Source organism: Corynebacterium sp. HMSC077D03 (assembly GCF_001808545.1).
Lineage (GTDB): Bacteria > Actinomycetota > Actinomycetes > Mycobacteriales > Mycobacteriaceae > Corynebacterium > Corynebacterium simulans.
This window is the reverse complement of the sequence record NZ_KV793700.1, coordinates 56,558-113,641: the sequence shown is the minus strand read 5'-3', so window position 1 is coordinate 113,641 and position 57,084 is coordinate 56,558. Positions and strand designations below refer to the sequence as shown.

Annotated in this window: 54 protein-coding genes and 1 tRNA gene (2 of these 55 only partly in view); 38 read left to right on the top strand and 17 right to left on the bottom strand. The window is 59.4% G+C overall.

Annotated features, from left to right (window positions below; translation table 11 throughout):
• From HMPREF2888_RS09110 to HMPREF2888_RS09085, 6 genes are all read right to left on the bottom strand, one after another.
• Nucleotides 1-24: the beginning of a hypothetical protein gene (locus HMPREF2888_RS09110; protein WP_061925889.1), read on the bottom strand. The gene continues 303 nt to the left of window position 1, outside the view; only the first 24 of its 327 coding nucleotides appear in the window; it begins with the start codon at nt 22-24; its stop codon lies off the left edge, out of view.
• 195 nt (nt 25-219) lie between these two features.
• Nucleotides 220-293: transfer RNA gene (locus HMPREF2888_RS09105), tRNA-Arg, on the bottom strand.
• A 94-nt stretch (nt 294-387) separates the two neighbouring features.
• Nucleotides 388-1,023, bottom strand: coding sequence for a LutC/YkgG family protein (locus HMPREF2888_RS09100; RefSeq protein ID WP_070456197.1), 636 nt, complete (start codon nt 1,021-1,023; stop codon nt 388-390).
• A complete protein-coding gene (locus HMPREF2888_RS09095; RefSeq protein WP_070518662.1) occupies nt 1,020-2,525 on the bottom strand; it encodes a lactate utilization protein B in 1,506 nt (501 codons plus the stop codon). The genes HMPREF2888_RS09100 and HMPREF2888_RS09095 overlap by 4 nt, the downstream gene beginning before the upstream one ends.
• Complete coding sequence (locus tag HMPREF2888_RS09090; protein ID WP_070456193.1) at nt 2,525-3,310, bottom strand: (Fe-S)-binding protein; 786 nt, start codon at nt 3,308-3,310, stop codon at nt 2,525-2,527. Before HMPREF2888_RS09090 ends, HMPREF2888_RS09095 begins: the two co-directional genes overlap by 1 nt.
• A 330-nt stretch (nt 3,311-3,640) precedes the next feature.
• Complete coding sequence (locus tag HMPREF2888_RS09085; RefSeq protein WP_070518661.1) at nt 3,641-5,293, bottom strand: L-lactate permease; 1,653 nt, start codon at nt 5,291-5,293, stop codon at nt 3,641-3,643.
• Nucleotides 5,294-5,490: 197 nt separating this feature from the next.
• On the opposite strand from HMPREF2888_RS09085, the gene argS reads away from it, so the two are divergent.
• The 4 genes from argS (at nt 5,491) to thrB (ending at nt 10,862) form a co-directional block, all read left to right on the top strand.
• Nucleotides 5,491-7,152 carry an arginine--tRNA ligase gene (gene argS, locus HMPREF2888_RS09080; protein WP_062041186.1) on the top strand — a complete coding sequence of 554 codons (1,662 nt, stop codon included), beginning with the start codon at nt 5,491-5,493 and terminating at the stop codon, nt 7,150-7,152.
• Nucleotides 7,153-8,487, top strand: coding sequence for a diaminopimelate decarboxylase (lysA, locus tag HMPREF2888_RS09075; protein ID WP_070518660.1), 1,335 nt, complete (start codon nt 7,153-7,155; stop codon nt 8,485-8,487).
• A gap of 111 nt (nt 8,488-8,598) precedes the next feature.
• A complete protein-coding gene (locus HMPREF2888_RS09070) occupies nt 8,599-9,936 on the top strand; it encodes a homoserine dehydrogenase (protein ID WP_070518659.1) in 1,338 nt (445 codons plus the stop codon).
• A complete protein-coding gene (gene thrB / locus HMPREF2888_RS09065; RefSeq protein ID WP_070518658.1) occupies nt 9,933-10,862 on the top strand; it encodes a homoserine kinase in 930 nt (309 codons plus the stop codon). Before HMPREF2888_RS09070 ends, thrB begins: the two co-directional genes overlap by 4 nt.
• On the opposite strand, the gene HMPREF2888_RS09060 is transcribed toward thrB, so the two are convergent.
• From HMPREF2888_RS09060 to HMPREF2888_RS09045, 4 genes are all read right to left on the bottom strand, one after another.
• A complete protein-coding gene (locus HMPREF2888_RS09060; RefSeq protein ID WP_070432834.1) occupies nt 10,859-11,554 on the bottom strand; it encodes a helix-turn-helix transcriptional regulator in 696 nt (231 codons plus the stop codon). The two genes, thrB and HMPREF2888_RS09060, sit on opposite strands and share 4 nt — an antisense overlap.
• A 119-nt stretch (nt 11,555-11,673) precedes the next feature.
• Complete coding sequence (locus HMPREF2888_RS09055) at nt 11,674-13,353, bottom strand: ATP-binding cassette domain-containing protein (RefSeq protein WP_070518657.1); 1,680 nt, start codon at nt 13,351-13,353, stop codon at nt 11,674-11,676.
• A 10-nt stretch (nt 13,354-13,363) separates the two neighbouring features.
• Nucleotides 13,364-14,077 (bottom strand): molybdate ABC transporter substrate-binding protein, encoded by a 714-nt coding sequence (modA, locus tag HMPREF2888_RS09050; protein WP_070432836.1) that lies wholly within the window; start codon nt 14,075-14,077, stop codon nt 13,364-13,366.
• Between the two features lie 67 nt (nt 14,078-14,144).
• A complete protein-coding gene (locus HMPREF2888_RS09045; protein ID WP_061921912.1) occupies nt 14,145-14,405 on the bottom strand; it encodes a DUF2249 domain-containing protein in 261 nt (86 codons plus the stop codon).
• Between the two features lie 69 nt (nt 14,406-14,474).
• Here HMPREF2888_RS09045 and HMPREF2888_RS09040 point away from each other — a divergent pair, with 69 nt between their 5' ends.
• Genes HMPREF2888_RS09040 through HMPREF2888_RS09030 form a run of 3 tightly spaced genes read left to right on the top strand, consistent with a single transcriptional unit; the run spans nt 14,475 to nt 18,084 of the window.
• Complete coding sequence (locus tag HMPREF2888_RS09040; RefSeq protein ID WP_235591034.1) at nt 14,475-15,542, top strand: hypothetical protein; 1,068 nt, start codon at nt 14,475-14,477, stop codon at nt 15,540-15,542.
• Nucleotides 15,529-16,728: a beta-carotene 15,15'-monooxygenase gene (locus tag HMPREF2888_RS09035; protein ID WP_070456182.1), complete on the top strand. Its 1,200-nt coding sequence runs from the start codon at nt 15,529-15,531 to the stop codon at nt 16,726-16,728. The genes HMPREF2888_RS09040 and HMPREF2888_RS09035 overlap by 14 nt, the downstream gene beginning before the upstream one ends.
• Nucleotides 16,729-18,084: a multicopper oxidase domain-containing protein gene (locus HMPREF2888_RS09030; RefSeq protein WP_070518656.1), complete on the top strand. Its 1,356-nt coding sequence runs from the start codon at nt 16,729-16,731 to the stop codon at nt 18,082-18,084. It abuts the gene before it with no gap.
• Here the strand turns inward: HMPREF2888_RS09030 and HMPREF2888_RS09025 are convergent.
• From HMPREF2888_RS09025 to HMPREF2888_RS09005, 5 genes are all read right to left on the bottom strand, one after another.
• On the bottom strand, nt 18,032-18,688 hold the full coding sequence (locus HMPREF2888_RS09025) for a molybdenum cofactor guanylyltransferase (protein ID WP_070518655.1): 657 nt from the start codon (nt 18,686-18,688) through the stop codon (nt 18,032-18,034). The two genes, HMPREF2888_RS09030 and HMPREF2888_RS09025, sit on opposite strands and share 53 nt — an antisense overlap.
• A gap of 3 nt (nt 18,689-18,691) precedes the next feature.
• On the bottom strand, nt 18,692-19,171 hold the full coding sequence (gene moaC, locus HMPREF2888_RS09020) for a cyclic pyranopterin monophosphate synthase MoaC (RefSeq protein WP_061921938.1): 480 nt from the start codon (nt 19,169-19,171) through the stop codon (nt 18,692-18,694).
• A 32-nt stretch (nt 19,172-19,203) separates the two neighbouring features.
• Nucleotides 19,204-20,439, bottom strand: a complete 1,236-nt coding sequence (locus tag HMPREF2888_RS09015) for a molybdopterin molybdotransferase MoeA (RefSeq protein WP_070518654.1) — start codon at nt 20,437-20,439, stop codon at nt 19,204-19,206.
• Between the two features lie 25 nt (nt 20,440-20,464).
• Nucleotides 20,465-21,481 (bottom strand): GTP 3',8-cyclase MoaA, encoded by a 1,017-nt coding sequence (moaA, locus tag HMPREF2888_RS09010; RefSeq protein WP_070518653.1) that lies wholly within the window; start codon nt 21,479-21,481, stop codon nt 20,465-20,467.
• 71 nt (nt 21,482-21,552) lie between these two features.
• Nucleotides 21,553-23,313 carry a long-chain fatty-acid--CoA ligase gene (locus tag HMPREF2888_RS09005; RefSeq protein WP_070518652.1) on the bottom strand — a complete coding sequence of 587 codons (1,761 nt, stop codon included), beginning with the start codon at nt 23,311-23,313 and terminating at the stop codon, nt 21,553-21,555.
• 336 nt (nt 23,314-23,649) lie between these two features.
• Here HMPREF2888_RS09005 and rho point away from each other — a divergent pair, with 336 nt between their 5' ends.
• The 23 genes from rho (at nt 23,650) to HMPREF2888_RS08890 (ending at nt 44,646) form a co-directional block, all read left to right on the top strand.
• Nucleotides 23,650-25,440: a transcription termination factor Rho gene (rho, locus tag HMPREF2888_RS09000; protein ID WP_070518651.1), complete on the top strand. Its 1,791-nt coding sequence runs from the start codon at nt 23,650-23,652 to the stop codon at nt 25,438-25,440.
• A complete protein-coding gene (prfA, locus tag HMPREF2888_RS08995; protein WP_070518650.1) occupies nt 25,440-26,516 on the top strand; it encodes a peptide chain release factor 1 in 1,077 nt (358 codons plus the stop codon). The genes rho and prfA overlap by 1 nt, the downstream gene beginning before the upstream one ends.
• A gap of 17 nt (nt 26,517-26,533) precedes the next feature.
• Complete coding sequence (prmC, locus tag HMPREF2888_RS08990; protein ID WP_070518699.1) at nt 26,534-27,379, top strand: peptide chain release factor N(5)-glutamine methyltransferase; 846 nt, start codon at nt 26,534-26,536, stop codon at nt 27,377-27,379.
• A gap of 30 nt (nt 27,380-27,409) precedes the next feature.
• Nucleotides 27,410-28,078: an L-threonylcarbamoyladenylate synthase gene (locus HMPREF2888_RS08985; RefSeq protein ID WP_061921957.1), complete on the top strand. Its 669-nt coding sequence runs from the start codon at nt 27,410-27,412 to the stop codon at nt 28,076-28,078.
• Nucleotides 28,079-28,093: 15 nt separating this feature from the next.
• Nucleotides 28,094-29,269 carry an MraY family glycosyltransferase gene (locus tag HMPREF2888_RS08980; protein ID WP_061921960.1) on the top strand — a complete coding sequence of 392 codons (1,176 nt, stop codon included), beginning with the start codon at nt 28,094-28,096 and terminating at the stop codon, nt 29,267-29,269.
• Between the two features lie 38 nt (nt 29,270-29,307).
• Nucleotides 29,308-29,751 carry a Cg1360 family ATP-synthase-associated protein gene (locus tag HMPREF2888_RS08975; protein WP_061921962.1) on the top strand — a complete coding sequence of 148 codons (444 nt, stop codon included), beginning with the start codon at nt 29,308-29,310 and terminating at the stop codon, nt 29,749-29,751.
• A 438-nt stretch (nt 29,752-30,189) separates the two neighbouring features.
• The gene (gene atpB / locus HMPREF2888_RS08970; protein ID WP_061921965.1) at nt 30,190-30,990 is read left to right on the top strand and encodes a F0F1 ATP synthase subunit A; all 801 of its coding nucleotides are present in this window, start codon (nt 30,190-30,192) and stop codon (nt 30,988-30,990) included.
• Nucleotides 30,991-31,095: 105 nt separating this feature from the next.
• Nucleotides 31,096-31,335: an ATP synthase F0 subunit C gene (locus HMPREF2888_RS08965; RefSeq protein WP_005532052.1), complete on the top strand. Its 240-nt coding sequence runs from the start codon at nt 31,096-31,098 to the stop codon at nt 31,333-31,335.
• Between the two features lie 45 nt (nt 31,336-31,380).
• The gene (locus HMPREF2888_RS08960) at nt 31,381-31,947 is read left to right on the top strand and encodes a F0F1 ATP synthase subunit B (protein WP_061921968.1); all 567 of its coding nucleotides are present in this window, start codon (nt 31,381-31,383) and stop codon (nt 31,945-31,947) included.
• Between the two features lie 6 nt (nt 31,948-31,953).
• Complete coding sequence (locus HMPREF2888_RS08955) at nt 31,954-32,769, top strand: F0F1 ATP synthase subunit delta (protein WP_061921972.1); 816 nt, start codon at nt 31,954-31,956, stop codon at nt 32,767-32,769.
• Between the two features lie 65 nt (nt 32,770-32,834).
• Nucleotides 32,835-34,475, top strand: coding sequence for a F0F1 ATP synthase subunit alpha (atpA, locus tag HMPREF2888_RS08950; RefSeq protein WP_061921975.1), 1,641 nt, complete (start codon nt 32,835-32,837; stop codon nt 34,473-34,475).
• A gap of 57 nt (nt 34,476-34,532) precedes the next feature.
• Nucleotides 34,533-35,516, top strand: a complete 984-nt coding sequence (locus tag HMPREF2888_RS08945; protein WP_061921978.1) for a F0F1 ATP synthase subunit gamma — start codon at nt 34,533-34,535, stop codon at nt 35,514-35,516.
• A gap of 3 nt (nt 35,517-35,519) precedes the next feature.
• Nucleotides 35,520-36,965: a F0F1 ATP synthase subunit beta gene (atpD, locus tag HMPREF2888_RS08940; RefSeq protein ID WP_061921981.1), complete on the top strand. Its 1,446-nt coding sequence runs from the start codon at nt 35,520-35,522 to the stop codon at nt 36,963-36,965.
• Nucleotides 36,966-36,975: 10 nt separating this feature from the next.
• A complete protein-coding gene (locus tag HMPREF2888_RS08935; RefSeq protein ID WP_061921985.1) occupies nt 36,976-37,344 on the top strand; it encodes a F0F1 ATP synthase subunit epsilon in 369 nt (122 codons plus the stop codon).
• 236 nt (nt 37,345-37,580) lie between these two features.
• Nucleotides 37,581-38,000: a DUF2550 domain-containing protein gene (locus HMPREF2888_RS08930; RefSeq protein ID WP_371326268.1), complete on the top strand. Its 420-nt coding sequence runs from the start codon at nt 37,581-37,583 to the stop codon at nt 37,998-38,000.
• Nucleotides 38,001-38,024: 24 nt separating this feature from the next.
• Nucleotides 38,025-38,717: an endonuclease NucS gene (nucS, locus tag HMPREF2888_RS08925; protein WP_070432852.1), complete on the top strand. Its 693-nt coding sequence runs from the start codon at nt 38,025-38,027 to the stop codon at nt 38,715-38,717.
• Nucleotides 38,717-39,001, top strand: a complete 285-nt coding sequence (locus HMPREF2888_RS12575) for a hypothetical protein (RefSeq protein WP_083281266.1) — start codon at nt 38,717-38,719, stop codon at nt 38,999-39,001. The genes nucS and HMPREF2888_RS12575 overlap by 1 nt, the downstream gene beginning before the upstream one ends.
• Nucleotides 39,002-39,011: 10 nt before the next feature.
• Nucleotides 39,012-39,320, top strand: coding sequence for an MTH1187 family thiamine-binding protein (locus HMPREF2888_RS08915; RefSeq protein ID WP_061921994.1), 309 nt, complete (start codon nt 39,012-39,014; stop codon nt 39,318-39,320).
• Nucleotides 39,317-40,201 carry a tetratricopeptide repeat protein gene (locus HMPREF2888_RS08910; protein ID WP_061921997.1) on the top strand — a complete coding sequence of 295 codons (885 nt, stop codon included), beginning with the start codon at nt 39,317-39,319 and terminating at the stop codon, nt 40,199-40,201. The genes HMPREF2888_RS08915 and HMPREF2888_RS08910 overlap by 4 nt, the downstream gene beginning before the upstream one ends.
• 123 nt (nt 40,202-40,324) lie before the next feature.
• A complete protein-coding gene (locus HMPREF2888_RS08905; protein ID WP_070456165.1) occupies nt 40,325-41,761 on the top strand; it encodes a cation:dicarboxylate symporter family transporter in 1,437 nt (478 codons plus the stop codon).
• Between the two features lie 21 nt (nt 41,762-41,782).
• Nucleotides 41,783-42,178 (top strand): arsenate reductase/protein-tyrosine-phosphatase family protein, encoded by a 396-nt coding sequence (locus HMPREF2888_RS08900; protein WP_061922004.1) that lies wholly within the window; start codon nt 41,783-41,785, stop codon nt 42,176-42,178.
• 53 nt (nt 42,179-42,231) lie between these two features.
• Nucleotides 42,232-43,029: an ABC transporter ATP-binding protein gene (locus HMPREF2888_RS08895; protein ID WP_061922008.1), complete on the top strand. Its 798-nt coding sequence runs from the start codon at nt 42,232-42,234 to the stop codon at nt 43,027-43,029.
• Between the two features lie 3 nt (nt 43,030-43,032).
• A complete protein-coding gene (locus HMPREF2888_RS08890; protein WP_061922011.1) occupies nt 43,033-44,646 on the top strand; it encodes a hypothetical protein in 1,614 nt (537 codons plus the stop codon).
• Here HMPREF2888_RS08890 and glgB read toward each other — a convergent pair.
• Together glgB and HMPREF2888_RS08880 are read right to left on the bottom strand one after the other, a co-directional pair.
• Nucleotides 44,643-46,763: a 1,4-alpha-glucan branching protein GlgB gene (glgB, locus tag HMPREF2888_RS08885; protein WP_061922013.1), complete on the bottom strand. Its 2,121-nt coding sequence runs from the start codon at nt 46,761-46,763 to the stop codon at nt 44,643-44,645. The genes HMPREF2888_RS08890 and glgB overlap by 4 nt on opposite strands.
• A 34-nt stretch (nt 46,764-46,797) precedes the next feature.
• On the bottom strand, nt 46,798-48,765 hold the full coding sequence (locus HMPREF2888_RS08880) for a maltotransferase domain-containing protein (protein ID WP_061922015.1): 1,968 nt from the start codon (nt 48,763-48,765) through the stop codon (nt 46,798-46,800).
• 91 nt (nt 48,766-48,856) lie between these two features.
• Between HMPREF2888_RS08880 and HMPREF2888_RS08875 the strand changes: the two genes are divergently transcribed.
• The 8 genes in view from HMPREF2888_RS08875 to HMPREF2888_RS08840 are tightly spaced (at most 59 nt apart) and all read left to right on the top strand, a layout consistent with a single transcriptional unit that may run on beyond the window.
• Nucleotides 48,857-49,657, top strand: a complete 801-nt coding sequence (locus HMPREF2888_RS08875) for an ABC transporter ATP-binding protein (RefSeq protein WP_061922018.1) — start codon at nt 48,857-48,859, stop codon at nt 49,655-49,657.
• A 12-nt stretch (nt 49,658-49,669) separates the two neighbouring features.
• Nucleotides 49,670-50,497: an NUDIX hydrolase gene (locus HMPREF2888_RS08870; RefSeq protein WP_061922022.1), complete on the top strand. Its 828-nt coding sequence runs from the start codon at nt 49,670-49,672 to the stop codon at nt 50,495-50,497.
• Nucleotides 50,494-51,633, top strand: a complete 1,140-nt coding sequence (locus HMPREF2888_RS08865; protein WP_061922025.1) for a THUMP-like domain-containing protein — start codon at nt 50,494-50,496, stop codon at nt 51,631-51,633. The genes HMPREF2888_RS08870 and HMPREF2888_RS08865 overlap by 4 nt, the downstream gene beginning before the upstream one ends.
• 24 nt (nt 51,634-51,657) lie before the next feature.
• On the top strand, nt 51,658-52,434 hold the full coding sequence (locus tag HMPREF2888_RS08860) for an electron transfer flavoprotein subunit beta/FixA family protein (protein ID WP_061922028.1): 777 nt from the start codon (nt 51,658-51,660) through the stop codon (nt 52,432-52,434).
• 8 nt (nt 52,435-52,442) lie between these two features.
• The gene (locus HMPREF2888_RS08855; protein WP_061922031.1) at nt 52,443-53,384 is read left to right on the top strand and encodes an electron transfer flavoprotein subunit alpha/FixB family protein; all 942 of its coding nucleotides are present in this window, start codon (nt 52,443-52,445) and stop codon (nt 53,382-53,384) included.
• Nucleotides 53,384-54,493: a cysteine desulfurase family protein gene (locus HMPREF2888_RS08850; protein ID WP_061922034.1), complete on the top strand. Its 1,110-nt coding sequence runs from the start codon at nt 53,384-53,386 to the stop codon at nt 54,491-54,493. The genes HMPREF2888_RS08855 and HMPREF2888_RS08850 overlap by 1 nt, the downstream gene beginning before the upstream one ends.
• Before the next feature lie 59 nt (nt 54,494-54,552).
• Entirely contained in the window at nt 54,553-55,755 is a 1,203-nt protein-coding gene (locus HMPREF2888_RS08845) for an alpha/beta hydrolase (RefSeq protein ID WP_061922037.1), read from the top strand.
• On the top strand, nt 55,748-57,084 hold the 5' portion of the coding sequence (locus HMPREF2888_RS08840; RefSeq protein ID WP_235591035.1) for a bifunctional lysylphosphatidylglycerol flippase/synthetase MprF. Its footprint extends 964 nt past the window's final position; only the first 1,337 of its 2,301 coding nucleotides appear in the window; the start codon lies at nt 55,748-55,750; its stop codon lies off the right edge, out of view. Before HMPREF2888_RS08845 ends, HMPREF2888_RS08840 begins: the two co-directional genes overlap by 8 nt.

The window sequence follows — 57,084 nt, the reverse complement described above, 5'->3', positions numbered from 1 at the left end:
CGTGGGGCGAGATGTTGATTCCATGGCCCTGACCTTACAGCCTGCGGGATCATTCTTAGGAATGATTCTTTGACTTCGAGTGGTAGGGGGGAATTCCTAATATCGAGCGACGGCGATGCGCTAGAGATTTCTGGAAGCTGCAAGAAATGGAAAATGTGGATACGAAGCTGAAACCCTCGCCTGCCGGGTTGAACGCCGAGCAAGCGAAGGGAGAAATTGTGCCCCCGACAGGGATCGAACCTGCGACCTTCGGTACCGGAAACCGATGCTCTAATCCGCTGAGCTACGGAGGCAAATGATAGGTGGCATGCGCCAGATATCAACGGTGTGATTCTAGCGCATGCCAGTAGTTAGAAGCTAATGCGGGGTGAGTTCCGCATACGAGCCTTACTTCACGATGATGACTATGAGATCGCGTGGACCGTGCACGCCCTCGACGCGGGAGAGCTCAATATCGGAAGTAGCAGACGGGCCGGAAATCCAGGTTGCTGGGAAGTCCGGATTGATGCGCGAGACCATCTCCGGCACGCCGTAGACCACCTGCTCCTTGCGTACGATGCATACATGGCGGTCTGGGACCAGCGTGAGAGCGCGGCGGCCGCACAGCGGGCCCGCCTCCAACACGATGGTGCCGGTCTGTGCGGAAGTTACGTGGGACTCGGTGAGCACGGCGTCGACAGTATCCAGCTCGCGCGGGTCAGACGTGGGATCGTCGGCGGTTAATGTGACGTCGGAGGTGATGGCGTCGATAAGCGCGGTGTCCATGCCCTGTGCATAGGTCACCGTAGAACAATCCTTGTCCGTGAAGACCTGCGAGATGGTCTTGGCCAGGGACGCCTCATCCGTGACGTGGACCTCCGCCTTGTAATCCTCAAGGCGGTCAACCAGCATGTCACGCAGCTCATCCGCGTTTAGCGTGCCCTGCGTTTCGTACTCGCGCGGGATGTCGACGTGTTCAGACAGGCCTGCCTGCTTCTGCGCGGTGCGAATGCGCTTCAGGATCTCTTCTTTGGGGGTACTCACTTGATGCCCTCCTTCTTGGCTTGGGCGAGCAATTCTTTAGCTTCATCGGAGTCAAACCACTGACGGAAAGACTTCTTCGGGGGGACTGCAGTATCGCGGGCGTCGGACCAGCCGGAGAGGAACAAAGGCAAGTTATCGATGACGCCGTTGAAGCCGCCCAATACGCGGCCGAGGGCAACCATGTGGGTGATCTGGTTCCAGACCTTTGGGTGGCCCCACACGAGCTGAACCGCGCTAAACAGCTTGGATTCCACCGGCGGGGGAGCGTGGGTGACCTTTTGGTGGCGGTTCTCCAGGATGACCTCAGAAAGCGGAATCTTCACCGGGCAAACCTCGTCGCAGCGTCCACACAGGGAGCATGCATAAGGCAGGCTGGCGGAAGGATCGTGGTGGTCCTTGATACCGGTTAGCTGCGGGGTAATGGAGATGCCGATGGGGCCTGGGTAGACCGAGCCGTAGGCGTGGCCGCCGGCGCGTTCGTAGACTGGGCATACGTTCAGGCACGCGGAGCAGCGGATGCACTTGAGCGCCTGGTGGCCGATTGGACTGGATAGTGCCGCGGTACGGCCGTTATCCAGCAGGACGAGGTGGAAGTTCTTCGGGCCATCGTTTTCAGTTATGCCCGCCCACATCGAGGTATACGGGTTCATACGCTCTGCCGTGGAAGAACGCGGCAAAAGCTGCAGGAAGACCTCAAGGTCTTGGAATGTTGGCACGAGCTTTTCGATGCCCATCACGGTAATCAGGGTCTCCGGCAGGGTAAGGCACATGCGGCCGTTGCCCTCAGACTCCACGATATTGATGGTGCCGGTTTCTGCGACACCAAAGTTAGCGCCGGAGATGGCGACCTTGGCCTTCATGAACTGCTCGCGCAGGAAGATACGAGAAGCCTCCGCGAGTTCGGCTGGCTCAGCCTTTAGGGATTCATCCGTGTGCGGCATTTTGTTGACGAAGATGTCACGGATTTCGGCACGGTTGCGGTGGATGGCTGGAACCAGGATGTGGGAGGGCTTATCCTCGCCCAGCTGAACGATGAGCTCAGCCAGGTCGGTTTCGCGGGCATTGATCCCTACAGACTCGAGGTGCTCGTTCAGGCCGATTTCCTGGGTTGCCATGGACTTGACCTTGACGACGTCGGTCTCACCGGTCTCGCGGATAAGCCCCTCGATGATCTCGTTGGCTTCCTTGGCGTCGCGGGCCCAGTGAACAATGCCGCCGCGCTTGGTTACCTCTTCCTCAAACTGGAGGAGGAGCTCAGGCATCCGGGCTGCCACGTCCTCTTTGAGGGCGGAGCCAGCGTCACGCAGTTGCTGCCAATCCGGTAGCTCTTCGACGGCGTTGGCGCGCTTATTACGAATAGTGGTGGTGGCGTGGTACAGGTTGTGGCGCTGCGTAGCGTTGTTCAGGCCGACGTGTGCCAGCGGCACGAATGCCTTGCTGCCGCGCAGGTTGCCGTAGCCTTCGGGCGCCCGCGGTGGGGTGGTATCGAGGAAGGAAGTCATTAGAGCATTTTCTCCTTGGAATATGCGGCCGTATCAGGGGTCCATGGGCGCTCCTTGGTGGAAGCCAGGATTTCGGCCATGTGGATAACGCGCACGCCACTGCGCTGGCGGGAGAGGGCGCCGCCGATGTTCATCAGGCAGGAAGAGTCACCGCCGGTCAAGTACTCAGCCTCGGTGTCCTTTACGTGGCGGGTCTTGTCCGAGACCATGGCCTGGGAGACCTCAGGATTCTTAATAGAGAAGGTACCGCCGAAGCCGCAGCACTCTTCCACGTTTTCTAGCGGCACGAGGTCGATGCCTTCGACCTTGCTCAGCAGCTGGTACGGGCGGTCACCCAACTTCAAAAAGCGCAGGCCATGGCAGGAAGCGTGGTAGGTGACCTTATGTGGGAAGAAGGCACCTAAGTCGGTGCGCTGCTCGATGTCGACCAAGAACTCCGGGAGGTCCAAGGTCTTCTGGGAAGCAATCTTGGCTCCGTCGACGTCAGCGGAGGTACCGAAGCGGTCAGCAATCTTGACGTGCTGTTCGCGGACTGCGCCGACGCAGGAGCCAGAAGCGGAGACTACGTAGTCAATGGAAGGATCCGCGAAGGCGTCCGCATAGCTGCGGATCATCCCTAGGGTTTCCTTCTGATAACCGGTATTGATATGCATCTGTCCGCAGCAGGTCTGCTCTTCCGGGAAGACCACTTCATGGCCCAAGCGGGAGAGGATTAGTGCGGTTGCTTTGTGTGCGTCCGGGAAGAGGGCGTCACCAATGCACGTGGAAAATAGTGCAATTCGCATACTTTGCGCTCCTTTTACTGCCCAAGTTTGCCTCCGATGAGCTGGATGCAGGAGGCTCAGGCAAACGTTTTTCGTTGTGGAATAAATACTACCGATAACTCCGCAGATATTCTGTCGAAAAAGGCCAGTTTAACTGGGGTTATTTCACAACACTAGTGTTGCGAAATTGCTCACGTGCACAGATGGACGCACGTCTTTTGTCAAAGTCCGATCTGCGGCGCCAAGTGAGTGATGCGTCACTGGCAAGTTCAAACCTTTTGGGGGTATACAAAAGTCGCCGCCCCTAATAGCCGGGTAGGTGCGGCGACTTTTTGGCTTTGAAAATTGCGGCTATGGAACTAGGAAGCCCAACACATTGGTCATTAGGAACACGATGATGCAGACCGTGGCCAGGAAGGCGAGAGAGTAGCCCACCACGGCCTTCAGGATGCGGGATTCCTCGCCTTCCATCTTGACGGCCGTTGCGGCGATGGCCAGAGACTGCGGGGAAATCATCTTGCCCACCACGCCGCCGGCGGTGTTAGCAGCAAGCATGAGGTCTGGATTGACGGAGATGCGCTCGGCGGCGGTGACTTGGAGGTTAGCAAAGAGAGCGTTGGCTGAGGTGTCCGAGCCGGTGACAGCCGTGCCAATCCAGCCCAGGGCGGGTGCGAAGAGGGCGAAGATGCCGCCTGCCGACGCCACGAACTCACCAATAGAGATGGTCTGGCCGGAGTAGTTCATGGTGTAAGCCAAGGCTAGGACCAAAATAATCGTAAGCGCCGAGAACTTCATGCGGGCGCAAACCTCGCCAAACTTGGCAAGCGGCGCGGACTTTGCCAAATGGTAGTGGCCGCCATCGTTGAAAATCCAGAAGATGATTGCAACGATTAGTCCAGAAATCAGCAGCAAGGTGCCGGGATTACCAAAGACATTGAAGCTAAACGAGGTGTCCATTGCCTTGCCGGCAGAGTCGAGGACTGTGCCATCCAGGCCCGGCCAGGCGAACTTAATCTTCCAGAAACCAAAGAGCTTGGGCACGGCGGTGGCAAGCGCAAAGACTGCGGTAACCACGGCGTAGGGAAGCAGCGCCATCCAGATGCGGACGCCGGAAAGATCGGTGACTTCCTCCTGCGCTGGGATCTCCATGCGCTGACGCAGTTCGGCAACGCCCTTTGGCTTCCACATGCGCAGGAATACGAATGCGCAGCCCAGGGAAACGATGCAGGCCACGACGTTAGTCAGCTGGTAGGCAAAGAAGTTGGCCGCGGCCCACTGGGCGATGGCGAAGGAGACGCCGATGACTGCGGCGGCCGGGGCTGCCTCCCTGACGCCGCGCATGCCGTCCAGGATGAAGAGGATGAAAAATGGCACTGCGGCTGCGATTAGTAGGACCTGCAAGGAAATCAAGCCCGCAATATCGGCGGTCTGCTCCGCGGTGCGGCCGCCAACTTCACCTGCGGTGGTAACGGGGATGCCCACGGCGCCGAAGGCAACGGGCGCGGTATTGGCAATAAGGACGGTGGTGGCAGCCTTCAGTGGTTTGACACCCAATGCCAGAATCATCGTTGCGGTAATCGCTACCGGAGCGCCGAAGCCTGCCAGGGCTTCGAGGAGGCCGCCGAAGCAGAACGCGATGAGGATGGCCTGGATGCGGATATCGCCTTCGCCAAGCAAGTCGAAGGTTTTGCGCAGATCCTCAAAGCGGCCGGAAGCTACGGTGATCTCGTAGAACCAGATGGCGGTGATGATGACCCAGACGATGGGAAGCAGGCCAAACAGGCCGCCGCGCACCGCAGAGGAAAAGGCCATGCCTGCTGGCATATCGAAGCCGAAGGTGGCGATGAGGAGTGCGGCGGTGAGGGCAACTGCGCCCGAGGTGTGTGCGCGGGCCTTAAAACCCAGCAACATTATGAAGAAGGCGATAAGCGGTAGCGTCGCTACGGCAGCGGAAAGGCCAAGGCTACCGCCGATGGCATCCGTCGATATTTGGAAGGTGTTCATAGTTACCCAAGTCTCTAGAAGGAAAACGAGTGTTTTATTTAATACTTAGTCTTCCTAAAGCCTAAAACTTGAGCGAGCCTTATCACGTAAGTTTCGCAATAAAGGGCATATGTCACACAAGTTGCTTGCTTTTGTAAAAGGCCCCAACGCGTGCCTGATGCTGCTCATGTCAGCGCGGGACGATAGACTCTGACGCTATGAATCCCGTAGATCTTTCTGTGCTTATTAAAGAGACCGCAGTCGCTGTATTGAGCGAACACGAGCTCGACACCGCCGTCCTTCCTGAGACCGTGACCGTGGAGCGTCCGCGTAATCCCGAGCACGGTGACTACGCCACCAACTTGGCCCTGCAGGTAGCTAAGAAGGCTGGCGTGAATCCGCGTGATCTGGCCACCTGGCTCGCTGAGGCGCTGGCAGCAAACGCCGCTATCGACGTCGCGGAGATCGCTGGCCCAGGCTTTTTGAACATCCGTCTGGCCGCTGCCGCGCAGGGCGCAATCGTCAGCCAGGTTCGCGCGGCCGGCACTTCCTATGGACACAATGATGCTTATAAGGAACAGAAGATCAACCTGGAGTTTGTTTCTGCGAACCCCACCGGCCCAATCCACCTGGGCGGCACCCGCTGGGCAGCAGTAGGTGACTCCCTGGGTCGCGTGCTCGAGGCGTCGGGAGCTGAGGTTACTCGCGAGTACTACTTCAACGATCACGGTCGCCAGATTGACCGTTTCTCCAACTCCCTCGTTGCTGCGGCCAAGGGCGAGCCGACCCCGGAAGATGGCTACGGCGGAGACTACATCCAGGAGATTGCGGCCAAGGTTATCGAGCAGGTCCCGAACGCACTGGAAGGTTCTGAGAACGAGGTCCGCGAGAAGTTCCGCGCCTCCGGCGTGGAGATGATGTTCGCGCACATCAAGGATTCTCTCCACGAGTTTGGCGTTGACTTCGACGTCTACTTCCACGAGAACTCGCTTTTCGAGTCCGGCGCCGTCGAAAAGGCTGTCGCTCACCTGAAGGACAACGAGAAGCTCTACTTCGAAGATGGTGCATGGTGGCTGAAGTCCACCGACTACGGCGATGACAAGGACCGCGTGGTCATCAAGTCCGATGGCGACGCCGCATACATCGCTGGCGATATCGCTTACGTAGCTGACAAGTTCGACCGCGGCCACGACCTAGCCATCTACATGCTGGGCGCGGATCACCACGGTTACATCGCCCGCCTGCGCGCGGCCGCTGCCGCCATGGGCTATAACCCAGAGCAGGTCGAGGTGCTCATCGGCCAGATGGTCAACCTCCTGCGTGACGGTCAGGCAGTAAAGATGTCCAAGCGTGCCGGCACCGTCATCACCCTCGACGATCTCGTCGAGGCCATCGGCGTCGATGGCGCACGCTACTCCCTGGTGCGTTCTTCCGTGGATCAGTCCATCGACATCGACCTGGGCCTGTGGGCTTCCCAGTCCTCCGATAACCCGGTTTACTACGTTCAGTACGGCCACGCGCGCATCTGTTCCATCCTGCGCAAGGCACAAGAGCTGGGCCTTGACGCCGCAGCTATGGCAGATGCAGATCTCGCGCTTCTCACGCATGAGAAGGAAGGCGATCTGATCCGCACTCTGGGCGAGTTCCCTGAGGTTGTCTCCACCGCAGCGACCTTGCGCGAGCCGCACCGCATCGCCCGCTTTGCCGAGGAGTTGGCGGCTGTGTTCCACCGCTTCTACGACCAGTGCCAGGTGCTGCCGAAGGCGGACGAGGCAACGCAGCCAATCCACATCGCACGCCTCGCGCTTGCCGACGCCGCACGTCAGGTCCTCTCCAACGCTCTGACCATGGTGGGCGTCAGCGCCCCGGAGAAGATGTAGATGGATTTCAACCAGCTTCCAGCCCACGTCTGGCCACGCAACGCCAAGCGCCAGGACGATGGCATGGTCACCATCGCCGGCCTGCCACTTACAAAGCTCGCGCAGGAATACGGCACGCCGCTCTATGTCTTCGACGAGGACGATTTCCGCTCTCGTTGCCGCGACATGGCACGTGCCTTCGGCGGGCCTGAGCACGTGCACTATGCATCGAAGGCATTTTTGACCAAGCGCATCGTGAAGTGGGTGGCCGAGGAAGGCCTATGTCTTGACGTGGCTTCCCTCAATGAGGCAAAGGTAGCCCTGGCAGCTGGTTTTCCGCCGGAGCGCATGACCGCGCACGGCAACAACAAAGAGCGCGAGTACTTACAGCTGTGTGTGGACAATGGTGTAGCGCACGTCGTGCTCGACAACGAAGGTGAACTGGCGCAGCTTGATGAAATCGCGCGTGCGGCCGGCCGCGTTCAGCCAGTCATGATTCGCGTCAAGCCCGGCGTCGACGCCCACACCCACGAATTCATCGCAACCTCGCATGAGGATCAAAAGTTCGGCATCTCCCTGGCCACGGGTGCGGCATTTGGTGCCTCCAAGGCAGCTCTGGAAGCTGACAACTTGGAGCTGGTGGGGCTGCACTGTCACGTGGGTTCGTCTGTTTTCAATGCTGATGGCTTTAAATTGGCCGCCGAACGCGTGCTTTCGCTCTATAAGCGCATTCATACCGAGCTGGGGGTAGCGCTCAAGGAGCTCGACCTGGGCGGCGGTTTCGGCATTCCATACATGGAGTACGAGGAAGCTCTCGACGTCGCCAAGCTGGCCCAAGATCTGCTTGCCGCAGTGGAGCGCACCGCTCGCGAACTGGGCATCGATGCGCCTTTCGTTCTGGTCGAGCCGGGCCGCTCGCTGGTCGGCGCCTCTGCGGTAACCGTGTACTCGGTGGGCACCGTCAAAGACGTAGAGACCGGCAAGGCCGAGCTGCCGATGCGCCGTTATCTCTCAGTCGATGGCGGAATGTCGGATAATATCCGCCCCGCGCTCTATGAGTCGGAATATGACGTGCGTGTGGTTAACCGGTTGACTCAAGGTGAGCCAGTGGATTCCCGCGTGGTGGGCTTCCACTGCGAGTCCGGTGACATCTTGGTTAGTGAACGCAAGCTGCCGGGTGACATTAGGACAGGGGATCTGCTGACCTTCGCCACCACCGGCGCCTATCAGTACATGATGGCCTCGCGCTACAACGGCGCGCTGCGCCCGGCCGTGGTCTCCGTGTGCGAGGGCGAGGCTAGTTTGATGCTGCGTCGCGAGACAGTCGAGGACCTAATGGCCCTTGAAATTGATTAAATTCATCGCTTTTAACTGTTGAGCAAAAGAATCTTCTGGAAGCGCAAAAACTAGACAGCTCGTTCCGTATAGTGTGGGTAGCAATTTAACTACCAAAGATTAAGGGACGATATGACTTCACAGACCAAGAGCCGCACTAGTAAAGGCGAAGGCGAAGCTGTAGGCATCGCGCTGCTTGGTTTCGGCACCGTTGGTGCCGAGGTCTTCCGCCTGCTGGGGGAAAACGCTGATGCCTTTGCCCACCGCATTGGCGGTCCCGCAGAAATCCGGGGCGTCGCCGTGCAGAATAAAAATAAGCTGCGTCCTGGTGTGCCGAAGGATCTGCTCACCGACGATGCGAAGGCCCTAGTCATGCGCGACGACATCGACTTGGTTGTCGAGGTCATCGGCGGTATCGATTTCCCCCGCGAGCTCGTGCTGGCTGCGCTGAATGCTGGTAAGTCTGTGGTTACCGCGAACAAGGCGCTGGTGGCTGCTCATGCGGACGAGCTGGCAGAAGCTGCCGATAACGCTGGCGTGGACCTCTACTTCGAGGCTGCAGTGGCTGCCGCCATCCCGGTCGTGGGAATGCTTCGTCGTTCGCTCGCGGGCGACCAGATTCAACGCATTTCCGGCATTGTCAACGGCACCACCAACTTTATTTTGGACGCGATGGAGTCCACGGGTGCCTCCTACGCGGACGCGCTCGCTGAGGCCACGCGGCTAGGCTATGCCGAGGCCGATCCAACTGCCGATGTCGAGGGTCATGATGCCGCCTCGAAGGCGGCCATCCTCGCGTCTTTGGGCTTTCATACCCGCGTTACCTTCGATGATGTTTATTGCGAGGGCATTTCCAACATCACTGCTGAGGATATTTCCGCCGCACAGCAGGCAGGCTATTCCATCAAGCTGCTGGCCATCTGCGAGCGCCTGCGTGATGCGGAAGGCAATGAGTCCGTCAACGCGCGCGTGCACCCGACCTTGGTCCCTAAGGAGCACCCGCTGGCCTCCGTCAGCAAGTCCTATAACGCTATCTTCGTCGAGGCCGAGGCAGCTGGCTCCCTGATGTTCTACGGCAACGGTGCCGGCGGTAACCCGACGGCGTCTGCGGTGCTTGGCGACGTCGTCGGCGCCTCCCGCAACATCGTTCACGGCGGCCGTGCGCCGGGGGAGAACACCTACGCTAACCTGCCGATAGCAGACTTTGGTCAGGTATACACCCGCTATCACATCGATATGGAAGTCGTAGACCGCACAGGCGTGCTCTCTGCGATCTCCGCGCTATTTGCCAAGCACAACGTCTCCCTGCGCACTGTGCGCCAGGAAGACGGCGACGGAATCGCTCGCCTCATCGTGGTCACCCACACCGCGTTGGAGCATGAGATGCAGGGCATCGTCGAGGAGCTGGGCCAGCTTGATGATGTCAAGGCGGTCCACTCCGTTATTCGCTTGGACGGTGGCCAGCTGTGAGCACGGAGGTAGAGGTAGGTGTCAAGGCCACGGTAAAAGTCCCTGCTTCCTCAGCTAATCTGGGCCCCGGCTATGACACCCTCGGCATTGCGTTAAGCCTTTATGACACCGTCGAGGTTGAGGTCATCCCCGCTGGGCTGGAGGTAGAAATCTTCGGTGAGGGAGCAGAGGACTTGCCACGCGATGACTCTCATCTGGTAGTTAAAGCCATCCGTTCCGCGCTGAATGCGGCGGATGCTGCGGTGCCGGGTCTGCGCGTTACCTGCAATAACAACATCCCACAGTCGCGTGGTCTTGGTTCTTCGGCCGCCGCTGCCGTCGCCGGCGTTGCAGCGGGCAATGCCTTGGCAGGCTCACCGCTAAACAGCGATCAGCTAGTGCAGCTGTCTTCTGCTTTTGAAGGGCACCCCGATAACGCCGCGGCGTCCGTGCTAGGCAATGCCGTGGTCTCCTGGACCACAGTGCCGGTTGACGGCCGATCTTTGCCAGAATATCGCGCTGTCAGTGTGGATGTACACGAATCCATCCAGGCCACAGCCTTGGTACCGGATTTCCATGCCTCCACCCAAGCCGTTCGCCGCGTCCTGCCTTCGCACGTGACGCACGGCGATGCTTCCTTCAACGTCTCGCGCACTGCCGTGCAGGTGGTCGCACTGCAAAAGTATCCGGAGCTGTTGTGGGAAGGCACCCGTGACAGGCTGCACCAGCCTTATCGTGCTGATGTGTTGCCTATTACCGCGGAATGGGTCAACCGTCTGCGCAACCGCGGCTATGCGGCCTACCTTTCAGGTGCGGGCCCTACCGCGATGGTGCTGCACACTGAGCCTATTGAGGAATCAATCTTGCAGGATGCGCGCGAAGCGGGCCTGCGACTACTCCCGTTGGAGGTTGCAGGCCCGGTCGAGGTCCATGCAGCGCGGGCTTAAGCAGTCTGCTTGACGTTTACGCAGCAGGTTCCGTTGCCTGACTTCGGAACCAGCGTAAGCGAGAGGTGCTCGCCGGAATCAGCTGCGACTTGTTCCAAGAAACCATCGTGGATAGCGCAGACGAACGGGGAGGGCTTGATGCCTGCCGCTACGAATGGGCAGGCATGCAGCTCCATGTCGGTCTGACCATTTTCTTCGAGCTCGGTAGTCGATGCAGTGGGGTCAAATCCCATATCGCGCATCTTGCGATATAGCGGGGTCAGCGCGTTGGCGGAGGGAAACTGGTCCTGGTGCGTTGAGGCAGCCCACTTGCGGCCAATTGCGCGTGCCTGTTCGGAGGCGTAATCGTTGAGCTCTTCCTTATCTGCCAACATCTCTGCCAAAACGCTAATGAGGGTGACGTATTCTTCTGCCACTGAGCGGTTATCAGGGATGCGCACCTGGAAAATCAGCGAAGGGCGTCCGCGGCCCTTGGCCGGTGCGGTAATAACGCGGACTGCGCCTACATGTACCAGCTCATCGAGGTGGCCGCGCGCGGTATTGACATGCATGTCCATGTCTTTGGCGATGTCCGCCGCGCGTGCTCCTTGCGGATATTCCTGCAGAACGTTTAAAACTTCTCGCTGTTTGGGTGACAGGCGTAGTGCTTCTGGGAAAAGTTCTGTGGAGGACCGCGGTGCATGGACGGGCATGTTTCTCCTCGAATAATTTATAAGGTTAATCGGTTGTTAATAATGACGATACAGCGCTGACCCGTAGAAAAGACAATGATAGAGGTGCGATATGTGCCACTACGTGCCGCGACGGTAATTTATTTAGTGCAGATCTCGCAGTAAACCGTCTCGCCCACGCTCAATGTTTTGGCTTGATCGATGCCAATCGCCGCCTCGACGTGTTGGCCGCTAAGGTCTAGCGCGGCGATTACACGGTCTAAGGAATGGGCACGAATATCCTTTATTTTCGCCTGCCACCTGCCCGACTCAGTGAGAGTTATCTCCTCCGGACTTAGCACAAAGCGAGTTGGCCCGGTGGTATCGGGGATCACGGCGCCTTGTTCGAGTCTTCCCTGGATAACCACCCTGCCGAGCAGCCTTGCGACGAAGTGATTGGGCGGGTTTTCTACGATCTCGTTTGTTGGAGCGTGGAGGAGAATCTTGCCGCGTTCTACCACTGCGACCTCGTCGGCCAGGCTCAAAAGGTCTAGCACATTATGGGTGACCATGACGGTGGTCCGGTCGTGGCTCGCCGCAGCTAGCAGCTTGCGCCATTGCGCAGCAGCTGCGGCGTCGACAGCAGCTAGCGGTTCATCCAACAATAAGATGGAAGGGCGTGCAGCCAGCGCGCGGACGAGGCCAGCTTGGGCAGCCTGGCCGCCCGAGAGATCGCGTGCTTTTATCTCCGCAATCTCGCTTAAGCCCGCCGCAGCAATCAATTCGGCAGTAGCGGCCTTATCGTGAGTGACCATAGTGATAGCCTCCGCGACCGTCGAGTGGGGCGGCAGCGCTGGCTTTTGCGTCAGCATCACGGCGTGGGACTCATCAGAGAGGCGACGCAGCAGTGTGGTCTTGCCGGCACCGTTGATGCCAACGACCGCCGTGGTGGCTGCTTCCTTGAAAGGCGCCAATTGGCCTGCGGCGGGCGGCAGGCTGAGTTGGCGCAGCTTGGCGACGTCGATGTCAGACTGCGCATGCGCCTGCGGCGAAGGCTCACGGTGTAGCAGCGATGGGATGCCCGCGCAGGCGAGACAGACCACAGCGAGGCCGATGAGAATCGCAGACAGCGCATAAGCGTTGTCCGCACTGACCTCGCGTTCTAGATAGATGCCGCTCGACATCGTGCGGGTGAGCCCCGGCATGGAACCGGCGAAGGTAATCGTGGTGCCAAACTCGCCGAGGCTGCGTGCAAAGGCGAGTGCTCCACCCGTGAAGATTGCCGGTGCGATGGTCGGCAGCATGACTTTGCGCCAGATGGCCCCGCGTGTCATGCCAACCCGGCGCGCGGACAGGGCCACTTCATGGTCGGTCTGGCGCAGCGCGGAGTCCACCGCCACCACTACGAAAGGAAGGGCGACGAAGGTTTGCGCCACGACGACGCCGGCGAAGGCGAAGTTTAGCTGCAAGGCATCCAAGAGTGGGGCCAAAAGGCCGCGGCGGCCCAACGCCGCGCTGAGCGCCAACCCTCCGACCACCGGCGGCATCGCCAGTGGCAAGTACACCAGCAGGCGCACCGCCTGGCCAATGCGGTTTTGCCCGTGCAACCAGATGGCTAGGCCGGTGCCGAAGAAGGTGGCAAGCAGTGCAGAAATAGCAGCCGAGGTTAGCGTGATGCGTAACAGGTCGTGGGTAGTTTCTTGAGAAAGCACCGTGCCAAGGCCCGTCCACGGAACGCGGGTGGCCAAAGCAAGTACTGGTACCGCGACGTATAAAACCGCCAAGGCGCCCGCCACGGCGAAAGGCCAGGGGGCGCGAGGTGGGGTGGTGCGCACATGCATGGAAAGCAGTTTAGTCGGCGGGCACGAAGCCATAGCGCGACCAGGTCTCGTCGAAGTCGTTAGCGAGCATGTCCAGCAACGAAGAGGCGGCATCCTGGTGCGGGCTGTTTTTGACTACGGCACCCAAGATTTGGTTGCGGAATTTCTCCGCGCCCTCGATGGGGATTACCTCCAGGTCAGGATTGGCTGCTGCATCGGTGGAGTATACCCATCCAGCATCCGCCTCGCCGCTGGCCACTTTGCCTACTACGTCGGCGACCTGGCCCTCTTTGGAATCGGCGCTCACGTGCAGGTGCTGATCTGCCATGATTTTATCGGCGATCGCCCCGCAGGGGACCGAAGGGTCGCAGCGCACGAAGTAGTCGGTCTCATCCAAGTCGTGGACGGAGTGGATATGCCCAGGATTGCCCGGCGGTACCACCATCACCATGGAGTTGGTGGCCAGTACGCGAGGCTGCTCGACATCGCCTGCGGCCACCGCCTTGTCCATGGTCTCCTGGGACGCGGTAAGCAGCACGTCGGCAGGCGCGCCTTGATGGATTTGTTCTACCAGGGAAGCAGAACCGCCATTGTTAATCAGCATGGGCGTGACGGCCTCAAGCTCATGGTTGAGCACGCGCGTTGAAGAGGCGGCGAAGACGTTGAGCTTATCCCCGCCGCCTGCGCAACCGGTAAGCGCGCAGGCGGCTAGGGCAGCAAGGCAAATAGCAGCAGATTTTTTCATAATCACCAAATTTACGCACCTGCACGATTTCGAGTGAGAGATGGGGAGGGGAAGTCGCAGAAAACTGCTACGCCACGCGGGTGAACTTGATGTGGAAGTCCTGTGGTTGTTCCTTCAGGTATTCCAGCTCAAAGGACTCTTCGCGGGCTTCGATTTCTTTGAGCAGTGGCACTGGGTTGTGCGGTGCGATAAGGATCATTGCTTCGCCGACGTTGAGGGTGCCCAGCGCGCCGTGGATAGCGCCGTGGCGCACGGCGTGTGGGATTTCGGAGGCGTTTAGGGTTGGCACTTCGCTTGCTTTGTGGGCATCAGTAATTGGCAGTTGCATGATGGTCCTTTCATTTGGTTTGAAGGCTTTGGTTTTCACCTTAGCGCCAATATTAGTACGATAAAACTCGTGAAAAATATTGCGCATCGTTTCGTGTTTCTGGCCTTTGCCGGAGCGGCGTTGCTCGTTGGTCTTTATGCGGGCGCGGCACTGCTGGGCGTCGCACCAACGTCCACAGCTGCACGTGCGCATGGACCGCTCATGGTCTTTGGCTTCGTCGGCGGAGCAATCGGCTTAGAGCGCGTAGTCGCTGTCAAGAAAACGTGGGCCTGGGCAGGGCCCATCTGCCACGTCGTGGCGGTGGTGAGCCTGCTAGTGGGCGCACCCCGGTTTGTCCCCGCCATCTTCTTTGCGTGGAGCTTCCTCATCCTCGGTGCAATTTATCTCGAGATTCATCGCCGGCAGCCCACGCTAGCCGTGCTCGTGCAGGCGGCGGGTGTTATCGGCGGCGTGGCGGCCAGCCTGTTGTGGGCCATGGCTGATTCCTTTGCCATGGCCATGCCGCTGTGCGTGCTGTACGTGGTGAGCACCATCATCGGAGAGCGCATGGAGCTTGCCCGTGTGACCATGGCCGGTACAAAAGCGGAAAACCTCATCACCGTGCTCGTTCTGGCGCTAGCAGCCGCCGGTGTCATCTTCGTCCTAGTCCCCGCGGTGGGCTACCGCTTGATGGGCCTTTTCCTCTTCGCGATTTCGGTGACCACCGTCCGCGTGGATGTGGCCAAGAATTTGGTGCACGGCACCGGCCTGCCGCGCTATTCCGCAGTCTGCATGCTGGCAGGTTACTTCTGGTTGGCGCTCGCCGGAGTCATCTGGCTGGCGTTCGGCCAAGCAACGGGCTTTGCCTATGACGCCTCGGTGCACACGGTCTTCCTGGGGTTTGTGATGTCGATGATTTTCGCACACGCGCCCATCATCCTGACCTCCGTCATTCGCAAGAAGCTGCCATATCGCACCGTGCTCTACCTGCCGGTCGCACTATTGCACGGCGGTCTTGTCCTGCGCATCGCCGCGGACGCACTCGCGCAAACAACTGTCTTCCGTGTGGGCGGCATGACTAACGTAATAGCAGTCTTGCTCTTTGTCTTAAGCGGTTTTATTTTGACCATGTGGGAGGCACATCGTGCACATCGCTGACGTTTCTTTGGCCGCACGCGGGCGCTGGCACATGATTGCCGCCTGCGTCATCGGCTTCTGGGTAGTAGCTGGGATAGTCATCAACATCGCCAGCCACCTAGGCGCAAGCGTGGTGTGGTGGGACCTCATCCATCCCTTCACCATCGGTGCGATGACCACCGCCATCATCGTCTATTCCACGCACTTCACGGAGGCACTCACGCGCATGCAGGCCCGCGGGTACAAGGGCGTGGCCTGGCGCGTGGGGATTGTCCAGGTTGGCTTGGTACTGCTGCTCGTTGACCGCGCCGGGTTTGACTGGGGCCCGCTTTCCGACGCCGCATCGCTTCTTATCATCGCTACCTTCTGCTGGCATGGCTTCGATATCTACCGGGCGCTTCGGGGATCACTGGCCGGTTTATTCGCGGTGACGGTGCCTTTCTACATCGCGGCCGCAGCATTCGTGATTGTTTCCGTGTTGCTCGTGGTGCTAGCAGCCAATGGTGTGGGCAACTATTCACTTCTGGTAGCCGCCCACTCGCGGGGCATGGTCTGGGGCTTTGCCTGGCTGACCATCGTGGCAACCGTGGTCACGCTTTTGCCTACTTTGAGCGGCACCAAGATTGCCCCCGCCGCGCGGGCGCGCTGCACTAGGGCGCTCATCGTCCACTGCGTTGGCTTGGCGCTCGCGTTGGGCCTTAATTCTTTCGGGCTTAGCCGCGCAGCAGGTATGACACAGCTGCTGGTGGTGCTAGCGGCATTGCTCATCATCCAGCCCATCCTCGCCACGCTGCTGGCGGGCAAGCCACAGCTGACCACGGCGACGGTCTCGGTCGTCGCCGGACTGTTGTGGATGCTTAGCCTCTGCGCCGCCGACGCGGTCTGCGCCATTTTAGGGGTCTACCCACGCGTGGTGACGTTGCTGCTCATGCCAGCATTCGTAGGCGCAGGTCTCATGCAACTGGTTACGGGCGTGCTGCACCACTTGTTGCCCACCCTCGTCGGCGGCGGCCCGGCCAAGGTGACACTGGGCAGAAAGGTCGCTGATTACGGCGGATACGCCCGCTTGGTGCTTATCAACCTAGGTGCGATGTTGTGCTTGCTCGGGGCCGATATAGCCGGGCTTATCATGATGGGGCTTGGCCTTATCACCAACATCTTGGCCATCGCGGTGGCCGTTTCCAAACAGAAAAGACTGGAGAACTAAATGCTCAGCGTTTCTTCTAATCAACCTCAAAAGCCACCGGCTCAGAACAACTGGGCATCGTGGATTCTCATCGGCATCGCCCTGGCCGCGGTGATTGCTCTAGCGGTTTTCAATAGCACCTCCAAGGCACAACGGGCGTCGGAAAGCGAAGGCGTTGATGCCACCGTCGTTGAGGTTAGTGTGGAAGGCATGTCCTTCGTGCCTTCTTCCATCGATGTGCCAAAGGGCACCCACCTGGTGGTGAAGTTCACGAACACCGGAGATATGGTCCATGACCTGAAGATCGGCGACAACGAAACCGGCCGCGTCGAACCCGGCAAGACCGTCGAGCTAGACGCCGGCCTCATCGAGGAGACCACCCAGGGCTACTGCACCATCGCGGGGCATAAGGCGCAGGGCATGGTCTTTGACGTCAACGTCACCGACGCGCCTGCAGAAGGCGACGCCATGGCTGGCATGCACCATCACTCAGCTAGCCACCCAGACGTGCCCAGCGCTGCCGAGCGCACCCAGGAACGGGAGGGATTTAAGGCCTTCGATGCTGCGCTGCCGGCTGCAAAGGCAACCACGCACGAGGAAACCTGGACCATGACCGAGGACGAGGTCGAGGTAGCGCCAGGTGTAAAACAAACGCGGTGGCTATTCAACGGCCAAGCCCCAGGGCCAACCTTGCGCGGCAAGGTGGGCGATAAGTTCAAGATCACCATCAAGAACGAGGGAACCATGGGCCACTCCGTGGACTTCCACGCCGGCGAGGTCAACCCGGATGAGAACATGAAGACCATCGCGCCGGGCGAGTCCCTGACTTATGAGTTCACCGCGCACCGCTCCGGCATCTGGATGTATCACTGCTCCACGGCGCCGATGAGCCTGCACATTGCCAACGGCATGGCCGGCGCGGTGGTCATCGATCCGCCAGAGCTTGGCGACGCCGATGCGGAGTACGCAATGATTGCGGACGAAATCTTCCTGGGCGACGAAAATGGCGCCGACGCCGACCGCGTCTCAAACGGCGAGTACGACCTGATGGCGTTTAATTACTATCCGAATCAGTACGACCTTGAGCCGCTGCATGCCAAGGTGGGCGATAAGGTACGCATCTGGCTGCTCAACGTGGGCCCAGACCAGCCGTTGTCTTTCCACGTGGTGGGCGAGCAATTCGACACCGTCTACAAGGAAGGCGACTTCCTCATCAAGGACCTGGATGATGCCGGCTCTCAGGCCGTGGATCTCCTACCCGCGCAGGGTGAATTCGTGGAGATGACCTTCAATGAACCCGGCACCTATAGCTTTGTCAATCACATCATGACCTCGGCTGAAAAGGGCCAGCACGGAAAGATTGTGGTCTCGCGGTAGTCATTGCTCGGCGGCGCTCCCATTCGGCGAGTTCAGCCAAGGTATCGTAGTCCTCTTCCGCGCCTGTACCCGGCACCGCGATGAGGCGAGGGACTGCGTGCAACAGCCTGCGGGCTGACTTGTTGTGCAGGCAGTCGAAGGAATCTACCGCTTGGCGCAGGCCGTCGTAATGCCACAGCGCGCACAGCGGCTGGATAAAATCGCCGCTTAAAGCCGCCGCTACCGAGGGAATTGAGCTTTGCGCTTCGCAGGCGGCGAGTTTTTCCAACAACTTTGGCAGCATTTGAGGCGAATCTGGCGCATCCACAGATAACACTGCGATATAGCGAAGTGGCGCTAAACTACGTGCTTCCAGGTTCTGCAGGCCTGCCGCGATGCCAGCTGCAGGCCCACCAAAAAGCGGATTTTCGCATACCTGCGGCAGGCCCAGCGGAAACGGGGAAACCACGCAGATCGGCGCGCCATAAGGAAGCTGCCTGCGCACGACGTCGACAAGCCTTTCGCCCCGCACACGCACCGAACCCTTATCGCGCCCGCCCATCCTGGTGCCGTGGCCGCCTGCCAGGATGATGACTCCTAGCTCGTGCGGTTTGTAGTTCAGCATTGCCTAGGTTTTAGGAAGCTCGCGGCTCCAGTCGCCGGAACGGCCACCGGACTTTGCAGTGATCCCACAGCGGCGGATAAATGCGGAGCGGTCGACGCCTTTGACCATATCGATGATGGACAGCGCCGCAACGTTGACCGCGGTAAGCGCCTCCATCTCCACACCGGTGCGATCGGCGGTTCGCACCGTTGCCTCGATGAAGACATGGTCGTCTCGGATTTCCAGATCGACCGAGCAACCATGCACGCCGATGGTGTGGGCGAGGGGAAGCAGTTCCGGGACCTTCTTGGCCGCCGAGATACCGGCGATGCGCGCGACCGCTAGCACGTCGCCCTTGGGAACCGTGCCGTCGCGAAGCGCAGAAAGAACCTCAGGAGAACACGCAACCTCGCCTTGCGCGGTAGCGGAACGGACGGTGGGCTGCTTTTCTGTCACATCCACCATGTAGGCGGAGCCGGAGGAATTGAGATGGGTAAATTTCATAGGGTCTAGTCTAATTAAGGCCTAATCGAGAATTAATAGCCAACCACGCGGACTTCATCGCCAGCCTGAATTTCGGAGGTCACCTCAACCAGGCCGCACGTGCCGTGGAGCGAGGCTACGAAGTGGCTGCTCAACCCGCTGGCAAAGGGGTACGCCACGACGGCCTCACCGAACTCCAAGCGCGTGGGCACATATGCCGTGCCGTGCTTGTGTGCCATGGGGAACTCCTCCCCGGCGCGCGCGACGATGGTGCGCCCGCTGCAGACCTTCGTGCGGGCAGGGCGCCCGCTCAAGGCCTCGAGGAAAGGCGAAACATAAAGATGGTAGGAAACAAAAGCCGCTACGGGATTGCCCGGCAGGGAGATAACCGGCAAACCTCCATAGAGGGAAAAACCTTGCGGCGTGCCCGGCTTTTGCTTGACCCCGCCGAACCAAGCCTTACAGTCCTCTGCGGCCTGGAGCGCGGTCTGCGTGACGTCGAAGGCGCCGGCGGAAACACCGCCCGTCGTGATTACTACCTCGTGGGAATGAAACAGCTGCTCAATCGTCTCGCGCAGCTGCTCCGGGGAGTCGGAAGAGCGCATGTGCGTTACCACCGCATGCGGGATGGTGGAGCGAATCAGCGATTCGATCATCGGCCCATTCGAATCGGGTAGCTGGCCCGGCTCGAGGCTCGAGCCCTCGACCAGTTCGTCGCCGGAGGAGACCACGCCTACGAGAACGGGGCGGTAGACGCGAACATGCGTGATGCCAGCCGAAATCAGCGCGGCAATAAGGCCGGCATTAACCACGGTGCCCGGCTTGGCGATGTTCGCGCCCTCCCGAACGTTTTCTCCCTTCGGGCGGATGTGCGTGCGCCTTGGCGTCTCGTTGATGGTGACCTCACTCGGCAGCTCGTGTGGGCCGGCTGGAATATCGGTCAACTCCACTGGGACTACAACTAGGCCATCGTTGTCCTCCGGAACCGGCGCGCCGGTCATGATGCGCACCGCCTTGCCCGCTGGCACCTCCATGGGTGCCTGGCCCGCCGGAACGTCGCCTGCGACGGGCAAACGCGCAGGCAGCTCAACCAGATCCTTTAGGTGTACCAAGAAGCCATCCATCGCAGAGTTGCTAAAAGGCGGCACTGCTAGGCGCGCAGTAACGTCTTCTGCAATGACGCGGCCTAGAAGTTTCTCGTTGACTGGCTGGGCTTCCGGAAATGCCTCTACCGGCACCGGCCGGGCGTGAGACATTATCGCCTCGAAATGTTCTTGTGGGGTGCGCATGCTTTTCAAACTAGATCCTTAGCCTTTAGCCACCGATTGCTGCCATCAAACGATCCGGCTGCAAGAAACCCTCGTCATTCACGCCGTGGCCGGGCAGCTTCGCCCACATTTCTGCGGCCCAGGCCTCCATGAGCTCTTCATCGCTGGCGCCCGCGCGCATGAGGTCGCGAAGAGAGGTCTCCGAATTACCGAATAGGCAATTGCGCACCGCACCGTCAGTTGTCAGACGCGTGCGATCGCAGGAACCACAAAAGGAGCGGGTGACTGAGGCGATGACGCCGATTTGTCCTATCTCGTGGCCTCCGCGATAGACATTCCACAGTGACGCCGGGGCAGAGCCGCGCGGCTCATCAGCGGGGGAGAGCTCGAAGGACTCGCCGAGGCGGGCCAAGATATCGTCCGCGGTCACCATATCCTCGCGCCGCCACTTATCGCGCGGGCCCAGCGGCATCTGCTCGATAAAACGCAGCTGTGCGCCTGCCTCAATGCAGTATTCCGCCAGCGGGATAATAGAATCCTCGTTAATGCCCGGCATCACTACCGCATTGACCTTGACTGGGTGCAGCCCGGCGCGGGTCGCGGCTTCGATGGCTGTGAAGACATCCTGGATGCGGTCGCGCCGGGTTAGCCGGGCATAAAGCTCGCGGTCGGTTGTATCGAGCGAGATGTTCACGCGGTCGAGGCCTGCTTCCACCAATCCATCGATACGCCGGTCGAGGCCCAAGCCGTTCGTGGTCAGTGCGGTAGACGGTGATTTACCTTCGTCGGTGCGCAATTGCTTAGTAGCAGCGACAATCTTCTCCAAAGACTTGCGCAGGAGCGGTTCGCCGCCGGTGAAACGTACCTGGCGGATGCCTAGCTTTTCGACGCCGATGCGGATGAGGCGGATCGTTTCCTCATCGCTCAAGGTTTCTGCGGTGGGAAACCACTCGAGACCTTCGGCTGGCATGCAATACGTGCAGCGGAGATTGCAGCGATCAGTAAGCGAAACGCGCAGGTCGCGGGCCCTGCGGCCGTATTTGTCTAGAAGCGGATAAGTCATTGTCGTCCTAGTCTATAGGCAGAGTGGTCTTATCCATATTAACCCGGAAAAATTCGCGTTTAATCCGGGGGCTAGTCACGGGGCGGGAAATGCTGTGGCAAGTCATCCAGGCGCTGTGACTCGCCAGGGCCTTTCAATCGAATGATGTTGTATTCGCCTTCAGCCAAGTGTGAACGCAGGTCCTTCTTATCGAACTTGCCCACCGAGGTTTTGTCGATGTGCTTTACGAAGGTCCAGTACTCCGGCAGCATCCACGAAGGCAGCTCCTTGCGCATACCCTCGCGGATGCGCTCGGCGGTTTCGATTGTCGGAGAAAACCCTGGTGCCAACACCGTTACCGCCAGAGGGCGTTCCACCCACTGTTTATCCGGATAACCGATGACGGCGGCTTCCACGACGACCGGGTTAGCCATGATGAGGTTTTCGAGCTGGACCGAATAGATCCACTCGCCGCCAGAGCGGATGACGTCGCGGGCGCGGTCTTCGATGGTCAAGAAGCCGTCTTCCGTTACCGAGCCGACGTCGCCAGTGCGCAGCCAGCCATCCGCGGTGAATTTGGATTTGGCATCCTCGACTTGCTTGCCGCGGAACTCGTCGGCACTACCGCTCGGTTCAGAAGTGGGCGAGTGGTAGTAGGAGCCGGTAACGAGGTTGCCGCGGACCTGGATCTCGCCGGCATTGCGGTCGGACTTGGGCACGACGACGCCGTCATTGACCACACGGTATTGCAAGGAGGCCGGGAAGCGTCCTTGGGATATGCGGTATGCCCAGCGGGTATCGCCATCGGCACCCTGGGGTGGGCGGGCCACCGTGCCCACCGTGGTGGTTTCCACCATGCCCCACACGTGCACGACGTCGACGCCGTAGCGCTCCTCCCACATTTTGATCAGCTGCGGCGGGACGGGGGAGCCGCCGGCGAAGATCTCGGTCAGCGTCATGCGGCTTGGGGGATTTTTGAGATAGTGCGCGAAAAGCTGAATCCAAATGGTGGGCACGCCATGCGCCACGCGGGGCGAGGTGGCAGCGATGATGCTAGCAAGCGTCGGTGCGGATACGTCGGCGTCGGGAAGCACTAGTGGCGTGCCCGTCATAAAGGCGGCAAAGGGAACGCCCCAGCTGAGCACGTGATAAATCGGGATGCAGCACAGGAAGGTCTCGCCGTGGGTAACGCACAGCGAATCGGAGGCGCGCAACTGCATGCTCTCCAGGTAGAGTGCGCGGTGGGAATAGACCACGCCTTTGGGCGCGCCAGTGGTGCCGGTGGAATAGCACAAGGCGGCCGACGTCCGCTCGTCTAGCTCAGGCCAGTTGTACTCGGTAGGGCGGCCGTCGAGTAGCGCCTCATAGGAATAGACCTCGACGCCAGCGCCAAACTTGCCCAGGTAGTCGGCGGGATCGGTTAGACCAATGAGAACCACCGCACGCACGGTTTTTACGCCGTTTAAGACCTTAGCCAGCTGATCTTTTAAGCGCGGATCGGCAACTACAATTTCCGCTTCGGAGTGGTTAATGATGTGGCGAATCTGATCATTCATTAACTGCTTGTTTAGCGGGGTAAAAATAGCACCCTTGCAGGCAGTGGCGAACATGACCTCTAGGTGTTCAGCACAGTTCCACATGAAAGATGCCACGCGCTGGTCCCCAGTAATGCCCAACTCATCGTGCAATGCGTGCGCGAATGCGGCCGCGCGTGCGCCGATGGCGGCGAAGTCGGTGGTTTCCGGCTCACTATGGTTGCGCCACGTGGTCACCTGCGTCTGCCCATGCACCGTCGATCCGTATTCCAGGATGCGGGTCAGGGACAGGGGGATATCCTGCATGGTAGAAAGCATGAGTCCTACTTTAGCGGTGTCACTTCCGGCGCGGGATGCTAATACGGTATAGTGGCTCGTGACTGACGCGGTCTAGCCCGAATTTTAGGAAAGCTCCCGCGTAACCGAGTATTGCAGAACCGCCGCAGAGCGTTTCTTTTTCTCGCTCGCAGTCGCCTTCTATCAATTCTCCTCCGTGGCATTCCTTTTCCCAGAGGAGAGGCCTAGATATCTCACCGCCCGCGGCTTCCCGCTTGTGGCGGCATGCACCATAAAAATACAGATTGGCTTCCAGCGCTTAAGCCGGACTGCAGGCGAAAAGCATTTAGACGCTGGTGAAGCGACGAAAGGATATCCGTGAGCAATACGGACAAAGCCGCAGCACAGGATTACGCATCCATGAAGCTGCCGGAACTGCGCAAGCTGGCTGCCGAGCGCGGCCTGCGCGGCATCTCGGGTCTGCGCAAGGGCGATCTGATCACCGCCCTGAGCACTGGCCAGGTACCTGCGAAGGCAGAAAAGGCGGAAAAGCCACAGCGCCGCACACGTAAGCCCTCTGAAGAGAAGCCGGCAAAGGCTGAGGATAACGCCAAGGATAGTGGCGAAGACAAGGCCCAAGAAAAGGGTGAGAAGAACGAGGAGCAGCGCTACGAGTCGCGCTCCCAGGCTCGCCGTGCCCGCCGCAACCGCGCCCGCCGCCAGGAGCGCGAGAACGCCGAGGCAAAGCAGGAGGGCGCTAAGGAAGAGGCCAAGGAGCCGAACAAGGATTCCGAGAACTCTAACGACAATCGCGATAACAATAACCGTGACAACCGTGATAACGGCGAGCGCAACCGCGGCAACCGCAACCGCCGCCATGATGACGATGACAACAACGGTGGCGGCCGCCGCAACCGCCGTAACCGTCGCAACCGCCGCAACCGCGGTGGTAATGACAACAACGGCGGCAACGATCTCCAGATCCGCGAGGGCGATGAAGTCCAGGCAGTAGGCGGCATCCTCGAGGTCGTCGACAACAACGTGGCTTTCCTGCGCACCACCGGTTACCGCGCGGCAAGCTCTGACGTCTTTGTCAACAACAACTTGGTCCGGCGCTTGGGCCTGCGCTCTGGCGACGCCGTGACCGGCCAGGTCAAGGTCTCTGGCCCAACTCATACCCACGGCAATGGCCGTAATCGCCGCAAGTACAACCAGTTGGTGCAGGTTGACACGGTAAACGGCATGGAGCCAGCAGCGGCACAGGACCGTCCACACTTCTCCAAGCTGACCCCGCTGTACCCGAACCAGCGTCTGCGCCTGGAAACGGATCCGAAGATCCTGACCACCCGCGTTATCGACCTCATCATGCCTATCGGCAAGGGCCAGCGTGCGCTGATTGTTTCCCCGCCGAAGGCCGGTAAGACCACCATTTTGCAGAACATCGCCAACGCGATTTCCGCGAATAACCCAGAGTGCTACCTCATGGTCGTCCTAGTAGACGAGCGCCCAGAAGAGGTCACCGACATGCAGCGCAGCGTCAAGGGTGAGGTCATTGCCTCTACCTTCGACCGCCCGCCATCAGAGCACACCTCCGTTGCCGAGCTGGCCATCGAGCGCGCGAAGCGCTTGGTGGAGCAGGGCAAGGACGTCGTGGTTCTCTTGGACTCGATTACCCGCCTGGGCCGTGCCTACAACAACTCCTCCCCAGCATCCGGCCGCATCCTCTCCGGCGGTGTGGACTCCAACGCGCTCTACCCACCGAAGCGCTTTCTGGGTGCTGCCCGCAATATCGAAAACGGCGGTTCCCTTACCATCATCGCCACCGCGATGGTGGAGACCGGCTCCACCGGTGACACGGTCATCTTCGAGGAGTTCAAGGGCACCGGCAACGCCGAGCTCAAGCTCGACCGCGCCATTTCCGAGCGTCGCATCTTCCCGGCCGTGGACGTTAACCCATCCGGCACCCGCAAGGACGAACTGCTGCTCGTTCCGGAGGAAGCGCGCATCATGACCAAGCTGCGTCGCATCCTTTCTGGTTTGGATTCCTTCGCCGCTATCGACTTGCTCATCAAGCAGCTGAAGAAGACCCGCTCCAACGGCGAGTTCTTGATGCAGGTGGCAAGCTCTGCGCCGATGGTCGCTGACAAGGAAGCTGAGGATTACATCTAATGGCTAATCAAGTTTCCCTCGTAGACGACATTGTCTCTGAGTACCAGGGCATCGAGATGCAGATGGGCGATCCCGAGGTCGCTGGCGATCAGACGATGTTCCGTAAGCTGTCTAAGCGCTATGCCGAGCTGCGTCCAATCGTCGCGGTCAACAACGAGCTAGAGCAGGCTCGTCAGGACCTCGAAGATGTCAAGGAAATGGCCTACGAGGACCATGACTTCCAGGACGAAGTCGACCGCCTTGAGCCGCTCGTCGTTGAACTGGAGGAAAAGCTCGCTGACCTACTCGCTCCGCGTGACGAGCACGACTCCGAAGACATCATTATGGAGATCAAGGCTGGCGCCGGCGGCGAGGAGGCCGCATTGTTCGCCGGCGATCTCGCGCGAATGTACGAGCGTTATGCTGACAAAGCTGGTTTCCAGTGGGAGGTCTTGGGCCTCAACGAGTCCGACTTGGGTGGCGTGAAGGACATGTCCATCTCGTTTAAGTCCAAGACCCCGTCTCGCGACGGCGCTTGGTCCGTATTCAAGTTCGAGGGCGGCGTCCACCGCGTCCAACGCGTCCCGGTGACCGAGTCTCAGGGCCGCATCCAGACCTCAGCAGCCGGCGTGCTGGTTTACCCGGAGCCGGATGAGGTCGAATCCGTCAACATCGACGAAAAGGATCTGCGCATCGACGTCTACCGCTCGTCCGGTAAGGGCGGCCAGGGCGTTAACACCACTGACTCCGCAGTCCGCATTACCCACCTGCCGACTGGCCTGGTGGTCACCTGCCAGAAGGAACGTTCCCAGATTCAGAACAAGGCCCGCGCATTGCAGGTGCTGCAGGCACGCCTGGATCAGATCGAGCGCGAAGCCCGTGAGGCTGAGGCAGGGGAGCAACGTGCATCCCAGGTGCGCACCTTGGACCGCTCCGAGCGTATTCGCACCTATAATTGGCCGGAAAACCGCATCACTGATCACCGCATCGGCTACAAGGCGAATAACCTGGATTCCGTTCTCAACGGCGATATGCAGGATCTGATCACCGCTTTGCAGGCTCAAGAGCGCGCCGAGCGCTTGGAGGCGGAAGACTAGAGGTGGATACCTACGCAATGGCGCTTCGCGATGCCGCGGAGCGCTTTCGCGCATCTGGAGTACCTAGCCCGGAGTGGGACGCACGAGTGCTTGCTTCCGAGCTCATTGGATGTGGGCATATGGACATCCCACTGGATGCCCAACCCATTCCCGGCTTTGCCATCGCCTATGAGGGCTGGGTCGCGCGCCGTGAGGCTCGCGAGCCGCTGCAGCACATTTTGGGCACGGCGTGGTTTGGCCCGCTCGAGCTCAAGGTAGGCTCAGGCGTGTTTATTCCACGCCCAGAAACGGAAGTCCTGGCGGATTGGGGAGTGCGGGTGCTTCGCGACGTCGCCAAGCCCCGCGTTGTCGACTTGTGTACCGGCAGCGGGGCACTGGCCGCCTATGTAAAGAATGAGCGGCCGGACGCGGATGTATTCGCGGTCGAGCTTTCTGAAGATGCGCTGCCTTTTGCCCGCAGCAATCTTGCCCAAGGCGTGCATCTGGTCCACGGCGATGCAACAGACTTCTCGCTTCTGGCCGAACTCGACGGCACCGTCGATCTCGTGCTCACGAATCCGCCTTATGTTCCAGAGACGCCGGACCTAGAGCCCGAGGTCTACCGCGACCCGCACATGGCGGTCTTCGGCGGCGTCGATGGCATGGAGGTCATCGACCGCCTCGTGCCTCGCATTGCGAAGTTACTGCGTCCCGGCGGGAAAGTGGGCATCGAGCACGACGATGCCACGAGCAAGGCTGTGCAAGTTGCGTTGCTGAATTCTGGGCGGTTCCACGATGTCGCAGTGCTGCGAGACCTAACAGGTACCGCGCGTTTTGTAACTGCTATTAAAAGTGCGACTGCCACCCCGGCGGGAGTACAGTAGGTTGGTCTGAACACACGAAGTGAGGAAAGAATGCAGGGAAAGATTTATAACTGTGCCGATAAGGCAGAGCGTGAAGAAGGCCTAGCCATCGCGGTCAAAGCAGCAAAGTCTGGCCGCCTCGTCGTGATGCCTACTGACACGTTGTACGGCCTCGGCTGCGACGCCTTCGACAACGACGCTGTGGCCAGCCTCCTTGCAACCAAGCAGCGTGGCCCCGATATGCCCGTTCCGGTCCTCGTGGGGTCCTGGGACACCATCCGCGGTCTCGTCGCGGAGTACACCGATACTGCGCGAGCACTCGTCGAGGCCTTTTGGCCCGGTGGACTTTCCATCGTGGTCCCGCAGGCGCCTTCCTTGCCATGGAATTTGGGAGATACCCGCGGCACGGTGATGTTGCGCATGCCGCTGCATCCCATTGCCATCGAGCTTCTGCGCGAGGTTGGCCCGATGGCTGTGTCCTCCGCGAATATTTCCGGGCACCAGCCACCGACCACCGCGCTGGCCGCAAAGCAGCAGCTTGGTAAAGCCGTTACCGTTTACTTGGACGGTGGCGAGACTGCCGTTGGCAAGCCTTCCACCATCATCGATTTGTCTGGTGAGCACCCATACCTGCTGCGTGAGGGCGCGCTTTCTGCCGAAGAAATCGCTGAGGTCATTGGCGTGAGCGCCGAGTCGCTGCGCACTCGCCCCACTGCCTAAACAAAAGGAGATTGTGTGAGTGGCACCGGTGTACCGCTGCGAGAGCTAGCGCTTGTCATTTTGGTTGCAGCGACCTTTACCTACCTCGCCACGGGCTTGGTACGTAGCTTCCTCGTCCGCACTGGCCGGGTGGCAGAGATTCGCCTGCGCGATTCGCATTCCCAGCCCACCCCGCAGATGGGTGGCGTGGCAATGTTTACCGGTTTCGGCGCCTCAGTCTTCCTAGCCGCCCAGCTTCCAGCCTTGACTCGCGGTTTCATGCCCGTTACTCCTGAGATGAATGCCGTGGTTTGGGCGGCGCTGGCCATCGTGCTCGTGGGCGTGATCGACGACGCCCTCGAACTGGGTGCGATAGTGAAGTTGGTCGGCCAATTGCTCGCCGCTGGAATCATGAGCGGCCTTGGCCTTACATGGACGCTTCTGTTTATTCCATTTGGCGGCGGAACTACGGTGTTGCTCGATCAAATCCAGGGCACACTCTTGACAACCTTCTTTACGGTGCTACTCATTAACGCAATGAACTTTGTGGACGGCCTTGATGGTCTCGCCGCCGGCTTAGGGCTTATTGCAGGCGGCGCCATATTGATCTTTTCCCTCACGGTTCTGCATGACCAGGGTGGGGCAGTCTCTGCCTATCCGCCGGCGATCATCTCTGCCGCGTTGGTCGGTATCTGTGCAGGCTTCCTGCCGCACAATTTTGAGCCTTCGCGCATCTTTATGGGCGACAGTGGATCGATGCTTATTGGTCTCCTGCTGGCCGCAGCTTCTACCTCTGCTTCCGGCAAGATCAACATGTCGCTGTATGGCACCGTTGACATGGTGGCGCTCGCATCGCCTTTCATTGTGGTCGCCGCAGCTGTGTTTATTCCAGTCTTGGACCTTGTCTGGGCGGTTATTCGCCGCCTTTCGCAGGGCCGATCGCCCTTTTCTGCCGATAAGGCGCACATTCATCACCGCCTACTTTCGCTCGGCCATACCCACCGCCGCACTGTCTTGGTGCTATACCTGTGGGTCTCGGCGGTAGCTTTCGGCGCGGTGTCCTTTTCCATCGTCCCGTGGCCCGTTGCAGTCGCCCTTACCGCCATCGCGCTGGGGGTGGCATTCGGCGTCACGCTCATTCCTCTGCGCCGGGGCAAGCTTGGCCCAAGTAAACGGGCTACCACGGTGGTGGCGCATACCGATCCCGCCTAGGAGTCTCGGGCTGTCGTAGTGCGGTAGGCTTTTGGCCTATGACTGATCCGATGACAAACGCGGCAATAAACAACGTGGATGACTTTGACGACCCAGTTTTGCCGCTTAAGCGTGCACTGCGCTTCGGTTCGATTGCGCTGGTGGCCATCACGATTATCTCGCTCGCCGTTTGGGGTGGCATGCGTGGAATGCCGGGGATTTGGGGAGTGCTCGTCGGTGCCGGCATCGGCGGCGGTTTTGTCCTGCTGACGGTTCTTTCCGTGCTTGCTGCCTCGAAGACTAGCCCCACCAACACGATCATCGTCGTTATGGGTAGCTGGCTCATCAAACTGCTGGTGCTGATTGTCATCCTCGCGGTCATCCGCGACATGGACTTCTACGATAAGATGGCGCTCTTTGTCACCGTAGTGATGGCCCTTATCGCAACGCTGGGCACCGAGGCCTGGGGCGTCGTCAGCGCCCGCGTCTCTTATGTGCATTAGCCACTCTGAAGAAGGGCGGCGGGGATAAAACACGAGCCCTTTAGTCTTAATTTCCTTGGGGGAAGATGTGGAATGGGTGTTAATTCCACCCCCGAGGTGGTGTACAAAAACTGTTTGTGACAAAGGCCATATGGGGTCTTTTGCCTAGTCATGGGCTCTATTTCGGCCAAAAAATCGCCCGCGAGCTACGGGTGTCAACCTGTGCCTACCCTGGTACACGTGAATGAGGCCCTGAACTGATATTATTTCTCGCGGGTTACCACGGGACCGAGATTTTTGCATTGGATCCCGCGCGGTCAATCCCTGTCACTTCTTCGAAGATGTGCGACGGAGTCCGAAGTCGTGGCAGAGAGCTTGAGACGTCCATCGCACCGTCCGCAAAGTTATTTTGCGGCGGCCCTAACACGGGAGAGAACGCTGAGCGTTACAACATTGGCCATGAAAGGGCACTTCCACGCGCCTGATCTGGGTGAAGAATTCTTCCCGGGGCAAGTAGATGCTGACCATCTGTTCTTCGGCGACTTTGCCGACGGATGGTTCGCGCTTGATCGCCTAATGCTGGTGCGCATCTTGATGACGCTGGTATTGGTGGTTCTTTTCATGCTGGCCTTCAAGAACCCGAAGCTGGTTCCGAAGGGTCTGCAGAACGTCGGCGAGAATGCGGTCGATTTCGTCCGTATCCACATCGCCGAAGATATTTTGGGTACTAAGGAGGCCAAGCGATTCCTTCCGGTAATCGCGACGATCTTCTTCGCAGTCCTGTTTATGAATGTGCCGACCATCATCCCGGGACTCAACGTCTCGCCGAATGGTCGTATCGGCATGCCTATCGTCCTTGCAGTCGTGTCGTACATCGCAATGATTTACGCCGGCGCAAAGCGCTATGGCTTCGGCAAGTTCATCAAGTCCTCGGTGGTTATTCCTAACCTGCCGCCGGCTTTGCACTTGCTCGTTGTGCCGATCGAGTTCTTCTCGACCTTCATTCTGCGACCAGTTACCCTCGCCATTCGTCTCATGGCGAACTTCTTGGCAGGACACATCATTCTGGTCCTTCTCTTCTCTGCTTCGAACTTCTTCTTCTGGCAGCTGAACGGTTGGACGGCACTGTCCGGTTTGACCATTGTTCTGGGACTGGCTTTCAGCCTGTTCGAGCTCCTGGTCATCTTCCTGCAGGCCTACATCTTCGCGCTTTTGACGGCGGTGTACATCGAACTGTCCCTGCACGCGGATTCGCACTAAGGACGAGGTCGACGAGCGCGACCGAGAATAATCTCAACTTCACAGAAACTATCTCCCTGTCCGTAAACCTGCGGGCAGGACATACGAAAGGGAACGACTTTCACCATGAACGAAATCATTCTTGCACAGGATGCTGCCGCTAACCTCGACAGCCTGAAGGCTGTTGGCTACGGCCTCGCCGCAATCGGCCCTGGTATCGGTATCGGCATCGTTGCCGGCAAGACCGTTGAGGCTATGGCACGCCAGCCTGAAATGGCCGGCCAGCTGCGTACCACCATGTTCCTGGGTATCGCCTTCACCGAGGCTCTTGCACTTATCGGCCTCGTTGCAGGCTTCCTGTTCTAAAAAGTTCGCGTTTTCCTAAACCAACCTTTTAAGACTGGAGACCACATGAACAACGTCTTTTATACGCTTGCGGCGGGGGAGGAGAACCCGGGTTCCGGCAGCTTCTCCGTTCTTCTGCCCAAGAACTATGACATTTTCTGGTCTTTGATCTGTTTCGTTGTCATCTTGATTTTGTTCTGGAAGTTCGTCCTTCCGGCATACAACAAGATGCTCCAGGAGCGCGAGGACCGCATCGAGGGCGGCATGAAGCGTGCTGAGGCTCAGCAGGCTGAAGCTAAGGCTGCTCTCGAGAAGTACAACGCACAGCTTGCTGACGCACGTGCAGAAGCTGCAGAGATCCGCGAACAGGCGCGCGAGCGCGGCAAGCAGATCGAGGCTGAGGCTAAGACCCAGGCTGAGGAAGAATCCCGCCGCATTGTCGCCTCTGGCGAGAAGCAGCTGGAAGCTTCCCGTGCACAGGTCATCTCTGAGCTGCGTTCCGATATCGGACAGAACTCCATCAACTTGGCTGAGAAGCTGCTGGGCGGCGAACTATCTTCCGCTACCAAGCAGTCCTCCACGATTGACAACTTCCTGTCCGAGCTCGATTCTGTGGCACCGGCCGGAAAGTAGGCAACTATGAAGGCAGCTAGCCGCGAAGCCCTCGCACACGTAGAGTCCCAGCTGGATCAGATTCTGGCGCAGGACGATGCGATTGCGACGGCGGCACAGGCAGGTCTCGACCTTTTCGAGGTCGTTGATGTCCTTGATGCTGACCGCGAACTGCGCGTCGCGCTAACCGACGCCGCCGTTCCGGCTGCAAACCGCAAGTCACTGGTGCAGAACCTCTTCGGTGCAAAGATTGCTCCGGTCGCCACCCAGGTGATCGAAGCTTCTGCTGCCGAGCAGTGGTCCACCTCCCGTGGCTTCGTCAAGGGTCTCGTGTCTCTCGGCCGCCGCGCTCTTCTGCGCGGTGCTGAGGCTCAGGGCCAGCTGGGCCAGGTAGAAGACGAGCTCTTCCGCCTGTCTAGCATCCTGAAGAACGAGGCAGAGCTGACCCAGCTGCTTTCCGACCGAACTGCTACGTCCGCACGTAAGCGCGGATTGCTGGCAAGCGTGCTCTACGGCAAGGTAACGATGTTCTCTGAGGCGCTCGCGCTCCAGGCCATCGGCCGCCCTGAGCAGAACCCGATCGATGATGTCGCGGCACTGGCCGACTACGCAGCTAAGCTGCAGGGTCGCACCATTGCTCGTGTTACCACCGCGGGTGAGCTGAATGATAGCCAGCGTGCAGCACTCGCTGAGAAGCTGGGCAAAATTTATGGTCGTGCGATGTCCATTCACTCTGAGGTTGACACCAGCCTCCTCGGTGGTATGACCATCCGCGTCGGCGACGAAGTTATCGACGGCTCCACGGCAGGCAAGATTGCCCGCCTGCGTGCCAAGATGGCTTAAGTCAGGCCGAAACGACAGAAATGATTAAGTAATTGCTGGAAGATACTACCGAGAGCAGGAAGAACATGGCGGAGCTGACGATCTCCTCCGATGAGATTCGTAGCGCGATTGCGAACTACACCTCGAGCTACTCCGCGGAGGCCTCCCGTGAGGAGGTCGGCGTGGTCATTTCGGCAGCTGACGGTATTGCGCAGGTTTCTGGCCTGCCATCCGTTATGGCGAATGAGCTGCTCGAGTTCCCAGGCGGCGTTATCGGCGTCGCACAGAACCTCGACACCAACTCCATCGGTGTCGTTGTCTTGGGCAACTTCGAGTCCCTCACCGAGGGCGACGAGGTCAAGAGGACTGGCGAAGTCCTTTCCATCCCTGTGGGCGAGGAATTCCTCGGCCGCGTTATCAACCCACTGGGCCAGCCGATCGACGGCATGGGCCCAATCGCCGCTGAAGAGGACCGCGTCCTCGAGCTGCAGGCACCTTCCGTGCTGCAGCGTCAGCCGGTTGAAGAGCCGATGCAGACCGGCATCAAGGCTATTGACGCAATGACCCCGATTGGTCGTGGTCAGCGTCAGTTGGTCATTGGTGACCGTAAGACTGGTAAGACCGCAGTCTGCATCGATACCATCCTGAACCAGAAGGCTAACTGGGAGTCTGGCGACAAGGACAAGCAGGTACGTTGTATCTACGTCGCTATCGGCCAGAAGGGCTCCACCATTGCTGGAGTCCGCCACACCCTGGAGCAGCACGGCGCACTGGAGTACACCACCATCGTGGCAGCTCCTGCTTCCGACGCCGCTGGCTTCAAGTGGCTGGCACCGTTCTCCGGTGCAGCTCTGGGTCAGCACTGGATGTACCAGGGCAACCACGTCTTGGTCATCTACGATGATCTCACCAAGCAGGCTGAGGCCTACCGTGCGATTTCCCTTCTGCTGCGCCGTCCGCCGGGCCGCGAGGCATACCCGGGCGACGTCTTCTACCTCCACTCCCGTCTGCTGGAGCGTGCTGCAAAGCTCTCCGACGACATGGGTGCAGGTTCCATGACCGCACTGCCGATCATCGAGACCAAGGCGAACGACGTTTCCGCCTTCATCCCAACCAACGTTATTTCCATTACCGACGGCCAGGTCTTCCTGGAGTCCGACCTGTTCAACCAGGGCGTCCGTCCGGCAATTAACGTCGGTGTCTCCGTCTCCCGTGTGGGTGGCGCTGCACAGACCAAGGGCATGAAGAAGGTCGCCGGTAACCTGCGTCTTGAGCTTGCTGCTTACCGTGACCTGCAGGCATTCGCTGCCTTCGCTTCCGACCTCGACCCTGCCTCCAAGGCACAGCTCGAGCGCGGTGAGCGTCTGGTTGAGCTGCTTAAGCAGGCGGAGTCCTCCCCGCAGCCAGTTGAGTTCCAGATGGTTTCCATCTACTTGGCTGACCAGGGCATCTTCGACGTCGTTCCCGTCGAGGATGTACGTCGCTTCGAGGCTGAGGTACACGAGTACCTGCACTCGAATACCCCTCAGGTATTCGAGCAGATCGCTGGTGGCCAGCCTCTGTCCGACGAATCCAAGGATGCGCTCGTCAAGGCTGCTAAGGACTTCACCCCGACCTTCCGCACCACCGAGGGCCATAACTTGGGCTCCGAGGCAGAGGTCGAGGCGCTCGATGCGGCAGAGGTAAAGAAGACCGAGCTCAGCGTCTCCCGTAAGACGGCTAAATAGAGTCCGCACAGCTCTAAGAATCAACCGTCGAGATAATAGAAGGGAGGAGCGAACACCATGGCTAATCTTCGTGAACTGCGCGACCGAATCCGGTCCGTCAATTCCACTAAGAAGATCACCAAGGCACAGGAGCTCATTGCTACCTCGCGCATTACCAAGGCACAGGCTAGGGTTGAGGCTTCACAGCCTTACGCACACGAGCTTGCGAATGTGATGAACAAGCTCGCAGCGGCCAGCTCGCTGGATCACCCGATGCTTCGTGAACGTGAAGATGGCAAGGTCGCCGCTATTCTCGTGGTCTCTTCTGACCGCGGTATGTGTGGTGGCTACAACAACAACATCTTCAAGAAGGCAGCCGAGCTCGAAGCCCTGCTCAAGAAGCAAGGCTACGAGACCGTCCGCTATGTCACGGGTAATAAGGGCGTTGGCTTCTACAAGTTCCGTGAAGCTGATGTCGCAGGCAGCTGGGCTGGTTTCTCGCAGGATCCGTCCTGGGAGACCACCCACGATGTCCGTCGTCACATGATCGACGGATTCATTGCAGGTTCCAAGGGTACTGCCAAGTACCGCGACGGCCTCAACACCGAGGGCGAAGGCATCCGTGGCTTCGACCAGGTTCACGTTGTGTACACCGAGTTTGAGTCCATGCTGACCCAAACCGCGCGTGCACAGCAGTTGTTGCCGGTGGTTCCGGTTATTGAGGATGAGGAATTCCACCTCGGAGAGTCCGCGCTTTCCGACGCCGAGCCTACGGATCAGGTTTCGCCTGATTTCGAGTTCGAGCCGGATGCTGACACTCTTATGGAGGCACTGCTTCCGCAGTACGTCTCTCGTATCCTCTTTGCGATGTTCTTGGAGGCTTCCGCTTCCGAGTCCGCAGCACGCCGTACCGCAATGAAGTCTGCTACTGACAACGCAACCGAGCTGGTCAAGGACCTCTCGCGTGTGGCCAACCAGGCTCGTCAGGCACAGATTACCCAGGAAATTACAGAGATCGTCGGTGGCGCTGGGGCGCTCGCCGAAAGCGCAGAAAGTGACTAGATTATGACTTCAGCTCTGCAAGAGCAGAACACACAGTCGTCGGCTGTTGCCGGCCGTGTGGTGCGCGTCATCGGTCCGGTCGTCGACGTGGAATTCCCGCGTGGCGGACTGCCGGCACTGTACAACGCACTGACCGTCGAGATTTCTCTCGAGGCTGTTGCAAAGACCGTCACCCTCGAGGTCGCTCAGCACCTCGGTGACAACCTCGTCCGTACCGTTTCCATGGCACCGACCGACGGCCTCGTCCGCGGCGCTGCCGTGACCGATACTGGCAAGCCAATCTCCGTTCCAGTCGGCGATGTGGTCAAGGGCCACGTGTTCAACGCACTGGGCGACTGCCTCGACCAGCCTGGTCTGGGCCGCGACGGCGAGCAGTGGGGCATCCACCGCGAGCCGCCGGCATTCGACCAGCTCGAGGGCAAAACCGAAATCCTGGAGACCGGTATTAAGGTTATCGACCTCCTGACCCCGTACGTGAAGGGCGGCAAGATCGGCCTCTTCGGCGGTGCAGGTGTTGGTAAGACCGTTCTCATCCAGGAGATGATTACTCGTATCGCACGCGAGTTCTCCGGTACCTCCGTCTTCGCCGGCGTCGGCGAGCGTACCCGTGAGGGCACCGACCTCTTCCTCGAGATGGAAGAGATGGGCGTTCTCCAGGACACCGCCCTCGTGTTCGGCCAGATGGATGAGCCGCCAGGAGTCCGTATGCGCGTGGCTCTGTCCGGCCTGACCATGGCGGAGTACTTCCGCGATGTGCAGAACCAGGACGTGCTGCTGTTCATTGACAACATCTTCCGTTTCACCCAGGCTGGCTCTGAGGTTTCGACCCTGCTGGGTCGTATGCCTTCCGCCGTTGGCTACCAGCCAACCCTGGCTGACGAGATGGGTGTCCTGCAGGAGCGCATTACCTCCACGAAGGGCAAGTCGATTACCTCTCTGCAGGCCGTTTACGTCCCTGCGGATGACTACACCGACCCGGCTCCGGCCACCACCTTCGCCCACCTCGATGCAACCACCGAGTTGGACCGTGGTATTGCTTCCAAGGGTATTTACCCGGCTGTGAACCCGCTGACCTCGACCTCTCGTATTCTGGAGCCGTCCATCGTGGGCGAGCACCACTACGAGGTTGCGCAGCGCGTCATTCACATCCTGCAGAAGAACAAGGAACTCCAGGACATCATCGCCATCCTTGGTATGGACGAGCTGTCCGAGGAGGACAAGGTCACCGTTCAGCGCGCACGTCGTATCGAGCGCTTCCTGGGCCAGAACTTCTTCGTCGCAGAGAAGTTCACCGGTCTGCCGGGCTCCTACGTCCCGCTGACCGAGACCATCGACGCTTTCGAGCGCATCTGCAACGGCGAGTTCGATCACTACCCAGAGCAGGCATTCAACGGCCTGGGTGGCTTGGACGACGTCGAGGCTGCGTACAAGAAGCTTTCCGAGAAGTAGGGAGTGGCACATGGCTGACATCACCGCTGAACTGGTATCCGTCGAGCGTAAGCTGTGGGCTGGTAAGGCCACGCTGGTTACGGCTGAGACCACTGAGGGTGAGATCGGCGTGCTTCCTGGCCACGAGCCATTGGTCGGTCAGCTGGCCGACAATGGTGTTGTGACCATCCACCCAGTCGACGGCGAGCGTCTCGTCGCCGCGGTCCAGGGTGGCTTCCTCTCCGTGTCCAAGGACAAGATCACTGTCCTCGCCAACTGGGCCACTTGGTCCACCGAAGTTGATGAGGCACAGGCTTCCGAAGACCAGAAGTCCGAGGAGTTTATTGTCCACAACCGTGGTGAAGCCGCTCAGCGAGCACTTCGTCGCGCCAAGGGCTAGGTAGAGTAACGGGCAGCAAAGCCCTTCCGCTCTCATAAGCGCCCCACCTTTCTTTCACCAGAAAGGTGGGGCGCTTTTTCGTTGGCTTTTGCTACGGGGTTTAGTGGCATAACGGCTGGGGAAGATACTAGAATTTTACCTAATATCTTTCAGGTTCAGGATTAAAAGGAGCGGCAGCATATGTACATTTCAGGTCTAGGCTGGTTGTTCCTCATCGTGGCGGCTTTTGTCCTTTTGTGCCTTATCCTTGCTGCTCGCCGCTTTTCAAGTTGCGTGCGCGCGGGACCTCTGTATTGCTGAGAACCCTTCCCGCTAAAAACTCTCATTCTTGGCGTCATGGCGTGATGCGCTATAACGGAGAATACGTGGAGTACTTCAAACTGCGTTCGGTTTCGGTCCAGGCAGACCTTCGTTTCAACCGCCTCGGCGTCGAGCTAATTGGCACTCGTCAATTAGACGATGACGAGGCTGCTTTTATGTCCGCCGCCAACCAGGTCATCCGCTTTTCCTTCGCGGATCAGGAATACGAAATCGCCACTGACCTACACGGAATCATGGGTCTTACCGCCTGGATTGAGGCGGCGCCTTCCAAGCGCTTGCAACGTCCTGACTATCGGCGTCTGCGCCAGCGCGCTACCCGTTTTACTAAGGAGTAGGCGGCTACCTATAGGGTAGAGAGCATGCGTTTAGTCATCGCTCGTTGCTCAGTTGATTATGTCGGCCGTTTGGATGCCCATTTGCCCGTCGCCGATCGCCTCATCCTCGTCAAGGCAGACGGTTCCGTGTCGATCCACGCCGACGACCGCGCTTATAAGCCGCTGAATTGGATGACTCCGCCGTGCACGCTGGAGGAATCCGCCATCACTGACATCGACGGCGAGGACACTGGCGAACAGCTGTGGCTCGTTGAAAACCCCAAGGGCGAGCAGCTGCGTATCACGATCGCGGAGATTCACCAAGACTTCTCCGTCGAATTGGGCGCGGATCCGGGGCTTGTTAAGGACGGCGTCGAGGCGCACCTGCAGGAGCTGCTCGCCGAGCACATCGATACCCTGGGCGAGGACTATTCACTCGTGCGCCGCGAGTATCCAACTGCAATTGGACCAGTCGATATCATGGCCAAAGACCAAGACAATAAGTTCGTTGCGGTTGAGGTCAAGCGCCGCGGTGGTATCGACGGCGTCGAGCAGCTCACACGCTATCTGGAGCTTCTCAACCGTGACGAGCTACTGGCACCCGTGCAAGGCGTCTTTGCAGCCCAGGAAATCAAGCCGCAGGCCCGTACGCTGGCCGAGGACCGCGGTATTCGCTGCGTCATCCTTGACTACCAAGATCTGCGCGGCATTGAGTCGAACGAGCTACGTCTTTTCTAATGCCACGCCGCAACAGGAGAAACCGCGTCAGCCCGCGCCCGCTGCCTAAGGATGGCTCTACTTTTCTAGGCTCGCAGACCGTCGAGGGCCCAAAGTGGACCCACGGCGAGCCCTTCGTTATGCGCCACATCGGCAGCGCTGCAGCTACAAAGTTCTATATCTGCCCCGGCTGCAACCAAAATATTCCGCCTCGCGTTGCCCATATCGTGGCTTGGCCGCGTGATACAGGCGGCAGGGAAGATGACCGCCGCCACTGGCACCGTCACTGCTGGGAGCGTAGGTAGGATAGCGGGCATGATTGTTGCTTTTTCTGTCGCGCCAACCGTGGTGGGCGAGGAAACTGCGGAGATGTCTGCAGCCGTCGCCGAAGCCGTCCGCGTGGTGCGCGCATCCGGCTTGCCCAACGAGACCAATGCCATGTTTACCCTTATAGAAGGCGAATGGGATGAGGTCTTTGCCGTAATCAAGGAAGCCACCGATGCGGTACGCAAGGTTTCGCCGCGTACCTCGCTTGTAGTCAAGGCCGATATCCGCGAAGGTGTGACTGGCCAGTTGACGCAAAAGGTGGAGTCTGTGAATCGACGTTTGGAGGAAAACAAGTGACCGGACCTTATGTAGGCGGTGCCCTTGACTTGGGCGCGCTGAAGCAGCAAAAGGAGACTGAGGAAGCGCCTTCCGGGGTATCTGCATTTTTCGAGGTAACCGAGGCTAACTTCGAATCCGAATTGATTCGCCGTTCCGCCGAGGTCCCCGTTATTGCGCTCATCGGTTCTTCGCGTTCGCCCGCCTCCGAGCAACTGAAGAATGACCTGCGCGCTGTCGCAGAGGCCGGTGGGCTCAAGTTCATCGTTGGCTACATCGACGCTGATGCTATCCCGCAGGTAGCGCAGGTCTTTGGCGTGCGAAACCTGCCGACCACCGTCGCCCTAGCTGCCGGCCAGCCGATTACCAACTTCGAGGGAGCCCAGCCCAAGGATGCGCTGGAGCAGTGGACTGCCACGCTCGTCGAGAAGCTTGGGCCGCAATTGAGTGGTCTCAGCACCGAGACCCCAGAACCAGAAACTGCCGCGGACCCACGCGTGCAGGCCGCCGAGGAGTCCCTAAACCACGGCGATTTCGACGCAGCCATCGCCCACTACGACGCCATTTTGGCCGACGATCCAGACAACGCCGAGGTCAAGCAGGCCCGCAACACCACCCAGGTTTTGCGTCGTCTGGACCCCGCCAACCGCACCGAGGACCCGATTGCTGCTGCCGACGCTGCGCCAGCCGACGTCGCCAAGCAGTGCGATGCCGCCGACGCCGAGGTCGTCGCCGGTGCGCCCGAGAAAGCCTTCGAGCGCCTCATCTCGGCGATGCAAAGAACCGCAGGCGACGACAAGCAAGCCCTCAAGGTTCGCTTGCTCGAGCTCTTCGCGCTTTTCGACGCCTCCGATTCCCGTGTCCTGCAAGCGCGCACCAAGCTCGCAAGCGCTCTTTATTAGCGAAGGGGTAACTAGAGCACCCCCGGCTTTCTGGAATTTCTGGATCGCTTTTATCCGGTTCTATTATCAGGGCAGAAATCCTTGACAGAGCCAATTAAAAGGCCAATTAAAAGGGAGTGCTCTATGCCGACTTTGCAACCAATTAATGGTCCAAAAATCCCGGAGCCCAAAGCCCCGAAGAAGGACCGTACCCACTGGCTCTACATCGGCGTTATCGTTGCGGTGATTGCCGGTATTGCCTTGGGTCTAGTCGCCCCGGGCGTTGCCGTTAACTTCAAGCCATTGGGCACGATGTTCGTCAGCCTCATCAAGATGGTCATCGCGCCAATCATCTTCTGCACCATCGTGCTGGGCATCGGCTCGGTGCGCGCTGCGGCATCGGTCGGTAAGGCCGGCGGCATCGCTCTGGCGTACTTCATCACGATGTCCACCTTTGCGCTGGCGATCGGCCTCGTGGTCGGAAACTTCATCGATCCCGGCGCTGGCCTTCATATTAGCGGCGGTGATGGCTCTAAGTACATCAAGGCAGGTGCGGAAGGCGAGGGTCTTTGGGGCTTTGTCAGCTCCATCGTCCCAGAGACCATGTTCTCGGCATTTACCTCGGGATCGGTTCTCCAGGTCCTGTTTATCGCGTTGCTGTGTGGCTTCGCCGTGCAGTCCATGGGCGAAGCAGGCGAACCTATTCTTGGCTTCGTCGCCAGCCTGCAGCGCCTCGTCTTCAAGATCCTCAACATGATTTTGTGGCTGGCTCCGCTCGGCTCTTTCGGAGCTATGGCAGGCGTCGTTGGTGAGACCGGCATGGATGCCGTGAAGTCCTTGGCCACCCTGATGCTGGCTTTTTACATCACCTGCTTCCTCTTCGTATTCGTGGTACTCGGCCTCATCGCCCGTGTATTCGGCGGTATCAGCATGTGGAAGCTCTGCAAGTATCTGGGCCGCGAGTTCCTGCTCATCGTTGCTACTTCTTCCTCTGAATCCGCATTGCCGAACCTCATGCGCAAGATGGAGCACCTCGGCGTGGAGAAGCCGACCGTGGGTATCGTTGTACCGACCGGTTATTCCTTCAACCTGGACGGCACCGCTATTTATCTGACGCTTTCCGCCATCTTCATTTCCGAGGCAATGCATATGCCGATGAACTTGGGCGAGCAGGTGGGCCTGCTGGTCTTTATGATCATCGCGTCCAAGGGCGCAGCGGGTGTCTCCGGAGCCGGCATCGCAACGCTGGCTGCGGGCTTGCAGTCCCACCGCCCTGAGCTCCTCGGCGGCGTCGACGTCATCATGGGCATCGACCGCTTTATGTCCGAGGCTCGCGCTCTGACCAACTTTGCCGGCAACGCGCTCGCAACCATCCTGGTTGGCCGTTGGACCAAGACCGTGGACATGGACCGCGTCACGAAGGTCCTCAACGGTGAGGAACCATACGCTGATTCCGGCAAGGACAGCACCGTTAACCTGCGCATGCCAGACGTGGAGAACCCAGCCCACGAACGCCTGCAGCCAACGCAGCAGGTTGACTTGGAACGCTACAAAGACGGCTCTGAGATGTACTACAAGTAGTTCTCGCTATACTGCGAGGCTATGACGAAAGTACTCTTCCTCTGCAATTCCAACCGCGGCAAGTCCCAAATGGCCGCAGCTTTGGCGAAGCTGCACGCTCCCTCGTGGGAGGTTTATTCGGCAGGCGTCCAAGTGGCCGAACCGGGCCAGTCCGGCGACGTAAATCTCGAGGCGTCTCATTGCCTGGCCGAAGTGGGTGCCGACATGTCTGAGGGTACGCCCAAGCCTGTCGACCCGGAGCTTGCCGCCAATGTCGACCACGTCATCATCGTCGGCGGCGCCGAGTACGATGGACCCGCCGAGCGCTGGGAGATTGAAGATCCCTCCCAGCGTGGCGTCGAGGGGAAGCAAAGGATGGTCGAGCTGCGCGATGACATCGACGCCCGCGTCAAAGAATTGATTGCGCGCCATAATTAATTTGGATACTAAAAACCTAGAAATAGGTAACATTTTCTAATAAGGTGCGGTGCATGACTAGTCCGCACCGAGCACCGATTTCGCCCGATCCTAGGCAGCAAGCCTTTGCAATCCGTGGCCTTAACAAATCCTTCAATGGTTCTCCCGCCGTCCGCAATCTAGATCTCGACGTCCCGCGGGGTTCTATTTATGGCATCGTCGGCCCCAACGGTGCGGGCAAGACCACCATGCTGACCATGGGCTGCGGTCTTCTGCGCCCCGATAGCGGCGAGTCATTCGTTGCCGGTCACCGCGTGTGGCACGATCCAATCCCTGCGAAGGCATCGATGGGCTTGCTCATGGACGGCGCACCCGTATTCGACCGCCTCACCGGCGCCGAGTATCTCTACTACTTGGGCGCGCTACGCAAGCTCGACGAGGGGGAGGCACAGCGCCGCGCCGCCGAGCTCCTGCACGTGCTCGCGCTTGACGACGCCGCCTCCAAACGCATCGCCGACTATTCCGCTGGCATGACCAAGAAGATTCTGCTTGCCGGCGCAGTACTCCATAATCCCGAGGTGCTCATCCTCGATGAGCCGCTCGAGGCAGTCGATCCAGTATCCGGCCGCCTCATCCAAAACGTGCTCGTGAACTTCGCTGCCCGGGGTGGCACCGTGGTGATTTCCTCCCACGTCATGTCCCTAGTCGAAGGACTTTGTACCTCCGTGGCAATCATTAATGATGGCCAAGTGCTTACCTCCGGCACCGTCGATGAGGTCCGCGGTGACAAGAGCCTCACAGACGTCTTCATCGAGCTCGTCGGCGGCGCTGATCTCGATTCCAACGCCTTCCAGTGGTTGGGTGGAAATTAGGCCATGATGGACACCAGCAAAACCCTCGTCAAGCTGCACCGCACACTATGGAGCAGGACCTTCAAAGAGAACACCGCGCAGTGGATGATGGTGGTCCTCTTCGTCATCTATGGCCTGATTGGTCTCGCCAACACTGGGCTTATGGCTGGCTTAGATCTGAGCGAAGGCACGCGCAATGCTCACGCTCTCACCACTGTCAACCTCATCGGCGTAGCGATTTACCTCATGCTCGCGATGATCATGCCCGCCGGTGAAAAGCAGCTTTACCCGGATACCTTGAAAGGCCTGCCGCTTTCTTTAGAAGAGGTCCGGCCCGCCATGCTGCGCATTTCTTTCCTTAACTCCCGTGCCTGGCTTTCTGCAGGTTTTAGCATCATCTGGGCAATCGTCGGTGCGATCATGCTCGTGAGCATCGGTGACTTCAATGTCATTGCCGTACCCGCATTCGTGCTCGGCATGGCGCTTTCGTGGTTTATCACCATCTGTTTGTCGGAGTGCCTGATGAGCATTGCCAGCAACGTGGTCAGCTTGGAAAGCGACCGCAGCAAGTTCATTGGCGGCATTCTCGGTACCGTATTGATGCTCTGCGTCATTCTCTTAAACGGTCAGATTGAAGATGCAGTGCCGCTCGGCACCATCGGCAAGTATGCCGCGTGGACGCCGTTTACCGCAGCGACCGGTTGGGCCACAGCGCTTGGCAATGGCTCTTACATGGAAGCACTCGCGCAGCTTCTAATCGCAATTGTCACCGCAGTGGGGCTCTTCGCGGTCTGGCGGCACTTAATCAAAACAGAATTCGCCCAAAGCCAGCAGCACGCCCGGCCTGCGCCAGCCACAAAGACAAAGCAGCACGGCGTATCCCGCCTCCGCCTGATGGGCCTGGCCTATCGCAGTCCCGCCATGATGGAGTACTCGCGCTCGTTGCTTTATATCGTCCGCGATATGCGCCTAGTAAATACCTTGATCTTCTTGCCGGTGCTCGCAGGATTCTGTCTCTACCACATCTTTAACGGCAACTTGGCCGCTGGTTTAGGCGTGCTCGTGATGCTCGGTCTCGTGGGCGGCCTACTCGGCGTCAACGACTATGGCTACGATGGCCCCTCCGGCTGGCTGAAGATGATGGCACCTTGTGCACCAAGCAAATTTCTGCTGGCCCGCCATCGCGCTCACCTGACGCCTTCTGCAGTTGTCATCCTCATTTGCGTCATCCTGGCGCTCATCATCAGCCCTGAACGCCTGAAGGTATTGGCCTTTGGTTGTGCTGCACTAGGAATGCTGCTTTCGGTCAGCGCCTGTTCACTAGCTTTGTCAGTTTATAACCCTTATCCAGTCTCTGCGCCGGGTACCAACGCGTGGACTGATAAGTCTGGCTACTCCGCACCCGCCTTTGTGGCCAGCCTCTTCGGACTCATCTTCGGCTGGATTGCAGTGGCCCCAGGTCTTGTTTGCCTAGGCATCGCCGTTACCCAAGACAAGGCTCCGTTGCTAGCAGTCGGTGTCATCTTGAGCCTTGCCGTACCGGCTATCGTGCACGCACTGGTGGCATATATCGCCGGCAAGCGGGTCGACGCCCGGATGCCGGAGATCTACGCCAAGGTCGACACCTGGGTCAGCTAGCCCACAAAGCGATACCACTGCACGGAGTTAGCCGGGAGGTGTAGCTCCGCGGAATTCGACGCGGAGTGCACCTTAATCGGCAGTGCATTACCCGCGCCCTCATAGACGGCGTCGTCAGTGTTGAGCACCATCTCCCACGCGCCATCCCGGGGCAGCCACAAGTGGTAATTCGGAATGGAGTTGCCTGAGAAATTGCACACGGCGAGCAGCGCCGAGCCATCGTTGCCGTAGCGCACGTAACCCAAGACGTTATTGTTCGAGTCATCGGCCTTGACCCACTGGAAACCATCCTGCGTGAAGTCCTGGGACCACAGGGCAGGGGTGTTCTTGTAGACGGCATTGATATCGCGCACCAAGCGCTTGATGCCGCGATGCCATTCACCGCCCCAGCCTTCGAGGTTGGCCCAGTCCACAGAGCTGGATTCGTTCCACTCCGCGACCTGGCCAAACTCTTGCCCCATAAACAGCAGGTTCTTGCCCGGATGCGAGAACATATATCCGTACAGCGCACGCAAGCCTGCGGCCTTGTTCCAATCGTCGCCAGGCATGCGCGTCCACAGCGAGCCCTTGCCATGGACGACCTCGTCGTGACTAAACGGCAGCACGTAGCGTTCCGAATAGGCATAGACCATGGAGAAAGTCAGCTCGCCATGATGATGCTGGCGGTAGATGGGCTCGTGCTTGAAGTACTCGAGGGTGTCATTCATCCAGCCCATATTCCACTTCAGGGAAAAGCCGAGGCCGTCCTCCGAGGTGGGAGCAGTAACGCCCGGCCAAGAGGTCGATTCCTCGGCGATGGTCAGCACGCCGGGATGCAGGCGTTGCAGGGTAGCGTTTGTCTCCTGCAAGAACTGTACCGCTTCCAGGTTTTCGCGTCCGCCGTACTGGTTGGGCAGCCATACTTCACGTGAGTAGTCCAAGTAAAGCATCGAGGCCACCGCATCCACGCGCAGGCCGTCGACGTGGAATTCTTCGGCCCAATACAGCGCATTTGCTACCAAGAAGTTGCGCACCTCGTTGCGGCCAAAGTCAAAGACGTAGGTTCCCCAGTCGGCCTGCTCGCCGCGGCGGGGGTCGGGGTGCTCGTAGAGTGCCTGGCCGTCAAAGCGTCCCAGTGCAAATTCGTCTTTGGGAAAGTGCGCTGGGACCCAGTCGATGAGGACGCCGATGCCGGCGTTATGCAGGGCGTCGATAAGCGCACGCAACTCATCCGGGCAGCCCCAGCGTGCCGACGGAGCGTAGTAGCCCGAGACCTGGTAGCCCCAAGAACCGCCGAAGGGGTGCTCTGCCACCGGAAGCAGCTCGACGTGGGTGAAGCCATGCTCGAGGACGTAATCGATGAGCTCAGCGCGCAGTCTGTTGTAGTCGGCGCCTTGCTTCCAAGAACCCACATGCAGCTCGTAGATGCTCATCGGTACATCGAGATTGCCGTTACGAGCATCCATCCATGCGGAGTCATTCCATTCGTAATCGTTTGCCATGACTACCGAGACTGTCTCCGGCGGAGCAATCGTTTGCTTCGCCATCGGATCAGCCTTATCGATGCGCCGGCCGTCCGCGGTTTGAATCGCGAACTTATAGCGCTCGCCGGGACCGATGCCGGGGACGAAGAGCTCCCAGACCCCGGTTGCGCCCAAACAGCGCATCGGCGACTGCGCGGGATTCCAGCCGTTGAAGTCGCCTACTACGGCAACGCCTTTGGCATTCGGCGCCCACACCGCAAACGAAACACCTTCAACCCGGCCCAAATGCGTGTCGTAGCTGTGCAGATTCGCGCCAAGTACCTCCCAAAGCCGCTCGTGGCGACCTTCCGAAATCAGGTGCAGATCGAAAGTGCTGGCAGTGGGCAAGAACCGGTAGCCGTCGGCCACCTCGACCGGAGCCTGGCCTGGGTAAGTCACCCGGAAACGGTAATCCTGCTCCTGGTCTAGTGCGCTCTCCCATAGGTCGTGGCCTACAGCATTCATCTCGTGCACGGCAGTTTCGGTGACCAGCTCCACCTTCTCGGCGCCGGGGCGACGAGTTAAAACCGTGCCGTCGTGCCAGCCATAAAAGTCATGTGGGGCATGGTGGCGACACTCGTTGAGGCGGGCGAGATCTGCTTCCGGAATGTTCATGTGTTCACGTTACCTAAATCGAAGGAGACAGGACTTAAGGTCGATAATCGTTGACGTCGCGCCAGGCAAGGCGGTCCAAGGAATGCGGGTCAGCCTGCGGCAGCACGAACAGATGGGCGACGTCGCGCATTGGTTCGAGTCGCACGAAGTTGCGGTTGGACCAGTTATAGGCGGCGCCGGTAATGGCATCGTGGACGGTGTAGACGTCACCGTCGGCTCTGCCGATCGCTTCCATTTCTACGGTAACGGTGGCTTCTTGGGCATTGCGCGGATCCAGGTTGATCACGGCCAGGATCACGTTGCCCGTCGCAGGATCTGCCTTGGAGTAGGCAATGATTTTTTCGTTATCGACGTCGTGGAATTTGAGGTTGCGCAGTTGCTGCAGCGCGGGGTTCTCACGGCGGATGAGATTGAGAAGGCGAATATAGGATTCCAGCGATGCGCCACGGGTAGCCGCCTCCTGGAAGTTGCGCGGGCGCAGCTCGTACTTCTCAGAGTCCATGTACTCCTCACTGCCCGGCGCCACGGCCTCGTGCTCATAAAGCTCATAGCCGGAGTACACGCCCCATAGCGGAGACAGAGTCGCGGCCAAAGCCGCGCGGATAGCGAACATGGCCCGCCCGCCGGTCTGCAAAGACTCGTGCAGGATGTCAGGCGTATTCACAAAGAGGTTGGGGCGGCAAATATCCGCCTGCTCCACGTGCATCTTGGCAAACTCGGTCAGCTCGCGCTTCGAGGTTTGCCAGGTGAAATAGGTATAGGACTGGGTAAAGCCTGCCTTCGCCAAGCCGAACAGCCGTGGCGCGCGGGTAAAGGCCTCCGCAAGGAAGATGACCTCCGGATGGGTCACGTGCACCTTGTCTATGAGCCAGGTCCAAAAGTTTGCCGGCTTGGTGTGCGGGTTATCCACGCGGAAGGTGGTTACGCCCGCCTCGATCCAGATCATCACGATGCGGAAGATCTCGTTGTAGATCGCGTCTGGGTCGTTGTCGAAGTTCAGGGGATAGATGTCCTGGTACTTTTTCGGCGGATTCTCCGCATAAGCGATGGTGCCGTCAGCCAAGACCGTGAAAAACTCTGGGTTCGTCTTGGCCCACGGATGATCCGGTGCGGCCTGGAGCGCCAGATCCAGCGCTACCTCGAGCCCCAGGTCCTGCGCGCGAGAAACCAGCTTTTTGAAATCGTCCATCGTGCCCAAGTCTGGGTGAGTGGTGGAATGATCTTGAATTGCCCACGGCGAGCCGACGTCGCCCGGTTCAGCCACCACCGAGTTGTTCTTGCCCTTGCGGTGAACCTTTCCGATGGGGTGAATCGGCGGGAAATACACTGTGTCGAAGCCCATGTCTGCGACTCGCTCCAACGCTTTGGCCGTGGTCTTGAAAGTGCCGTGGACTGGGTTGCCTTCTTCATCCCAACCGCCCGTAGAACGCGGGAAGAGCTCATACCAAGAGTTATAAAGCGCTTCTCGGCGCTCGACCAGTACCTCGTGGACCTCGCCTTCCACGAGCAAATCCCGCAAGGGGTGCGCATGCAGTTTCTTTGCCACGGCGTCGGAAAGCGCTGCCTCGACGCGCGAGGACAGGTCCAAAGACTCATTCGCTAGCGACTTAGCAACATCGGGCATTCCCGCCCGCTCAAAAAGCTCCGCGCCATGGAGGAGATCGTTGGAAAGCTCGGCGGCCGTCTGCCCCGCAGCCATCTTCTTTTCCACCGCATTGCGCCACGTTGCCATCGGGTCTGACCACGCATCGATACGGAAGAACCAGCGCCCACAGGTAAGCGGAGTAAACACACCATGCCTACGGTCAGGGTCAATTGGGTCTTGGTCCATGGTCACCGAGGAAACCGAAGGGGATTCGGTATTCCACACCGAAAGGGTTGCCGACACCGCATCATGGCCTTCCCGCCAGACCAACGCGGTTACCGGAACCACCTCATTAACCACGGCCTTAGTGGGAGAGAAGCTAGGACGGACATCATCGATGGCGAGGCGTGTAGTCATGCCCTTTAGAGTAGTGCAGCTGTGTCAGTTTCACCGGGCAACCAGAATTTCCGCAACAATATAGGACGTGAATGCTGTGAATAACGAAACAATGCCCGTAACTGACGAAGATTGGCTCATCGACTTCCGCGGCGTCGAGCTGCGCCGTGGCGGAAAAACCTTGGTGGGTCCAGTCGATTGGCAAGTAGAGCTCGACGAGCGTTGGGTCATCATCGGCCCAAACGGCGCCGGCAAGACCAGCTTGGTCCGCATTGCCTCTGCGGAAGAGTTTCCTTCTAAAGGAACTGCCTTTTTGATGGGCGAGCAGATCGGCAAGACCGACATGCGCGATTTGCGTGCCGCCATCGGCATTTCTTCCGCCGCAGTACAGCACCGCATTCCCGACGGCGAACGAGTCGACGACCTCGTTATCTCCGCCGGCTACGCAGTCCTGGGACGCTTCCGCGAGGAGTACCAAGACATGGACTTTAGCCGCGCCTTCGAAATCCTTGACCAGGTGGGCGCCCGCCACTTGGCCGAGCGCACCTGGGGAACCCTATCGGAGGGAGAAAAGAAGCGCGTCATCTTGGCACGTGCCCTTATGTCCAACCCTGAGCTACTCATCCTCGACGAGCCTTCCGCCGGCATGGACCTAGGAGGCCGCGAGGATCTCGTGGGCTACTTGGGCGAGCTGGCAATGGATGCCGATGCACCAGCAATCGTCATGATTACCCACCACGTCGAGGAAATCCCTTATGGATTTACCCATGCGATGATCCTCGATGAGGGTAAGGTCGTGGCGAAGGGACTAATCAATACGGTCCTTACCTCAGAAAACCTTACGCAGGCTTTCCACCAACCAATTCAGGTGGATCGAATCGGTGAACGTTACTTCGCTCGCCGCATACGCTAAACGGAACTTTGCATGACCCGACCCATTCACGAGCGCCTTGACGCGATCGACCACAGCGAAACCACCGGTTTTAACGGTGGACGCTTGGCCGCTACCGTCCTGCTGCTGCGCGACGGCCAAGAAGGGCTCGAGGTTTGGCTCCAGGAACGGGTCTCCACGATGCGCAATTACCCGGGGCACGCAGTGTTTCCGGGCGGGGGAGTAGACCCCCGCGATTTCCCGCCAAGAATGTGGAGTTCCGGCGATCTCTGGGCGGGCCGCTCCGTTATTTCCTTGGCCCGTCGCATGGGCGTTACCAAATACAAGACCCATGCCTTGGTCTTCGCCGCCATCCGAGAACTCTTCGAGGAATCCGGTACCTTGCTCGCCGTTCGCGATGACGGAATCGTCTCCGACGCCTCGCGCTATCACCGCGAACGCGTCATGCTGGAAACTCACGAGATTTCCTTTACCGAATTCCTCATGAACAACGGCATGCGCGCCGACGCCGACATGCTCATGCCGTGGTCTCGGTGGGCGGGCGAAGACTGCGGACAATGGTTCGATACCTTTTTCTTCATCGCCGTTCTACCGGAAGGCCAAGAGCCCGACGGCGATACCACGGAGGCAGACGACGCCGGATGGTTCCCGCCCCGCCTCGTCCTCGACGGGTGGCGCGCCGGGCTTGTCCGCTTGGCTCTTCCCACTTGGGCGCAAATGCTGCGCCTGAGCAATTACTCCACGGTGCGAGAAGCGCTTGACGACGCCTCTTTCTCCGACCTTCGCCCCATCATCGGCGACCCCGAGCACGACCCGCGCTACCGCGAATTCTTCAGCACTCAACCCGTAGACAGAATATGAGTTATACCCTCGCCGAGATCGACTTCTTAGTCCAGCACCAACCGGAGATAGCGGGCCTTGACCTTGAATTCAGCAAGGCTTCCCAATTAGGCGACGTCGCCAAGCTCCAGCAACAATTCGGTGAGCACGCCCGTGCCGTAGCCGAACTCATCAAAGCCCGAAACAGTAAAAAGCTGCCCAGCGACTGGCTTATGGACTCCGATTCCGTGCAGCAGGCCACCCCGCTCGAGGTAGCCAAACATCGTGCCGCTTTCTTGACAAGCCTGGGGGTCGAACTCGTCCACGATGTCACCTGTTCCATCGGTACCGAAGGGGCTGCGTGGGCTCCAGGAAAATATGTAGGCTCTGACCTCGACCGTTCGCGCATCAAGATGGCGCAGCACAACACCCCGCATCCCTTCTTCTGCGCAGACGCTTTGACGCAGAGCTCAACGGCACCCGTTATCATCGCCGATCCAGCGCGCCGAAGCGGCGGCAAACGCATTACCGATCCCGCAAAGCTCCTGCCGCCGTTGCCCGATCTTCTGGCGGCACACGAGTGCGAACTCGCCGTCAAGTGTGCCCCCGGCCTCGACTTTTCAGATTGGCAAGGTTTGGTATCCGTCGCCAGCGTCGACGGCAACGTCAAAGAGGCCTGCCTGTATACACCTGGTCTGGGCGTTGGCCGCAGCGCAGTCATGATCAAAGGTGGAAAGGCTGATGTTCTCTCCAGCACCGACTTCGACGAGGCCGACCTGCCCGAAGCCGGCGACATTGGCACCTACATCATGGACCCAGACGGCGCGGTTGTACGCGCGGGGCTTGTGCGCCACTACGCCAAGCGCGAAGGCCTCCATCAGCTGGACCCGCGCATCGCTTACCTGACAGGGCAACGCATCCCGGCAGGCACGTCCGGATTTGAATTCATCGAGGCGGTGCCAGTCAAGAAACTCAAAGCCGCACTGCAGTCACACGATGCTGGCTCCCTCGAGATACTGGTCCGCGGTCTAGACGTCGACCCCGATCAGCTGCGGAAGAAGCTTAAGCTCAAGGGAAGCCGTTCCATGGCCGTCATCATGACACGCATCGGAACTAAGGGAATCGCGTTGCTGTGCGGACCACGAGTAGTATCGTCCGAGGATAATTACGCAACATAAATCTATCGGAAAGGGAAGTGTCCAATGCCCGCAATCGTGGCTCTGGTCAAACACGTACCGGATACCTGGTCCACCAAGTCCCTCGAGGAAGACCACACCCTCGACCGCACGAGCGTCGACAACGTCATCGACGAGGTCAACGAGTATTCCGTCGAGCAGGCACTGCGCATCAAGGAAGCAAACCCAGACTTCCGCGTCGTCGCAGTGACCATGGGCCCTGCCGGCGCTGACGAAGCTTTGCGCAAGGCCCTCGCGATGGGCGCAGACGACGCAGTACACGTGCTTGACGACGCCCTTTCCGGCGCCGATGCACTCTCTACCGCCTGGACGCTCAACGCGGCCATCAACACCATCGAGGACGTCCAGATCATCACCCTGGGCAACTACTCCTCGGATGCTTCCACCGGCCTGCTGGCTGGCCTGCTCGCTGAGTACCGCCAGCTCCCGGCGATGACCGAGCTGAAGTCCCTGAGCCTCGAGGGCGGCGTCCTGCGCGGTGTGCGCGAGGACGCTCACGGCCACTGGGAGCTGGAGGCAGCCCTGCCAGCCATCGTCACCTTCACCGATAAGGCCGATAAGCCGCGCTTCCCGAACTTCAAGGGACTCATGGCGGCCAAGAAGGCCGAGATCACCACCCTCGACGTGGCCTCCCTTGGCATCGATGCCGTGGCACCAACCACCACGGTGACAGCCGCCGCCCAGCGTCCTGCCCGCACCGCGGGTGAGGTCATCACCGAGCCGAATCCGCAGGAAGCCGCAAAGCAGATTGCCGACTTCCTCGCCGCGAAGAACCTTATCTAGGAGCCGAAATGTCTCACGTATACGTACTTGTAGAGCACGAAGATAACGCCCTTAGCCCTGTTACCGGTGAGCTGATTACCGCAGCGCGTGCGCTGGGTACCGTTTCCGCAGTCGTCGTCGGCAAGCAAGCAGATGCCTTCGATTCCGAGCTGGCAGCCCTGGGCGCCGCACAGATCGTGCAGGCAAGCGCTGAGGACTACGAGCGCCGCATCATCCTGCCCGAGGTCGATGCCCTGCACGCCCTCGCCGCCGCGAACCCAGCCCCAATCGTGCTAGCTGCGACCCCGACCAACAACGAGATTGCCGGCCGCCTTTCCGCGCGTCTGGCTTCCGGCGCCCTCGTCAACGTCGACGAGATTAACGCCGATGGCTCCGCACACCTGACCATCTTCGGCGGTTCCTACGAGACCACTGCTACAGCGTCTGGCGCGAGCCCGATCTACACCCTGCGCCCAGGCGCAATCGCCGCGGATCCGCAGCCGGTAGCCGTCGCTCCGGCGCCGATGCCCCTGCCGGCCGCAACTGCCAAGGACGTCACCGTCACCTCCTTTACCCCACATGAGAAGTCTGCTCGTCCGGAGCTGACTGCCGCGAAGGTAGTTGTCTCTGGTGGCCGCGGCGTCGACGACAACTTCTCCACCATCGTGGAGCCGCTTGCCGACGCCCTCGGCGGTGCCGTCGGTGCCACCCGCGATGCAGTCGATCAGGGCTTCTACGACCCAGCACACCAGGTGGGCCAGACCGGCGTCACGGTTTCCCCGGATTTGTACATCGCGCTTGGCATCTCCGGTGCTATCCAGCACACCTCCGGCATGCAGACCTCCGGCACCATCGTTGTGGTTAACCAGGATCAGGACGAGCCTTTCTTCCAGATCGCTGACCTCGGCGTCGTCGGTGACGTCCATGAGATTTCCCCGGCTTTGGTCGCTGAGCTGGAGTCCCGTAAGTAATGTCGCACTACTTTGACTATGCGGCTACTCAGCCGATGCGCCAGGTGGCCATCGATGCGTGGGTGGCCGCCTCTGGCGCGGTAAACTCCGGCGCGCAGTATGCCTCTGGCCGAAAAGCCCGTTCCGTGCTTGACGACGCCCGCGAGAAAGTCGCGGAAATTCTTGGCTGCGAGCCGATCGAGGTTATCTTCACCTCTTCCGGCACCGAAGCCGACAACATCGCCATCCAAGGCTTGTACCGTCTGGGCACCACCAACCGCGTGGTTTCGACTCCTATCGAGCACCCAGCCGTGCGCGATAGCGTTGCCCAGCTGCCGGATGCACAGGTCGATCTTCTGCCCGTCGATCGTTATTCCCACGTCAGCGACTTCTCCGCGCTAGATACGCCTGCCGACGTTGCCACCTGCATGTGGGCAAACAACGAGACCGGTGCCATCCAGCCAGTTGCCGAGATCGTGCGCCGCGCAACTTTAGTTGGCACCCCCGTTCACATCGACGCAGTGCAGGTCACAGGCAAGCTGCCCATCGACTTCCACGAGCTCGGTGCTACCACGCTCGCGGCGAGCGCCCACAAGTTCGGCGGCCCACGTGGCATCGGCTTGCTGCTTGCAAAACGCAGCCCAGCCCCGCAGCCCATCGCTTTCGGAGGCGGCCAGGAGCGCGGCATCCGCCCGGGCACCGTGGACGTCGCCAGTGCCTCTGCTCTTGCGGCAGCGCTCGAGGAGTCTGTTTCCGAGATCGATTCCGAGACCAAGCGCGTCGGTGCGCTGCGTGACCAACTGCGTGCCGGCATTCTCTCCAGCATCGACAACGTCATCCTCAATTGCGAGGAACCTATGTTGGCTTCGCACCTGCATGTGTCCTTCCCCGGCACCGATGGCGACAGCCTCATCATGTTGCTCGATTCCTTGGGCATCGAGGCCTCGACCGGCAGCGCCTGCCACTCGGGCGTCAACCGCATGTCGCACGTCCTTGAGGCGATGAATGTGTCCGACTCTGATGGAATCGGTTCGCTGCGTTTTACCCTTGGTAGGAACACAACGCCTGCCGACGTCGAGTACGTCCTGGCGCAGCTTCCCGACGTCGTCAAGCGCGCCCGCAGCGTATAAGTACCGACCTCCCAGGTACTTAACAGCCTATTTGGCCAGCGCAGGCCTATGATTTAGGAGTGAATTTCCTCCTTGGCCTGCCGCTGGCCGAACCCGTAAATGGGGCGATATATGCGGTCATCGTGGTTCTTTCCGCGATAGTTGTTGTATGGGCGCGCAAGATTGTGCCTGTTGTTTTGGCTTTGTTTATATCGGTTGGTGCCTGGTATTTCCTCCAGCATTGGGATATCCCTGCTCATGTCTTCGTCGCCTCTGGTATCTGCCTCGCCGCACTGCTGCGTAAGCCGAAACTTTCCGCGACGCTCGCGGGCATCGCATCACTCGTTGCGGTCGTCGGGCTAGTCAACCTCGAGTACCAGACCTATCCCACGGTCGGTTCCCTCGATCCGCGACCGGTGGCCCAAACTATTCCCGCCTCCGAACTAGCCTCGCACGCGGGCAATTCTGCCGGTCTGGTTCATCTCGACTTACCAAGCCAGGGATTCAAAGCCCGCGAAGCTATTGCCTATTTGCCGCCGGCCTATTGGAGCGGAAAGCGCCTGCCGGTGCTCGTATTGCTCCATGGCAATCCCGGTGGCCCAACCCAGTGGTTTGGATCTGGCGAAGCCGCACAGACCGCCGATGAATTTCAGAAGGCAAACGGGGGAGTATCGCCCATCGTCGTAGCAGTTGATGCCACCGGTTCTGAAACCGCCAACCCTGTTTGCGCGGACTCTCAATCCACCAAGGTAATGACCTATCTGACCAAAGACGTTCCAGCCCAGATCAAAAAGCAATTGCGCGTTGACGAAGACCAGTCGCATTGGACGCTCGGCGGCCTTTCCTACGGCGGTACCTGTACTTTGCAGGTCGCCACCAACCATCCCGAGGCCTTCGGAACTTATTTGGACTTCTCCGGTGAGGCGGAGCCGACCATCGGCAAGCATGCCGATACCGTCCAGAAATTCTTTGGCGGAAACGAGCAAGCCTTCCAGGCGCAAAATCCGGCCTTCTTGCTGAAGAAAAATCGCTATCCCGGGCTCAGTGTCGTCTTCTTTGCAGGCGACAAGGACAAGCCCGCGATTGCTGCTCAAAACCAACTTGCTGAGCTCGTTCGCGGGGCAGGCGGAAAGACTTATGTCGGTGCTCTAAGCGGTGGCCACTCCTTCGGGGTGTGGCGCCCAGCACTGCGTCAATCCTTCGCTTTTGCTGCGCGCCGCGGGGGACTTACAGCCGTCCATGACCCATTCCGTGGAATTGAGGACAACGATGTTCATGCTTAAGCGATTTCCCGTAACTTTGCTCTTGATTGTGCTCATGTGGGTTCTCCACTTCGTGGACAATGATTGGGTTGAGGCAACCGGTTTGACCACCGTCACAATTGGCGGATCCGTCGTTGTAACCTTCTTCGCCATTCTTTTCGGTGGCCCTGCCGAGCGGGTCTTGGGCAGCAGGAAATACCTCGTCGTTGGCCTTTTCCTTCAGCTTCTTTCGTTACCGATTGCCTTTTTCATCGCGCGAGGCGTCGAAGTATCGGGCCTGAACCGATGGGGCGACGATCTCCTCAACAGCTACCTCTTTACACCAATCGGCTGGATTTTCGGCTCTGCGATGTATGCCTCCGCGAAGATGCCGCGCCTGTGGAAGCGCCGTTTTCGGGTTATCATCCTCGTTCTTGCGTTCACGAACGTCTTTTATGCCGGCTCGATGGCCGACATCTTGGGACTTACTGCCGCGGTATTCGGCCTCTTTTTAGGCCTGTGGCGTCATCCGCGGGAGACCGCAAAGCCCTCGTTGCGCGAGCGGCGCGTGCTCGTAGCTTTCATCCTCATCGCGGTTGCCATTAGCCCGGTGCTGGTTGCTATCAATCCAATCGCCGAAGGCCCATTTTCCCTTCTCACCGAGCTGATGTGGGGGCCTGCGCTTTCCGACGTCGCGGTTGCGGTTCTCTGCACTCTCGACGAAACGTCCAGGGACTGTATATCCGCGGCTGACGTCGCACGCATGCATGGTGTCGGTCCCTTGCTTGCCAACCTCATGCCGCTGCTTATCCAACTTGTATTGTGTTTCGGGCTCGTGCGTGGCCGCCATGCTGCGTGGGTACTTTCGTGCCTCATCCAAGTTGCTTCCTTGGCCTTCCTGCTCGTTCAGCTGTGGGACCTAGACCAAGACGGTTTCTTCATCTACGGGCTTAACCTATTCGAGGCCCTGTTGCCCTGGTTGTTCTGCCTCGCTGTGCTCATGTACTCTCGCCGGCTCTTCCAAGTTCGTGAAGCGCCGCAGATTATTAAAAAGCACGCGGCCTGGCTGGGTGGGGTATTCCTTATTTGTTCTGCCACCTGGTTGCTTTCTACATTGTTGGTGAAGTCTGCCTTTGTGGGCGGGGCGTCGCTAAGCGCAGCGTTGGCGGAGTGGCCGTTGCGCTTCTTGCCTGTAGTAATAACGCTCGTCTCTCCCCATGAATTGGTGCCGGCAAGTGGATTTGGCTGGTTTGTCTATTCGTGGGTCGGCAACGTGTGGTGGATGTGCGTCATTTGGGCGCTGTGGCGGTGCTTCTCCTCGCCCTCGGACCCGCAACGGGAATCGGACCGCTCGCGGGCACGGGAAATCCT

Coding starts and splice junctions, on each gene's coding strand:
- HMPREF2888_RS09095 (WP_070518662.1), bottom strand. CDS start 2,525: ATGACTTCCTTCCTCGATACCACCCCACCGCGGGCGCCCGAAGGCTAC.
- HMPREF2888_RS09090 (WP_070456193.1), bottom strand. CDS start 3,310: ATGCGAATTGCACTATTTTCCACGTGCATTGGTGACGCCCTCTTCCCG.
- HMPREF2888_RS09085 (WP_070518661.1), bottom strand. CDS start 5,293: ATGAACACCTTCCAAATATCGACGGATGCCATCGGCGGTAGCCTTGGC.
- argS (WP_062041186.1), top strand. CDS start 5,491: ATGAATCCCGTAGATCTTTCTGTGCTTATTAAAGAGACCGCAGTCGCT.
- lysA (WP_070518660.1), top strand. CDS start 7,153: ATGGATTTCAACCAGCTTCCAGCCCACGTCTGGCCACGCAACGCCAAG.
- HMPREF2888_RS09070 (WP_070518659.1), top strand. CDS start 8,599: ATGACTTCACAGACCAAGAGCCGCACTAGTAAAGGCGAAGGCGAAGCT.
- HMPREF2888_RS09060 (WP_070432834.1), bottom strand. CDS start 11,554: ATGCCCGTCCATGCACCGCGGTCCTCCACAGAACTTTTCCCAGAAGCA.
- HMPREF2888_RS09055 (WP_070518657.1), bottom strand. CDS start 13,353: ATGCATGTGCGCACCACCCCACCTCGCGCCCCCTGGCCTTTCGCCGTG.
- modA (WP_070432836.1), bottom strand. CDS start 14,077: ATGAAAAAATCTGCTGCTATTTGCCTTGCTGCCCTAGCCGCCTGCGCG.
- HMPREF2888_RS09045 (WP_061921912.1), bottom strand. CDS start 14,405: ATGCAACTGCCAATTACTGATGCCCACAAAGCAAGCGAAGTGCCAACC.
- HMPREF2888_RS09030 (WP_070518656.1), top strand. CDS start 16,729: ATGCTCAGCGTTTCTTCTAATCAACCTCAAAAGCCACCGGCTCAGAAC.
- HMPREF2888_RS09025 (WP_070518655.1), bottom strand. CDS start 18,688: ATGCTGAACTACAAACCGCACGAGCTAGGAGTCATCATCCTGGCAGGC.
- moaC (WP_061921938.1), bottom strand. CDS start 19,171: ATGAAATTTACCCATCTCAATTCCTCCGGCTCCGCCTACATGGTGGAT.
- HMPREF2888_RS09015 (WP_070518654.1), bottom strand. CDS start 20,439: ATGCGCACCCCACAAGAACATTTCGAGGCGATAATGTCTCACGCCCGG.
- moaA (WP_070518653.1), bottom strand. CDS start 21,481: ATGACTTATCCGCTTCTAGACAAATACGGCCGCAGGGCCCGCGACCTG.
- HMPREF2888_RS09005 (WP_070518652.1), bottom strand. CDS start 23,313: ATGCTTTCTACCATGCAGGATATCCCCCTGTCCCTGACCCGCATCCTG.
- prfA (WP_070518650.1), top strand. CDS start 25,440: ATGGCTAATCAAGTTTCCCTCGTAGACGACATTGTCTCTGAGTACCAG.
- prmC (WP_070518699.1), top strand. CDS start 26,534: ATGGCGCTTCGCGATGCCGCGGAGCGCTTTCGCGCATCTGGAGTACCT.
- HMPREF2888_RS08985 (WP_061921957.1), top strand. CDS start 27,410: ATGCAGGGAAAGATTTATAACTGTGCCGATAAGGCAGAGCGTGAAGAA.
- HMPREF2888_RS08975 (WP_061921962.1), top strand. CDS start 29,308: ATGACTGATCCGATGACAAACGCGGCAATAAACAACGTGGATGACTTT.
- atpB (WP_061921965.1), top strand. CDS start 30,190: ATGAAAGGGCACTTCCACGCGCCTGATCTGGGTGAAGAATTCTTCCCG.
- HMPREF2888_RS08965 (WP_005532052.1), top strand. CDS start 31,096: ATGAACGAAATCATTCTTGCACAGGATGCTGCCGCTAACCTCGACAGC.
- HMPREF2888_RS08960 (WP_061921968.1), top strand. CDS start 31,381: ATGAACAACGTCTTTTATACGCTTGCGGCGGGGGAGGAGAACCCGGGT.
- HMPREF2888_RS08955 (WP_061921972.1), top strand. CDS start 31,954: ATGAAGGCAGCTAGCCGCGAAGCCCTCGCACACGTAGAGTCCCAGCTG.
- atpA (WP_061921975.1), top strand. CDS start 32,835: ATGGCGGAGCTGACGATCTCCTCCGATGAGATTCGTAGCGCGATTGCG.
- HMPREF2888_RS08945 (WP_061921978.1), top strand. CDS start 34,533: ATGGCTAATCTTCGTGAACTGCGCGACCGAATCCGGTCCGTCAATTCC.
- atpD (WP_061921981.1), top strand. CDS start 35,520: ATGACTTCAGCTCTGCAAGAGCAGAACACACAGTCGTCGGCTGTTGCC.
- HMPREF2888_RS08935 (WP_061921985.1), top strand. CDS start 36,976: ATGGCTGACATCACCGCTGAACTGGTATCCGTCGAGCGTAAGCTGTGG.
- nucS (WP_070432852.1), top strand. CDS start 38,025: ATGCGTTTAGTCATCGCTCGTTGCTCAGTTGATTATGTCGGCCGTTTG.
- HMPREF2888_RS12575 (WP_083281266.1), top strand. CDS start 38,717: ATGCCACGCCGCAACAGGAGAAACCGCGTCAGCCCGCGCCCGCTGCCT.
- HMPREF2888_RS08915 (WP_061921994.1), top strand. CDS start 39,012: ATGATTGTTGCTTTTTCTGTCGCGCCAACCGTGGTGGGCGAGGAAACT.
- HMPREF2888_RS08905 (WP_070456165.1), top strand. CDS start 40,325: ATGCCGACTTTGCAACCAATTAATGGTCCAAAAATCCCGGAGCCCAAA.
- HMPREF2888_RS08900 (WP_061922004.1), top strand. CDS start 41,783: ATGACGAAAGTACTCTTCCTCTGCAATTCCAACCGCGGCAAGTCCCAA.
- HMPREF2888_RS08895 (WP_061922008.1), top strand. CDS start 42,232: ATGACTAGTCCGCACCGAGCACCGATTTCGCCCGATCCTAGGCAGCAA.
- HMPREF2888_RS08890 (WP_061922011.1), top strand. CDS start 43,033: ATGATGGACACCAGCAAAACCCTCGTCAAGCTGCACCGCACACTATGG.
- glgB (WP_061922013.1), bottom strand. CDS start 46,763: ATGAACATTCCGGAAGCAGATCTCGCCCGCCTCAACGAGTGTCGCCAC.
- HMPREF2888_RS08880 (WP_061922015.1), bottom strand. CDS start 48,765: ATGACTACACGCCTCGCCATCGATGATGTCCGTCCTAGCTTCTCTCCC.
- HMPREF2888_RS08875 (WP_061922018.1), top strand. CDS start 48,857: ATGCCCGTAACTGACGAAGATTGGCTCATCGACTTCCGCGGCGTCGAG.
- HMPREF2888_RS08870 (WP_061922022.1), top strand. CDS start 49,670: ATGACCCGACCCATTCACGAGCGCCTTGACGCGATCGACCACAGCGAA.
- HMPREF2888_RS08865 (WP_061922025.1), top strand. CDS start 50,494: ATGAGTTATACCCTCGCCGAGATCGACTTCTTAGTCCAGCACCAACCG.
- HMPREF2888_RS08860 (WP_061922028.1), top strand. CDS start 51,658: ATGCCCGCAATCGTGGCTCTGGTCAAACACGTACCGGATACCTGGTCC.
- HMPREF2888_RS08855 (WP_061922031.1), top strand. CDS start 52,443: ATGTCTCACGTATACGTACTTGTAGAGCACGAAGATAACGCCCTTAGC.
- HMPREF2888_RS08850 (WP_061922034.1), top strand. CDS start 53,384: ATGTCGCACTACTTTGACTATGCGGCTACTCAGCCGATGCGCCAGGTG.